Below are 57,671 nucleotides of genomic sequence, written 5' to 3'. Positions count from 1 at the left end.
CCAAGCTGCGGTTGTTTGCGATGACCTGCGGATATTCCAGTATGTGCCGGTTACCCGAAGAAATCCACAACGGTCGGGGCACTGGGCGCGCCGCCGTGTCGGACCCGCCTGCTTGGATGGGTTGATGCTGCACGGACTGTGGTCGCCGGGATCCGGGTTGCTGCTCTGGCACGACTCGCCGGTCGCCGCGCCGTCCACCGGGCTGCCGGATCCGCTGGGCAGCGTGCTGCGGGCGTCGAGGTTCCGGCACCGCGCCGAGGTGCTGGTCGTCGCGAACGGCGTCGCCGCGACCGAGCGGGTGCGCGCGCACGCGATGGCCCCGCTCGCGGCGGCGGAGGCGCTGCGGCAGCGACTGCCCGCCGGGCTGGTGGCGGGCGATCTGCGTTTTCTCGCGCACGTCGCGCGCGGCATCGAACGCTGGGTGCGTGCCGGGCGTGTCGTGCCGGACCTGCGCCGGGAGGACGGCCAGTGGTGGGTGCGCTGGCGGCTGGTCGGCGGGGAGCGGCAGCGGGCCTGGCTGGCCGAACTCGCGGTCGCGATGCCGCAGGCCCTGCGGGTGGCCGGGCGTCCGGCCGCGGTGCTGGACGACATGGTCACCGAGCTCACCGATCCGATCGCGCGGTCGCTGGCCGACCCGCCGGACTCGCCGCATCCCCTGGTGGCCGCCCTGGTCGGCGACACTCCGCTGGACAACGGCAGCTATCAGGTCGCCGAGGTGCTGGAGCGCTGGCGCGCGAGCCTGACCGGTGACGAGCCGGAATTGGTGCTGCGGTTGCTGGAACCGGACGGCGAACTCGGGCTCGCCGACGAGTCCGTCGCGCTGTGGCGGCTGGAGGTGTGCTTGCGCCTGACCGGGGAGGCGCCCAGAACCGTTCCCCTGCACGAGGATCCGAATCTCGTGCGGATCGCGGTGGACAAGCTCGGCGCGGCCCAGCGGGCGTATCCGAGGTTGCGTGATCTGCCGAGCGATCCGCGCAGCATGGACCTGCTGCTGCCCACCGAGGTGGTGCTGGATCTGGTCGCGCACGGCGCGCACGCCCTGCACGCCGCCGGGGTCCAGTTGCTGCTGCCGCGAGCCTGGAGCGTCGCCGAACCGAGCATGCGCCTGCGCGTGGACAGCGCGGCGCCCGCCGCGGAGAGCACGGTCGGTCTGCGCGGCCTGGTCGCCTATCGCTGGGAGCTGGCGCTCGGCGACATGGTGTTGACCACGGCCGAGATGGAGCGCCTGGTGCGCGGCAAGTCCGATCTGGTGCAGTTGCGCGGCCAGTGGGTGCAGGCCGATCACAAGGCGCTGGCCGCCGCGGCCCGGTATGTCGCCGCGCACGCCGACGACACCCCGGTCACCTTCGCGGACATGCTCGGCGAGATCGCCGTCTCACGGGTGCCGCAGGTGCCGATCACCGAGGTCACCGCCAGCGGGTGGGCCGGTGACCTGCTCGACCGCGCGCGGGAGCCGGAAGCGGTCGCCGCGCCCGTCGGACTGAAGGCCGACCTGCGCCCCTACCAGCAGCGGGGCCTGGCCTGGCTGGCCACCATGAGCCGGATGGGGTGCGGCGCGATCCTGGCCGACGACATGGGACTCGGCAAGACCGTCCAGGTGCTCGCTCTGCTGGTACACGAACGCGAGACGCCGGAGCCGGCCGAGCCGCCGGGCCCGACCTTGCTGGTGTGCCCGATGTCGGTGGTCGGCAACTGGCAGCGCGAGGCGGAACGGTTCGCCCCCGACCTGCGGGTGTGGGTGCATCACGGCGCGGGCCGGCGGGCCGGGGCCCAACTCGACGAGACGGTCGCCGCCGCGGACCTGGTGATCACCACCTACGCGCTGCTCGCGCGCGACGCCGAGGAACTGGGCAGGCAGCACTGGGACCGCGTCGTCCTGGACGAAGCGCAGCACATCAAGAACGCCGGTACGCGGCAGGCGCGGGCGGCGCGGTCGTTGCCCGCGCGGCATCGGCTGGCGCTCACCGGCACCCCGGTGGAGAACCGGTTGGAAGAGCTGCGCTCCATCATGGATTTCGCGATGCCGAAGGTGCTGGGCAGCGCGCAGTCCTTCCGGGCCCGTTTCGCGGTCCCCATCGAACGCGAGCGCGACCAGAACGCGATCAGCCGGCTGCGCTGGCTCACCCAGCCGTTCGTGCTGCGCCGGGTGAAGACGGATCCCACGGTGATCAGCGATCTGCCCGAGAAGCTCGAGATGACCGTGCGGGCCAATCTCACCGTCGAGCAGGCCGCCCTCTATCAGGCGGTCGTGGACGACATGCTGGCGAAAATCAAGGACGCGAAGGGCATGGCGCGCAAGGGCGCCGTGCTCGGTGCGCTCACCCGGCTCAAGCAGGTGTGCAACCATCCCGCGCATTTCCTGGGCGACGGGTCGAGCGTGCTGCACCGCGGGGCGCACCGCTCCGGCAAGCTCGCTCTCGTCGAGGACGTCGTGGACGCGGTGCTGGCCGACGGGGAGAAAGCTCTGCTGTTCACGCAGTTCCGGGAATTCGGCGAGCTGGTGGCGCCCTACCTCGCCGAGCGGTTCGGCGCCGAGATCCCGTTCCTGCACGGTGGCGTGCCGAAGAAGAAGCGCGACGCGATGGTCACCCGGTTCCAGACGCCGGACGGTCCGCCACTGATGTTGTTGTCGCTCAAGGCGGGTGGCACCGGCCTCAACCTCACCGCCGCCAATCACGTGGTGCACCTGGACCGCTGGTGGAATCCCGCCGTGGAGAACCAGGCCACCGACCGCGCCTTCCGGATCGGCCAGCAGCGCAACGTCCAGGTGCGCAAGCTGGTCTGCGTGGACACGATCGAGGAGCGGATCGACGAGATGATCAACGGCAAGCGGCAACTCGCCGATCTGGCCGTCGGCGCGGGGGAGAACTGGATCACCGAGCTGAGCACCGACGAACTGCGCGACCTGTTCACCCTCGGAGCGGCGGCGGTGGGCGAATGAGTCCGTTCGTCGACTACTCGGAGTACGGGAAGAAGCTGCCGGTGCGCGGCGGTGTGGAGGCACGCAGCAGGCGCGGCGGATTCGGGCGCACCTGGTGGGGCAAGGCGCTGGTGGAATCGATCGAGCGGATGGCGGAGCCGGGCCGGTTGGCGCGCGGCCGCAACTACGCCAGGTCCGGTCAGGTGGTGAACTACCGGATCGAGCCGGGCGCGGTGACGGCGGAAGTGCAAGGCAGTCAACCGAAGCCCTTCACGGCGGTGTTCACCGTGCGCCCGTTGCGCGAGGACGAACTCGAGTTGCTCATCGAGACCATCCGCGCGGCTCCCGGCATGCTCGCCGAGATCGCCTCGGGCGCGTTGCCTACCGGACTCGGACCGCTGCTGCTGCCGAGCACCGCCGCCGATCTGGATTTCACCTGCACCTGCCCTGATCCTGGTTGGCCGTGCAAGCATGTGGCGGCGGTCTGCTACCTGCTGGCCGAGCGGCTCGACGAACGCCCGCGCGAGATCCTGACCCTGCGCGGACTCGACCTGGACACCTTGATCGGCGGCATCGAACGCGAGCCGAGCCCCGCCGTCGACGACGACCCGTACGGCGAGAACATCGTCCTGCCGGATCTGCCCGCCGTCGAATTCCGTCCCGCGCCGGAAGACCTGGATCCGATGCTGCTGCGCAGGGCGCTGCGAATGACCTCGGCCGACGAGACCACCGCCGCGACCGGCCTGCGCGAACTCACGGCGCTGTATCGGCTGTTCGACCGGTGAAATTGGTGGGCACCCAGCATCGGGGCTGTCGGTTACCGCCGGTCTGTCGGGGCGGGATCGATACCGGCGGAGCGAAGGGACCGGAGACTTCCCGACGCCGGGTGCCGCTATCCAGTCTCGCGCCGCGCGACCCGATGCGGAACTGCCCCAGTAACGCCCGCACGCTGCCCTTGCGCCGAACTTGCCGAACCGTCACCTCACATCGCCGGATCGCCGCACCCACCGCCGCCGAGTCGAGAAAAGCGAGCCCACCTGCGCAAATCTCCTGTTATAGGCTGACAGCGTGGCAGGAAGGAGCCCAGCGGCCCGGCCGCCCCGCGACGACCTCGGCACGCCGGTGGATCTGCGAACGCCCCCGCGCCGGGTGGTGTCGCTCGTCCCATCACTGACCGAGGCGGTGGCGCGGACGTGTCCGGAAGTCTTGGTCGCCGCCACGCAATGGTGCACGCATCCAGACGATCTGGCGGTCGAACGCGTCCGTGGCACAAAGAATCCGGATGTCCGTCGCATCATCGAACTCGCCCCCGACCTGGTGCTGTGCAACAAAGAGGAGAACCGTCGCCTCGACGTCGAATGTCTGCGTACGGCGGGAATTCCGGTGTGGGTGACCGAGATCGAGACCGTCGAGCAGGCCATGGTCTCCCTCGCCCGGCTCTGCGCGGAGGCGCTCGGCGTCGACATCCCGGCTTGGCTCACCGAGGCCCGGTCCGCTTGGGCGGCAGCACCTCCCGAACCGGCGCGCGCCGCCGTCATCCCGGTCTGGCGGAACCCGTGGATGGTGGTCGGACGGAACACGTTCACCGGTGACATCGCACACCGCTTGGGCCTGCGGCTGGTGCACGCCGATCGACCCGACCGCTATCCGCGCGTCACGGAGGCCGAGCTGATCGAAGGCGTCGAGCTCGCGGTACTGCCCGACGAACCCTATGCCTTCACCGAAACTGATGGGCCGGAAGCCTTTCCGGATATCCCGGTCGCCTTGGTCGAGGGTCGCGCCCTCACTTGGTACGGGCCGTCGCTGGCGACTGCCCGCGATACTCTCACCGCGCAACTGGCCCGGGCGACTCACAATTCGTAGTCGAACCAAATGTGGTGTGTGCCGTCGGCATCCACATGCAGTCCGCCCGTACCCGTGATACCCGCGAGGTCGCCGGTGCCGCTGCCGGGTACGATCACGCAGAATTCGTTCGTGCGGTCGGCGCCGCTCGTGCTCGCGACGTGCAGGAAATTGAAGGCGCCCGCGGCTGCGTCGAGCGTGCCCTCGAACGACTCCATCGCGGTGTAGCTGCCCACACCGGTGGCCTGGTCGAACGCGGCGGTGAACACGGTGGACGAGCGGCCTTCGATCGCGCCGCTGAACTGCTTGGCGATGAGGGCGACGCCGACCGGCAACGCGGTGGTGATCGTGGGATCGGGCACCACCTCGGTCGGGACGAAGGAACTCACGGAGAACGTGCCGGTGGCTTTCACGCGGCGAATGCCAGCCCTGGGCACCGACAACCGGGTCAGTCCGCGATCCGGTACACGCGCTGCGCGGTGGTCCGGAAAATCTGCTCGAGTTCGGCGGGTCCGCCGCCGTGGCCTGTGACGGCGGTCGCGATCGCCTCGATGCTGTTCGCGATGCTGGTGACGGGCTTGTCCACCGGGAAGTTGGAACCCCAGATGAGACGGTCCGCGCCGAAGACGTCCACGGCGTGCTCGACCAACGGGCCGATCCGGTCGAGCAGCTGCGGCACCGGTGTCGGCGTGCCCCGCGGGGGGATCGGATGGCCGAGGATCGGCATCATCAGCCCACTGACCTTCGCGACCACGTTCGGGCGCGCGGCCAGTGCGGCGAGATCGTCGCGCCACCGCACCAGTAGCTGCCTGCGTAGTCCCGGATTGCTGCCGGTGTGCTTGCCGACCGCGCCGAAGATCCCCGCGGGCGTGCCGAGGTGGTTCAGCACGATCGGCACCTCGGGATACCGTTCGGCCAGCGCGGTGACGTCGGGGATGGCGTGCGAGTACACCCACGCCTCGAAGGACAGGCCGCGCTCGGCCAGGTGCGCGAAGCCGTCGAGGAATTCCTTGGTGGTGAGCTTGCCGGGGGCGTCGGTGAACGATCGCACGCCGGGATCGGGATGGTGCGCGACCATGGTGCGGATACCCCGCAGCAGCGGTGAGGCGGCCGCGTGTGCGTCGAGCAGGTCCGCGAACCCGGGGTCCGCCGGGTCGCCGCCCGCGAGGATCGCGCCGAGCCGTGGCGCCGCCTCCAGCGGCAGCCCGGCCACCCAGGCGGTCTCCCCGGCCTTCCCCAGTGGTCCCGGCTGCGACCATTCGACTTCGATGTGCGCGATCACCTCGATCGGCGCGTTCCCGGCATCGGCGCGGTAGTCGAACGGCAGGTAGGGCCGCAGGTAGGCGACCGGATCTCCGACGAACTCGCGGTCCCGCCGCGGGGCCAGCCGCTTCGCCGCGTCCACCGGAACCGGCAGCAGCCGGAACAGTTTCGCCAACGCGCTGAAATCCCGCGGTGTGGCGAACGGGTCCCACTGGTGGATGTGTGCGTCGATGATCCGAATACCCGAGAGGTCCATACCTGCCATCCCAACCGCGCCGAAGGTTTGCTCGGCGATTGTCACATGCCCGCGCGCGGCGGGCCCGGAATCCGCGGCAGCCGTCTCGCTCGGCGATACGTGCGGCGGGCCCGGCTCGCGAGCGTGAGCCGGGCCGTGCCGGGACACCGACCGAGCCTGCACGCGCACGGCTCACACGTTGCGGCGATACTGTCCGCCGACGGTGAAGAACGTGTCGGTGATCTGCTGCAACGTGCACACCCGGGCCGCCTCCATGAGCACCTCGAAGATGTTGTCGTCGGTGCGGGCGACCGCTTCGAGCCGGGCGAGCGCGGCATGGGCGGCGTCCCGGTTGCGCTGCTGGAATTCGCGCACCCGCCGCAGCTGGGACTGCTTCTCCGCTTCGGTGCCGCGCGCCAGCTCCAGCTCCCGGTGCGGCTCGTCATGGGAGTTGCGGAAGGTGTTCACGCCGATGATCGGCAGTGAACCGTCGTGCTTGCGCTGTTCGTAGCGCATCGATTCGTCCTGGATCTTGCCGCGCTGGTAGCCGGTCTCCATCGCGCCGAGCACGCCGCCGCGTTCGCTGATCCGCTCGAACTCGGCCAGCACCGCCTCCTCGACCAGATCGGTGAGTTCGTCGACCAGGAAGCTGCCTTGCAAGGGGTTCTCGTTCATCGCGACCCCCCACTCCCGGTTGATGATGAGCTGGATGGCCAGCGCGCGGCGCACCGATTCCTCGGTCGGGGTGGTGACCGCCTCGTCGTAGGCGTTCGTGTGCAGGCTGTTGCAGTTGTCGTAGATGGCGATCAGCGCTTGCAGCGTGGTGCGGATGTCGTTGAAGTTCATCTCCTGCGCGTGCAGCGACCGTCCGGAGGTCTGGATGTGGTACTTCAGCTTCTGCGATCGCTCGTTGGCGCCGTAGCGGTCGCGCATGGCGATCGCCCAGATGCGGCGGGCCACCCGGCCGATCACCGAGTACTCCGGATCCATCCCGTTGGAGAAGAAGAACGACAGGTTCGGCGCGAAGTCATCGATGTGCATACCCCGCGCGAGATACGCCTCCACATAGGTGAATCCGTTGGCCAGGGTGAAGGCAAGCTGGCTGATCGGGTTCGCGCCCGCCTCGGCGATGTGGTAGCCGGAGATCGACACCGAGTAGAAGTTGCGCACGCCGTTGCGCACGAACCATTCCTGGATGTCGGCCATCATGCGCAGGCTGAACTCGGTGGAGAAGATGCAGGTGTTCTGGCCCTGGTCCTCCTTGAGGATGTCGGCCTGCACCGTGCCGCGCACCGTGGCCAGGGTGCGGGCGCGCAGGTCGGCGGCCTCGGCCTCGGTCGGCGGCCGTCCCTGCTCGGCCGCGAAGCGGTCCAGCGCCTGGTCGATCGCGGTGTTCAGGAAGTAGGCCAGGATCGTCGGCGCGGGGCCGTTGATCGTCATCGACACCGAGGTGCTCGGCGCGGTCAGATCGAATCCGTCGTAGAGCACCTTCATGTCGTCGAGCGAGGCGATCGATACGCCGGAGGTGCCGACTTTTCCGTAGATGTCGGGCCGCTCGGCGGGGTCGTGGCCGTACAGCGTCACCGAGTCGAACGCCGTGGACAGTCTTTTCGCGTCGGAATGCTCGCTGAGCACTTTGAACCGGCGATTGGTGCGGAACGGGTCGCCCTCGCCGGCGAACATGCGCGCCGGGTCCTCGTTGTCCCGTTTGAACGGGAAAACTCCGGCGGTGAAGGGGAACCGTCCGGGCAGGTGCTCCGCGCGAAGGAAGCGCAGGAGCTCTCCGTGATCGGTGAAGCGGGGCAGGGCGACGCGGGGAATGGAGTTGCCGGACAGCGTCTCCCGGCGCAGTGGGGTGTGGATCTCCCGGTCGCGCACCCGGACCACTTGTTCTTCCCCTCGGTAGGACTCGGCGAGCGCGGGCCACTCGGCCAGCAGCGCGGCGTTCGCGGGCGTCAGGTCGGCGCGGGCACGTTCGGCGAGTTCGGCGACCGCGGTGTCGGCGGGCAGCTCGGCCGCGACTTGCTCGAAGCGTTGCAGCCGTTGCGCGGCGGCGACCTGGGCGGCGGTCTCGGCGTGGTAGCCGCGCACGGTCTCGGCGATCTCGGCGAGGTAGCGCACCCGCGCGGGCGGAATGAGCTGGGCGAAACGCGTGGAGGTGCGGGTGTCCACCCGTGGCAGCGCGCCGGGCTCCAGCCGCAGGCCGTGTCCGGCGAGCAACCCGGTCAGGTGCTGATAGAGCGCTGTCACCCCGTCGTCGTTGAAGGTGGCCGCGCTGGTGCCGAAGACCGGCATGTCCTCCGGCGCGGCGTGGAACTCCTCGCGGTTGCGGATCAGCTGCCTGGCCACGTCGCGCAGCGCGTCCGCGGCCCCCCGGCGCTCGAACTTGTTGATGGCCACCACGTCCGCGTAGTCCAGCATGTCGATCTTCTCCAGCTGGGAAGCGGCGCCGAACTCGGGCGTCATCACGTACATCGACACGTCGACGTGGTCGGTCACCGCGGCGTCGCCCTGACCGATGCCGGGCGTCTCCAAGATGATCAGGTCGTATCCCGCTGCCTTGCAGGCGGCCACGATGAGGTCGATGTTGTCCGGCAATTCGTGTCCACCGCGGGTGGCCAGCGAACGGAAGAAGACGTGCTCGCCGTCGAGCGCGTTCATCCGGATGCGATCGCCGAGCAGCGCGCCGCCCCCGCGCCGCCTGGTCGGGTCGACGGCGAGGATCGCGACGCGCACTTTGTCTTGCTGATCCGACCGCAACCTGCGCACCAATTCGTCGGTGAGCGAGGACTTTCCGGAGCCGCCGGTGCCGGTGATGCCGAGCACCGGCACGGTTCGCGCCGCCGCGGCCTCGGCCAGCTTCCGCCGGTCGGCCTCGGGCAGCGCGTCCGCTTGCAGGCACGTGATGACGCGCGCCAAGGCGGCACGCTCGCCGGCGAGCACCGCGTCCGCCGCAGGCGGCTCGGCCGCGAGATCGATGTCGCAGGCGCGGATCAGCTGGTTGATCATGCCGGGCAGGCCGAGTCGCTGGCCGTCCTCGGGGGAGAAGATGGTCACGCCGGATTCGGCCAGTCGCGCGATCTCCTCCGCCACGATCACGCCACCGCCGCCGCCGAAGATCCGCACGTGCCCGGCCCCGGCCTTGCGCAGCGCGTCGGCGAGGTATTCGAAATACTCGACATGGCCGCCCTGATAGGAGCTGACCGCGACGCCCTGGGCGTCCTCGGTGAGCACGGCGTCGACCACCTCGCTGACCGAGCGATTGTGGCCGAGGTGGATCACTTCCGCGCCCTGGCTCTGCAGGATGCGGCGCATGATGTTGATCGCCGCGTCGTGCCCGTCGAACAGGGCCGCCGAGGTGACGAAGCGAACGGGGTGGGTGGGCGTGTAGAGCGCGCTGCTGTCGGCCACGGGACTCCTCCGGGGATTCCATTGTCGCCCGATACTAGGACGTCAAACTAATCGTACGGTGACTGTCATCACATCGCCAGCCGTCGCCGCGGGGTGGTTCGCGCCACTGCTGCCGTGCGGTTCCGGGTCAGCGGAGGACGGCTGTTCGGTAGCGGTCGACCTGGGACGCGCGCGCCCAGCTGGGTGTGCGCGCCTCGATGTGACCACCAGACGGAGGTGTCCGTGCCGATACCGGGCTCCGCCCGATTGTGTTGTCATGGCGGCCGACTCGGACATACTGGGCCCATGGTGAGCGACGACAGGGCGGATGCCGCGGTAGGGCGGCTGGTCGCCGAGCGCGTGCTGACCCGCGACCAAGCCGACGCGGTGCTCGCGGCGCTCGCCGTGGAGCGGGCGGCGGCGGTGGCGCGCGGGAAGGTGCTCGCCGAGATCGCCTCGTATGTCGGCGCCGGTTTGCTGTTCGGTGGGATCGCCCTGGTCGCGGCGTCGTCCTGGGATGCGCTCGACCGGCCGGTCCGGGTGGGAGTGCTCGCCGTCGTGTCGGCCGGTCTGCTGCTCGGGGGCGTTCTGCTGGCACGGGTGCCGACCGGTGGCGCGAGCAGTGCCCGGGCGAGGCTGGCGGCCGTGCTCTTCGCGCTCGGATCCGTCGCGCTCGCCGGGTCCGTCGGCACCGCGCTCGAGCATGCGAGCACCGACGCCGCGTGGGTGTTCGCCTGTGCGGCGGGAGCGGTGGTCGCCGTACTCGGTTACCTGGCGCTGCCCACGGTGGTCGGACTGCTGGTCTGCGCTTGCTTCGTGCCCGCTGCCGTGGCAGGGCTGGCGACAGAGGTGTTCGGTCTCGACGACAACTGGGGCAGTGTGGCGGTGCTGGTGCTCGGCGGGACGTGGTTCGCGCTGACTCGGGTCGGCGCGTTGATCGACGTCCGGGTGGGCTACCTGGTCGCGATCGTCACGTCCGTCGCGGCCGCGCAGACCCTCGACATCGACGGCCGGATCTGGGCCTACGGGATCACGGCGCTCATCGCCGTGGTCTGCTTCGCGCTGTACGCGACCCAGCGGTCGGCGGTGCTCGTCATCGGCGGCGGGGTGGCCATCGCGGTCGCGGCGGGGGAGGCGGTCTCGGACTGGACCGGCGACTCGCTCGGCGCGGCGGCGGTGGTCGTGGTGATCGGCGCGATCACGCTGGCGTTGGGCGCGTTCCGTTTGGCGCGACCGCGGCGGCAGAAGGAAGGCGATCCGGCCGTTCCCGTGCCGAAGCCGTAGGTGGCGAACGAACCGATGGCTCCGCCGACCGCGCAGGCGGCCATCGGGCGGTGGCGCCGGATCGGGGACGTCGGGCTCGGCTACCTCTTGGGGAGGCTGTACCGCTGAGCCGCCTGGGCGGGCCGGAGGCGCATCGGAACCTTCACCTGGGGACGGCGTGGGATGAATCACATCGACCCTGCGCCATTGCTGATACTTGGACGTCCAACTATAGGATGACCGCATACCGCACCGCGGTGTTCCGATCGCTACGAGAACAGGACTGGCATGGTTCGCGAACTCACCCATTTCATCGGCGGGCAGCATGTGCCGGGCACGTCCGGCAACTTCGGCGACGTCTTCGATCCCAATCTCGGTCAGGTCCAGGCGCGGGTGCCGCTGGCGAGCAAGTCCGAGGTCGAGGCGGTCATCGCGAACGCCGAGGCGGCGCAGCCGGTGTGGGCCGCGTTCAACCCGCAGAAGCGGGCGCGCGTGCTGATGAAGTTCCTGACCCTGGTGCAGGACGAGATGGACTCGTTGGCCGCCCTGCTGTCCTCCGAGCACGGCAAGACCATCGCCGACGCCAAGGGTGACATCCAGCGCGGCCTGGAGGTCATCGAATTCGCCACCGGCATCCCGCACCTGCTCAAGGGCGAGTACACCGAGGGCGCGGGCACCGGCATCGACGTGTATTCGATGCGCCAGCCGCTCGGCGTCGTCGCGGGCATCACCCCGTTCAACTTCCCGGCCATGATCCCGCTGTGGAAGGCCGGTCCCGCGCTGGCCACCGGCAACGCGTTCGTGCTCAAGCCCTCCGAGCGCGACCCCTCGGTGCCGCTGCGGCTGGCCGAGCTGTTCCTCGAGGCCGGTCTGCCCCCCGGTGTGTTCAACGTGGTCAACGGCGGCAAGGAGGCCGTCGACACGCTGCTGCACGATCCGCGGATCAAGGCCGTCGGCTTCGTCGGCTCCACCCCGATCGCGCAGTACATCTACGAGACCGCGACAGCGAACGGCAAGCGCGCCCAGTGCTTCGGCGGCGCGAAGAACCACGCGATCGTCATGCCGGACGCCGACCTCGACGACGTCGCCGACCAGTTGATCGGCGCGGGCTACGGGTCCGCGGGCGAGCGTTGCATGGCCATCTCGGTGGCCGTCCCGGTCGGCGAGGAGACCGCCGACCGCCTGGTGGCCAAGCTGACCGAGCGGGTGCACAAGCTCAACGTCGGCCGGTCCGACGACCCGGGCGCCGATTACGGGCCGCTGGTCGGGCGCGACGGTGTGGACCGGGTGAACAACTACGTCCAGATCGGCGTCGATGAGGGCGCCGAACTGGTGGTGGACGGTCGCGGCCTGGTCGTGGAGGGCGCCGAGGACGGCTACTTCGTCGGCGCGACGCTGTTCGACAAGGTGACGCCGGAGATGCGGATCTACCGCGAGGAGATCTTCGGTCCGGTGCTCAGCGTGGTCCGCGCCGAGGACTACGAAGAGGGTCTGCGGCTGGCCAACGAGCACGAGTACGGCAACGGGGTCGCGATCTTCACCCGCGACGGCGACACCGCCCGCGACTTCGCCGCGCGCGTGCAGGTCGGCATGGTCGGCATCAACGTGCCCATCCCGGTGCCGATCGCGTACTACACCTTCGGCGGATGGAAGCGTTCCGGCTTCGGCGATCTGAACCAGCACGGCCCGGACTCGATCCGCTTCTACACCAAGACCAAGACGGTGACGCAGCGCTGGCCCGCGGGACTCAAGGAGAGCAACGCGTTCGTCATCCCGACGATGGACTGACGCGGATGTTCGCACTCGACGACGACGAGAAGGCGATCCGCGACACCGCGCGCGGCTTCGCCGACGAATTCCTCGCCCCCAACGCGCTGGAATGGGACGAGCAGAAACATTTCCCGGTGGACGTGCTGCGCAAGGCGGGCCCGCTCGGCCTGGGCGGCATCTACGTGCGCGAGGACGTCGGCGGTTCCGGGCTGCGCAGGCTCGACGCCGTGCGCATCTTCGAGCAACTGGCCACCGGCTGCCCGGCCATCGCCGCCTACATCTCCATCCACAACATGGCGGCGTGGATGATCGACCGCTACGGCGACGACGAGCAGCGCCACCGCTGGCTGCCCCGGCTGACCGCGATGGAACTGCTGGCCAGCTACGCGCTCACCGAGCCGAGCGTCGGCTCCGACGCGGCCGCGTTGAGCACCAAGGCCGTTCGCGACGGTGACGACTACGTCTTCAACGGCGCCAAGCAGTTCATCTCCGGCGCGGGCGCCACCGACGTCTACGTCGTCATGGCGCGGACCGGTGACGCGGGGGCGCGCGGGATCTCGGCGTTCATCGTGCCCGCCGACACCCCCGGCGTCTCCGTCGGCGCCAACGAGAAGAAGATGGGCTGGAACGCGCAGCCGACCCGTCAGGTGATCTTCACCGATGCCCGGGTCCCGGCCGCCAACCTGCTCGGCGCCGAAGGCGACGGGTTCCGGATCGCGATGAACGGGCTCAACGGCGGCCGGCTCAACATCGCCGCGTGCTCGGTCGGCGGCGCGCAGGCGGCACTGGACAAGACGGTGCCGTACCTCGCCGAGCGGCACGCGTTCGGCAAACCGCTGTTGCGCAATCAGGCGCTGCAATTCGACCTCGCCGACATGCGCATCGAATTGGAGGCCGCCCGCACGCTGTTGTGGCGGGCCGCCGCGGCGCTGGACGCCGACGCGCCGGACAAGGTGGAGCTGTGCGCGATGGCGAAGCGCTTCGCCACCGACGCGGGCTTCGAGGTGGCCAACAAGGCCCTGCAACTGCACGGCGGCTACGGCTACCTGGCCGAGTACGGCCTGGAGAAGATCGTCCGGGATCTGCGCGTGCACCAGATCCTCGAAGGCACCAACGAGATCATGCGGGTGGTCGTCGCCCGCGCACTGGTAGGAGCGGCATGAGCGGTCAGGCCCGGAGGCGGCAGCGCAGCGTGACCACGGAGGGCCCCGCTCATGCCGGAATCGGACACAGCATGAGCGGTCAGGCCCGGAGGAGGCAGCGCAGCGTGACCACGCAGGGCCCCGCTCATGCCGGAATCGGACACGGCATGAGCGGTCAGGCCCGGAGGCGGCAGCGCAGCGTGACCACGGAGGGCCCCGCTCATGCCGGAATCGGATACGGCATGAGCGGTCAGGCCCGGAGGCGGCAGCGCAGCGTGACCACGCAGGGCCCCGCTCATGCCGGAAAGGACACAGCATGAACGACGTTCTGCTCGAACGGCGCGACGGGCTCGGCCTGATCACGCTGAACCGGCCCAAGGCCATCAACGCGCTGAATCACTCGATGGCTCTGGCCATCACCGGGGCGCTGCGCGAGTGGGCCGAGGACGACTCGGTGCGCACCGTCGTGGTCACCGGTGCGGGGGAGCGCGGCCTGTGCGCGGGCGGCGACATCGTCGCGATCCACGCCGACGCGAAAAACGGTGCGAACACGGCGGATTCGGCTACCGGGCGGTTCTGGCGCGACGAGTACGTCCTCAACGCCTTGATCGGCCGCTACCCCAAGCCGTACGTGGTGATCATGGACGGCATCGTGATGGGCGGCGGCGTCGGGCTCTCCGGGCACGGCAGCCACCGCATCGTCACCGAGCGGTCCAAGATCGGCATGCCCGAGGTCGGCATCGGCTTCGTCCCGGACGTCGGCGGCACCTACCTGCTCGCCCGCACGCCGGGCGAGATCGGCACGCACGTCGCGCTGACCACCGCGCGCATGAGCGCGGGCGACGCCATCGCGGCGGGCTTCGCCGACTACTTCGTCGCATCGGAGGATCTGCCCGCCCTACTGGAGACGCTGCGCACGGAGAGCGCCGACATCGCGATCGCCAAGTTCGCCACGGACGCACCGGAATCCGCGCTCGCGGCCGGGCAGAGCTGGATCGACGAGTGCTACGGAGCCGATTCCGTCGAGGAGATCGTCGCGCGGCTGCAGGCGCACGAGTCTCCCGAGGCGCGGGCGGCGGCCACCGAGATCCTCGCGAAATCCCCGGTCGCGCTGAAGGTCACGCTGCGCTCGTTGCGTGCGGCGCGGACCGCGCCGAGTCTGGAGGCGGTGCTGAACGAGGAGTACCGGGTCTCCATCGCGTCGCTGTCGTCGCACGATCTGGTCGAGGGCATCCGCGCCCAGGTGATCGACAAGGACCGCAACCCGCGATGGTCGCCCGCGACGCTCGAGGCGGTGACGGACGCGCAGGTGGACGCATACTTCGCCGAGCTGGGCGATCGAGAGCTGGGTCTGGTGACCCCGGAGGTGGCGTGATGGGCAAGCGAATCGGATTCCTCGGCCTCGGCCACATGGGCGGGCCGATGGCGGCCAACCTGGTGCGGGCGGGCTACGAGGTGCTCGCCTTCGACCCGGTGCCCGCGGCGCGGGAACAGGCGGAGCGCGACGGCGCGACGGTGGCCGGTTCGGCCGCCGAGGCGGCCGCGGCCGACACCGTGATCACCATGCTGCCCAACGGCAAACTCGTCCTCGACGTGTACGCCGAGCTGCTTCCGGCCGCCGCGCCGGGCACGCTGTTCATCGACTGCTCCACCATCGACGTGGCCGACGCGAAGGTCGCGGCCGAACGCGCCACCGCCGCTGGGCACCGCGCACTGGACGCACCGGTTTCCGGCGGCGTCGCCGGTGCGGCGGCGGGCACGCTGACCTTCATGGTCGGCGGCGCCGCCGAGGACTTCGCCGCCGCACTGCCGGTGCTCGAGGTGATGGGGGGCAAGGTGGTGCACTGCGGTGGTTCCGGCGTCGGCCAGGCGGCGAAGATCTGCAACAACATGCTGCTGGGCGTGTCGATGATCGCGCTGTCGGAGTCGCTGGTGCTGGGTGAGAAGCTGGGGCTGAGCCATCAGTCGTTCTTCGACGTGGTCTCGACGGCTTCCGGCCAGAGCTGGGCGCTCACCAGCTACTGCCCGGTCCCGGGCCCGGTGCCGACCAGTCCGGCCAACAACGACTACCAGCCCGGTTTCGCGACGGCGCTGATGTCGAAGGACCTCGGTCTCGCCGCGAACGCCTTGCGCGAGAACAACGTCGACGGGCAGCTCGGATTGCTCGCCGCCACGATCTACGACCGCTTCAACCAGACGGACGCGGGGCGGGACTTCTCCGCTATCGTCACCGATATCCGTGACCGTTCCGACCGTGAGGGTGCAGAAGAATGAGCGCATCGCAAAGCGATTCCGTGGGAGGCGGGGGCCGGGCGACGGGCGGGCCCGACTTCGAGACGATTCTGCTGGAACGCAAGGGCCGGGTCGGCTGGATCACGCTGAACCGCCCGAAGGCGCTGAACGCACTGAACGCGCAGGTCCTCGACGACGTCATCGCCGCGCTCGACGAGCTCGAGCACGACGACGAGATCGGGGCCATCGTGATCACCGGCTCGGAGCGGGCCTTCGCGGCGGGCGCCGACATCAAGGAGATGCAGCCCAAGTCGTACATGGACATGTTCATGGACGACTACTTCGCCCGCTGGGACCGGCTGGCGCAGTTCCGCAAGCCCACCATCGCCGCGGTGGCGGGCTACGCGCTGGGCGGCGGCTGTGAGCTGGCCATGATCTGCGACCTCCTGCTCGCGGCCGACACCGCGAAGTTCGGACAGCCGGAGATCAAGCTGGGCGTCATCCCCGGTATCGGCGGCTCGCAGCGCCTGACCCGCGCGATCGGCAAGGCGAAGGCCATGGACCTGGTGCTCACCGGCCGCAACATGGATGCCGAGGAGGCCGAGCGGGCGGGGTTGGTCTCGCGGATCGTGCCCGCCGCGGAACTGCTGGACACCGCTCTCGAGGTCGCCGAGACCATCGCGTCGATGTCGCTGCCGGTCGCCATGATCGCCAAGGAAGCGGTGAACCGCTCGTTCGAGACCACCCTCGCCGAGGGCTTGCGCTTCGAACGCCGGGTCTTCCACTCGCTGTTCGCGATCGAGGACCAGAAGGAAGGCATGAGCGCCTTCGTCGAGAAGCGTCCGGCGAAATTCACCAACCGCTGACCTCGCGATGCCGCCCGGCCGGGTCCGTCCGGCCGGGCGGAATCGTCGCGGTTATCCGAAGGCTCCGGGCGTGGGCACGACGATCTCCGCCGGCGGGGGCCCCTTGTCGCCTTCCGGTCTGGGCGCGTCCTTGCTCGTGGCGAGCAGTCCGGCGATGGTGGCGCCCAGAGCGAGGGTGACCGCGGCCGCCGCGATGAGCTTGCGCCGGTCGACGCCGGCCGGGACCAGGGTGGCTCCGGCGCGCAGCCGCGCCATCCGCACGTCGCCGCCCCGGCGTTCGGCGGCCAGCAGCACCGCGCCACGCGCGGAGACGATCTCGGGTTCCGGGTCGTAGACGATCGGCAGGTCGATCAGCTCGGCCAGCTCGGCGCGAATGCTGGGACTGCGGGTGCACCCGCCGAGCAGCACCATGGCTTCCGGTCGCACTCCGGTCTCTTCGATGACCTGCCGCACGAACGACACCGAGTGGTGGATGCCCGCCGCGCACAGTTCGGCCAGGTCGCTGCGGGTGACCACGGCCCGGTCGCCGGTGCCGTCGTCGATCGCCGTGACCACCCTCGCCTCGCTCAATTCCTCGCGGTGGCGGCGGATGGTCGAAGTGTCGGTGAACACGCCGTCGCGGGCCAGCCGCCAGCGCAGCAGCGCGTCGTAGCCGTCGCCGCCGAGCACCGTGCTGCGCTTGCTGGACAGAATCGTGTCGGTGCGGCAGTCGGCATGGGTGATGGTGAGCCCCGAGCTGCCGAGGTCGTAGAGGATCACCGAGCCGCTGTCCGGCAGTTGCCCGGTGAAGCGCAGATAGCGCAGCTGGGCCAGCGGCTCGTCGACGATGGTGACGCCGCGGCCGCGCACGCCCGCGCGGATGGCGTCGGCGTGCAGCGGACAGCGGCAGGTCACCGCCGTGCCCGAGATCAGCTCGTCGCGCCGGTCGGCGGCGCCGTTCATCCGGCGGATCGCCTCGAAGACCGACTCCTCGACACCACCGCCCGCCCGCCGCGGCACTTCGCAGCGATCGATCGGGGGTAGGTGTGGCTGATCGGAGTGTGTCAGCATCGCGTGGGCGCCGCCAGCGCCCGCCGATACCCCCAAGACCAGCACCATGTTCTCCATGGTGGACCTTTTCGCCTCCGCTGCCAAGACGGCGTGCCCGGCAATTCGCCGGATGGATGCCGGAATGTCACCCGCCGATCGGTCGAGCGCGGTATGCGACCGACCGGTACGCCGAATCAGTCTGTGGCCGTGGCCGACCAGCGCGCCGTTCCCTCCGCCGTCTCGAAGTCGCCCGCGGCATGTCGGAATTCGGCGAGCAGTTGCAGGAGTGTATGCAGCCGCTCCGGTGGGAGGCCGGGCAGCGCGAAGACTTTCGCGTTGAGTTCCTCGGTGGCCTTCGCCACCAATTCGCGCCCGGCGTCGGTGATTTCGATCAGGGTAGCGCGCCGGTCGCTGGGGTGCGGCACGCGCTCGACGAGCTTCGCCGCTTCGAGCCGGTCCACGGTGTTGGTGACGCTGGTGGGATGGACCTGCAAGCGGGCGCTGGCCTTCGCCATCGGCAGCGCGCCGGTCTTGCTGAAGTTCAGCAGCATGAGCAACTCGTAGCGGGAGAAGGTCAATCCGGTCGGCTTGAGCGCCTCGTCCACCCGGGCCATCACGATTTGCTGGGCCCGAACCAGCGACGTCACCGCGGCCATGCCGTCGGCGACATCGCCCCAGCCGTGGCCGACCCACTGGCGGTGGGCTTCCTCGATCGGGTCGTTCGGAAGCGGGCGTGGCCGAGACATGTTCCGATCATTCCATGTCACCACGGGCGGACGGGGACATCCGACCAGCCTTCGGATCACCGTGAGCGCAATGGTAGGCGGGGCCTACCCGTCGCGGGCACTATCTAGGGCGAGGCGGGCGTGGCTGAGTGGTTTAGGCAACGGTCTGCAAAGCCGTTAACGCGGGTTCGATTCCCGCCGCTCGCTCCAAGCGTCTCGATGTCCGGCTCGGTGTACGCCACCGCCGAGCCGGGCATTCCGAGGCACACCATCGAGCGTCGCTTCAGGCGGCGTCGTTCGGTTCGGCGTACGCCACGGCCGTGCCGACCACTTCGAGGCGCACCCGCTGCCCGGTCACCGGGGCGGCGACGCTGGCACGGCGTACCCGGATGGGGGTGGCCGTACCGTCCAGCTCGATCGTCAGGATGACGTCGGCGCCGCGGAAATCGACGGCGCGGACCCGGCCGGTCTCCGACTCGTCCTCCGAAGCGATATGCGCGACAAGCTGTTCCGGGCGCAGCATGACGGTGGCCGGTCCGCCCGCGGCGCCGCGCTGCACCGGAATCCGGCCCAGCGCGCACTTGGCCACGTCGGCCTCCACCACCGCGTCCAGCAGGACGCAATCGCCGAGGAACCGGGCGGTGAACAGGTCCTTCGGCGTCGCGTACACCTCCTTCGGCGTCCCGACCTGGGTGAAGCGCCCCTCCCGCATCACCGCCACCTGCGCGGCGAAACTCAGCGCCTCCTCCTGGTCGTGCGTCACCAGGATGCTGGTCATGCCCGCCTCGCGCAGTGTGTCGGCCACCGCCTGTCTGGTCGTCGCGCGCAGGCCCGCGTCCAGCGCGCTGAACGGCTCGTCCAGCAGCATCACCGACGGCTTGCGCGCCAGTGCGCGGGCCAGCGCGACGCGTTGCTGCTGACCGCCGGAGAGCTGATGCGGCCTGCGGTCGGCGTAGGACGCGTCCAGCGACACCATCTCCAGCAGCTCCCGCACCCGCCCGCGGCTGCGGCGCCCCGAGCCGGGCAGGCCGTAGGCGATGTTCTGGCCGACCGTCAGATGGGGGAACAGCGCACCGTCCTGGGCGACGTAACCGATGTTACGGCGCTGCGGTGGCACCGAGATACGCTCGCCGACAACGGTTTCCGTTCCGATCGAGACCGATCCCGCATCCGGCGACTCGAATCCGGCGATCACGCGCAACAGCGTGGTCTTGCCGCACCCGGACGATCCGACCACGGCGGTCGCGGTATGGTCCGGCACGTCGAGGCTGATCCCGCCGAGAACCCGGGTGTGCCCGAAGGTCTTCGACACATCGGCGACGACAACGCGACTCATATCCCGGCCGCCTTCCGCGAGTTGGTGAACAGCAGGTAGGTCACCGGCACCGCGGCGACGATCATGATCAGGGCGTACGGCGCGGCGGCCGCGTAGTCCAGTTCGCCGGACAGGCCCCAGAACCGCATCGCCAGCGTGCGGGTTCCGTTGGGCGCCAGCAGCAGCGTCGCGGTCAGCTCGGTCGCCACGGCGACGAACACCAGTGCGGCCGCGGCCGCCGCGGCGGGCGCGGCGAGACGCAAAGTGACCAGGAAGAACGTCGCGGGCGCCGATTTGCCCAGCGATCGGGACGCCTCCTCCAGGCCCACCGGCACCTGAGCCAGCCCGGCCCGGACGCTGACCAGTGCCCGGGGCAGGAACAACAGCAGATAGGCGGCGATCACCATGCCCGCCGTCTGGTAGAGCGCGGGCGCCCAGCGGATGGTCACGGTCACCATGGCCAGCGCGATCACGATGCCGGGCAACGAACTGGTGATGTAGTTGGCGCCCTCGACCAGCCGCGCGAACGCGGAGGTGGAACGGACCGCGATCCAGGCGACCGGGAACGCGCACAGCGTGGTGAGCAGCGCGGCGACGGCCGCCAGACCCACCGTCTGCCCGAGCGCGTTGCCGATGTCGGTGAGGTCCCACACCGCCGTTCCGCCGACGCGCAGCCAGCGCCCGATGGTCCACAGCGGCACGCCCAGCGCACCCGCCGTCACCGCGACGAGCGCGGCCAGCACCGGTATCGTGGCGCGGCGCAATCGGATGCGGGTCGCGGCGCGCGGCGCCCCGCTGCCGATCCGCGCGTAGCGCGCCCGGCCGCGCAGCCCGGCTTCCGCGCCGAGCAGCGCCAGGCAGCACAGGACGAGCACACCGGCCAGCATGCTGCCCGCCGGACCGGCGAAGCTGGACTGGTACTGCTCGAAGATCGCCGTGGTGAACGTGTCGAACCGGACCATCACGAAGGCGCCGTACTCGGCGAGCAGATGCAGCCCGATGAGCAGCCCGCCCCCGAGAATCGCCAAGCGCAACTGCGGCAGCACGATCCGGGCGAACACCGCCACCGGCCCCGAGCCCAGCGCCCGCGCCGACTCCTCCACCGCCGGGTCCAAGCGGCGCAACGTGGCCGCCGCGGGCAGATAGACCAGCGGGAAGTAGGACATCGTGGAGATCACCACACCCGCCCACAGGCCGTGCATGGTCGGAAAGACGCTGACCCAGGCATAGCTGTTGACGAATGCCGGAACTGCCAGCGGCGCCACGAAAACCGGCCCCCACCACGACTTACCGGGCACGTCGGTGCGTTCGACCACCCAGGCCAGCCCGACACCGAGCGCCACGCAGATCGGGACGGTGCACATCACCAGAGCGGCCGTGTTGCCCAGCAGCTCACCGACCCTGGGCCGGAACACCAGCTCCGTCGCTTCCTCGACGCCCGTGGAGAAGACCGTCGAGACGATGTATCCGAGCGGCACGAACGTCGCCGCCACCAGCAACAGCGCGACGCCCGTGACCAGCGGCCCCGGTCTGCCGACCCGGGGCGCGGCGACAACGGTCCGCAGTGTCACGGCTACAGCAGACCCGCTTCGGTCATCAGCTGCGTGACCTTCTTCGAGTCCAGCTTCGACGGGTCGACCGCAGGGGCCTGGAGGTCGGCCAGCGGCGGCAGCGCCGGGTTCGCGGCCACGCCTGCGGCCACCGGGTACTCCAGCGACGTGCCGTCGCGCAGCACCTCTTGTCCGGTCTTGCCGACGATGAACGCCAGGAACTTCTGCGCCGCCTCCTGCTTCTTGCTCGCCTTCAGCACGCCACCGCCGGAGACGCTGACGAACGCGCCCGGGTCCTGGTTCTTGAAGTAGTGCAGGGCGGTGTCGGCGCTGCTCTCCTTGGTGTTCGCCTGGTCGCGGTACCAGTAGTAGTGGTAGATGACGCCGCCGTCCGGGCTGCCGGAGTTCACCGCCTTCATGGTGGCGACGTTGTTCGGGAAGGGTGTCGCGTTGTCCTTCATGCCCTTCAGCCAGGCACGGGTGACGTCCTCACCCTTCAGCGCGAGCAGGGCCGCCACGATGGCCTGGAAGTCGGCGCCGGAAACGCCCGCGCCCCAGCGTCCTTTCCACTGCGGCTGCGCCAGATCCAGCAGTGAGGCAGGCAGCTGACCCGGCTGGACCTTGTCCTTGTCGTAGACGAAGACGGTCGAACGCGCGGCGACGCCGGTCCACTTGCCGGTGGACGGGCGGAACTGCGCGGGCACCTGCTCCAAAGTCTTGGCCTCGACGTCGGCGAACAGGCCAGCGTTCTCCACCAGCGCCATCGCGGGGGAGTTCTCGGTGAGGAAGACGTCGGCGGGCGAGGCCGCGCCCTCGGCGACCAACTGGTTGCCCAGCGCCGTGTCACCGCCCTGGCGCAAGGTCACCTTGATGCCGGTTTCCTTGGTGAACGCGTCGGCCCATTCCTTGGTGAGCGACTCGTGCTGCGCGTTGTAGACGGTGATCTCGTTCGCGTCGTCCGAGGAATTCGAGCACGCCGTGCTGCCGAGCGCGGTCATCGCGAGGACCAATCCAGCGGCAATCGTCTTCCATCTGACCGGCTTCATCCTCGTCCTTCCGACGCGTCTCGCATGCCTATGTTGAGGCTTACCTAAGGAAGATACCGCGTCCGACGTGCGCAAACCTTCTCGGATGTGCGGAACCCGTTCGTTCGCTACCGCAGCCCCGAGAAGTCGCGCAGCACAACGTGATTGCGGTCCGCGCAGGTGCCGAGCGTGTAGTCGGGGAGCAGCCCGAAGTACTCGCCGCGGGTGAGCGCGCTCCAGCGCCGCGCGTCCTCGGTGCGAGTCTTATAGAAATTGACCATGTAGCCGCCCTCGTAGACGCGCAGCAGGCTGTAGCCGCCCGGATACTCCTTGACGGCGGCGACCTCGAGGAACTCCACCGCGCACGGCGCATCCGGCCTGGTGCGGCGATTGCGGTGCGTGTGGCCGCTGTGCTGCAAAAAGACCCCGGGGCTGCGGGTGTAGAGCGCTTGCAACTCGGCGCTGTCGCGTCCGTCGAGCACGAATCCCGGGCCCGCGAGGTTGGTGAACCCGGACTCGGCCGTGACCGGGTGATGGCCGAACAGCAGCGTCGGGCGGTCCGGGTCGGTACGCAGGCGTTCGGCGAGCTGATCGAACTGGGGACGTTCGATGGACCCGCCCGCGCCGTCGAGCCTGCTGGTGTCCACGCCCAGCACCCGCAGGCCGCCGATCTCGTGTTCGACCAGTTCCTGCCGTGCGGAGAAGACATCGGCCCAGCAGTCGTGATGGTCGGCGGGCGCGGGTGCGCAACCGGCGTACTCGCCGCCCAGGTGCGGGCGGTCGTGGTTGCCGCGCACGGCCAGGTAGTCGTGGCCGAGCGCACCCCACGCGTCGAGGCGGGCCCGCACCGCGCGGGTGTCGGAGGCGGAGGCTTCGGCGGTCAGGTCCCCGGCGAGCAACAGGAGTTCGGCCGCGCGGTCGGGGCGGCGCAGGTCGTCCAGCACCGCCGTCAGCATGACCTCGGGATAGGGCGCGAGACCGGGGCCCTGCCGGACGCCGGGCGGCAGGTCGCCTGCGATCAGCCCGCTGACCTGCTCGCCGTAGTGCACGTCGTTGGCCAGCGCCAAGGTGTGCAGCTTGCGGCCCGGCGGCGGAACGAGGGTGGTGAACTCGCCGCGCGCTTCCGGCGCGGCGGGGTCGGCGGTGGTGAGCGACAGCGCAGGCGTGGCGCGCAGCCCCGCCGACCACGCTTCGAAACGGTAGGCGCGGCCCGGTTCGAGTCCGCCGATCTCGGCGTAGTGGAACGGAGTGGGACGGTCGTCGGCGAAGACCAGCAGCGGTGCGCGCGCGGAATCGGCGGGACTTATCCGCACCTGGGTGTCGGCGCCGACGGGGATCAGCCGTCCGCTCGGGTCGGGCGCGAGCGTGGTCCACGTGAGGATCACCGAGGTATCGGTGATCGTCACCACTTCCAGATCGGTCGCGACGATCGTGTTCGGTTGTGCCGACGATTTTTCGGTGCGGCCGGCGAAGGGGAGGAGGGTGGCGAGGGCGAGTGCCCCGAGAACGGTTCTGCGGCTCGGTCCGCAGCAGCTCATGCGCGGGTGCATGCGATCAGCGCGTGCCCTCCGCGGAGCAGATCTTCCACTTGCCGTCTTCCTTCTTCAGATGCTCGGTCGTGCTGGTCTCGGTATCGGGTTGCCGGCCGGGCACCTCGACGGTGAGCTTGCCGGTGACCTTCGCGGTCGCCGTGTCATCGATGACGACGATGCCCTCGATCCTATCGATCGTGACCGACACCGAGGTGCTGTCGAATTCGCTCTTCTCCTGCTCGGTCATCGCCTCGAAGGTGGCGCGTTCGCGCGTGCACGCCAGTTCGGCCGCCGCGCGGAAGCCGCGCGAGTCCAACGTCTCGTAGAAGTCGCGGATCGCCAGTTCGATCCGCTTCTCGTCGGAGGCGAGCGGACCCCGTCCCTGCGAGGTCAGGAAGAATCCGGCGATCACCGCGCCCGCGATCACCAGGGCCACGATCACCACCAGGCCGACGATCAAGCCGGTGTTGCTTTTCCTGGGCGGTGGCGGATAGCCCCAGGGCGGGTAGCCGGGTGCCGGATAACCCTGGCCCGGCGGTGGCGCGGGCTGTCCGGGTCCGGGGTAGCCAGGCGACGGCTGTTGCGGGTACTGCGGTCGGTCATCCGGCGGTTGCCCGCCCGGCGGATAAGCCATCTCGTCCTCCGGTCTACCCCCGGGTGCCAGGATCGTTTACGGCAAAGGCGTGCCCGGGTGACCGGAAACCAAACCAGGCCGGATGGTCGCGCCGGGTGATGCCGCCGAGGGAGCGCGTGCCCTCCAGCCGTGGCGGACGGTCTTCAGGCCGCCAATGCGGCGTGCCAGCGTGCGGTGTCGGTGAACTGGTGTAGCCGCGTGATGCGGCCGTCGTCGTCGACCTGCCACAAGTGCACGAATTCGGCGTCGTACTCGCGGCCGGTGGCGCGGGCCGCGCCGCGATAGTGACCGGTCACCACGATGGTGCCGTCGGTGGTCTCCTGCCAGGTCTCGTCGTACGGCGCGGTGTCGAACTCGCGGGCGACCGCGCCCCAGACGCGCGCCATCACCGTGAGCGGGCCGTGGAAGACGCCTCCCGCGCCGCACGGCAAGCCCGGCGCGGTGCGCGCTTCGAACTCCGGATGCAGCAGGGCCAGGATCCCGGGCCCGTCACCGGCCTGTGTCGCGGCATAGAAACCCTTGACAACCTCGAACTTCGCGGACATGTCCACTCCTTCTAATACGAACGTTCTAGAACGAACATACTAGATCTAGGCACGCTCGGGCAGTGTGGCCGTCGTCATGCCGTCCGATTCGCGGCCGGGTTGCCTGGTGCTTGCCGCATATGTCCGGCTAACATTCGAACATGGGTTCGATCAGCGATGAAACGCCGCGAACCGAAGGAACGGAACCCGAGCTGGTCTACCCGAACCGGACCGGCCACTACTACCGCACCCTGACCTACCCGCCGCGGCCCGTCTGGGTGCGCCTGGACGCGATCCTGGTCCGCGACCCGGGGACGCCACGCCATGTGAACGGCGCGGGAGTCATCATGCGCGGCGAGCGCCCCGGAACCTTGACGCATTGGTTGCCCACGGTCGACGGGGACTGGATGGGACGGGTGACCTACAGCATCCAGTTCGCCGACGGGCGCCCCGACCTGCACGTGCGCGACCAGCTCGTCCCGGCCTACGCCCTGCGCCCGCGTCGCACCGAGCAAACCGAACCGGAGTCGACCTGATGGGCGATCCGCCCGCGCCTACCGGGCTCGGGCCTTCTGGCTGCGTTCGCGTCGCGTCGAGCGATCCGACCCTCTCGGCGGTCCGCCGCCCTGGCTGGGTGTTCTTCGCGTGGCGGCCTGGTCGGTGGTTCGCCGCCCAGGCTCGGTGTTCCCGCGTGGCGGCCCGGCGTGCGAGCGCTTCGGACCGGACCGATCTGGTCGGCAGTCCACCGCTCAGGCGTGCCGTATGCGGCCGGAGTCGTTGTCGCGCTGACTCCCGGACTCTCGACCGGGTCTGTTGCGCAAAATCCGGCAGGTGGAACACTGCGCCGGGCCGAGTCTCATTGCTGCGCATTTGCCGTTTGTGCATGCATCTGCGAGACCCCTGTGAGGAGCCCTTCTACCCTGGTTTGCCATGGCGGGCAGGCGTGGCGCGGCGGGTTGTCCGGCCGGTTGCCGATCGGTTGTCGCGGTGGGGGGCCGGTGATACGTTGCCCGGCATGGGATTTCAGTTGCCGCATCCCGAGGTGCTGTGGGCGCGCGTGACCGTCTTGGACGTGATCACCGCCGCTACCCACACCGATCGGGCCGCGAGCGGACAGGAGATCGGGCAGACGGCCGGAGTGGAAGGCGGCCGGCTGATCAACGACGACGGCGAGGGCAATTGGTACTCGCTGGTCAGATATCCCGGCGACCGTGCGCTGCTATTCGGCAGGGACGAGGACAACGAGGTCGCCGGGACCTCCTACGATCCGCTGTCCGCCGCGCCTGCCTGGGTGCGCTCGGTGGAACCGACGACGAAGCTGCCCGCCGGCGTCGAAGGCCCGGTGAGCTTCGTGCGCTGGTGGGAGTTCGGCCGCTGGCAGCACACGCCGACCGACCTGGACGACGGCCTGGAGCTCGGCCTCAGCGCCGCCTCCAGCCGGGAGGACTTCACCGGCAGCGTCATGAGCGCCGCCATCCACGCGAAGTGGGTGGAGATGGACTACGAGGCGGGCAAGCTCACCGCGCTCACCGTCGACCCCACCGCCCTGCACGCCCTGTGCGATGCCACCGAGAACGGCTCCGTCACCAAGGCCCACTTCTACTTCCTCCAGCCCGGCTTCACGGCCCCCGCCTTCACCTACCTCACCAAGGCGGGCGTGCTCAGCTCGACCGACAAGCCCACCGAACCCCTGCCGTGACCCTCTGATCGCACGCGACACCCAACCCATTCGAGAAGGGCTCCGGCTTCCGGAGCCCTTCGCTCATATGACGGCGGCATTCGAGAAATCCCTTGTCCACGTCCCAGCGCCATCGGCTCGTCGATCGCCGGATTCGACGGTCGGCCGACTTCGATGCGGTCGGTGGCCGTGCAGCGCGACCGGACATCGCTCCGTTCGGCCGAGTCACTGCGCTTCGCCGCGAAGCCGACCGGAGAACAGCGGATTCAGATCGCGTACATGCCGATCACCGGCTTCCTCGACGGCTCGAGCGTGGCCAGCAGCGTGCGCATCACGTCATCGCCCACCGCGACGCACCCTGCGGTCGGCCTGCCTGCCTCGACGTGGACGAAGAAGGCCGAGCCCCGCTTCGGCACGACCGGAAACCGGTTGTAGTCGATGACCAGCGCGTAGTTGTATTGCGGGTCGGTCCGGCCGAGATTCTCACTGACGGTGGTGTCGAACGGGCACTCGCCCTCGGCGCATCGAAATTTCTGGTTGTACAGCGGGCTCTCCGTGTCCGACACCCACCACCAGGTATTCGACGGGTCCACCGACAGGTAGGGAAGCTTCGCGCCCGCGTGCGGTAACCGGCCGAAGCCCTCGGTCAACGCGAACGTGCCCTCCGGCGTATACGCCGCCCCCTCCCTCGCCTCCCGGGAAATCCCCGCCTTGCCCACCCAGGCGGGCACCGCCAACGTCCGCTCCCACCGCCGCATCCGGTTCCGCTGCCACAATTCCAACGTCCCCCGATCGGCTCCCGCGGGGGCGGTCACCCAGACGACTTGCGTGCCCGGCACCGCGTCCGGATCGAACGGCGGCCTACTCCCGGTCACCACGACGATCCCGACCACCGCGACCGCCACCAAAACCCCTGTCACGCCCCAGCGCACCCACCCGCGCCGGTTCCCAGCGTCAGCCAATCCTGTTCACGCTCCTCCGCGTATCAGACGCCCCGCCATCTCACACAGTGCCGAGCCATCGTATTCACCACCGCCCCCAGCAGACGTGTCGTTGAGCGGCACATGGCTGCGGCGAACGTCGAGTGAACCTCTCCGTGGTGTGCCACTCGCGTATCGATGTGGGGCTAGGGCGAATGGGACACCTTCACCACCGGCGCGGTGCGTGGCGGGTTCGAGCGGGCATGGGACTACGGCAACTTCGCCAACGGGCACCTCGACCTGCGGCGGATACCGCAGCGCGGCGACGTCAGCGATCGGTGCGCCGGCTTTCTCCGTTCGGTTGATGTAGGTGCGGCCGGTCTGGACATTCCGGCAGGACAGGCCAGGTGTGGAAGCCCGCCCGGTCGCCCGTGCCTACCAGTCGTTAAGGATTCCTTTAGACCGATCGGTGAGGGTCGCGCGACAGTGTTTCCTTTTTGCGCAGGAGCCTTGATGATCGCAACCCGTCTGACCCTCCTGGGACTTCCCGTGCTCGTGCTGGCCGCGACCGCCGGTCTGGCCACGGCTCCCACTGCCGTGGCGCAGCCCCCGCTGCCGACCTACACCTGCAAGTACACGCCCATCACCGACTACCTCGTGGTGTTCAGCTCGATGCGAGCGCGCAAATGCGCCGCGTCACCGGGCGCTCCGCTGGATGGCAATTACTTCTATCCGGTCCGGATGGAGAACAGCGTCACCGGTGAGAAATGGGAATGCGGTGGCGCGTTCCCGTACCTCGGCAAGCCCATCCATCCGGAAATGGGATCTTACGAGGCCGAGGCGGTGCTCAACGCCGGTGTGGACGCGAGCAATTGTCGCCCGATCTGACCCGTGCTGCGCGCGACAACGGCTTTCGACTGCCGAGAAGTATTGATTTCTATTTCGAACAGGAACCGCGATGAACACAACCCGTACAGTCCGACTCGGGCTGCCGATACTCCTGCTGGCCGCTACCGCCGGCCTGGTGGCCGCCCCCGCCGCGGAGGCTCAAACTCTGCCGACCTACACCTGCGGCTACACGATCGACCTACCGCACTTCGGCTCCGTCAAAGGCCGCGAATGCACGGCCTCGGCGGGCGCTCCCCTGACCGGCCACCACTGGATCACCTTCCAGATGCGAAACAGTGGATCGGGTGAGACATGGGTGTGCAACAGCGTCGAGGCGGCTCTCGTCCCGTACTACCTGGACGACAAAATAGATCCGGACTACGCGGACTTCGAACGGGCATACGGTCGCGGCGCGGACGCGAGCGTCTGTCACCGCCTACTGGACTGACGCGGCATCGAGGGCATGGCCGGGGAGTGGGTGTTTCGTCCGTACGGTTCCTCCGTAACAACATCGGGGTACGGTCGATCCGGGCCGGTGACTCGACACCCGTACCTGGCGCTGTCGATCTCCGGCCTGCTCCATCCGCCTCGATCGAGGCGGATGGGTGCACGCTTTGCTGTCGCTAGAAAGGATCTGCCGGTGTTCTCGGCAACCACATCCACCGCTGCGCGTCGGATTTCGGCACGCGCAATCATCGCTGGAGCAATCGTCGCTGTTCCCCTGACGATATCGACGATTCCGGCCTCGGCCGCTCCGGCGACGTCCGTTGCGGTCGGCACGGAAATCGGGCACGACGGCTGGGACGACCGCCCCGACTTCCGGGGCAAAGATTGGCCGGGGGATCACGACAACGGTCGCGGCAATGATCCGCTCTGGCGTCTGCTCCACGGCGTCCTGCCGAATGGCGTGTTCGGCAGCAGCTGAGCGCGGCCGAAGGCAGGAAGGACAATGGCTCCCGACCAGAAGAATCTGGTCGGGAGCCATCGTGTCGCGTGCCCTCGGCAGGATTCGAACCTGCGGCCTTCTGCTCCGGAGGCAGACGCTCTATCCCCTGAGCTACGAGGGCGGGATAGGGCTCGGTCGGGGCCTGGGAGGCGGTCCGATCGGGCTGGGTCAGCCTATCGTATCGGCGGCCGTCCGCCAAAAAGGGCGGACGGCGGCGGGGTTTCGGGTCAGGGGAGGGGGGCGGCCCCGCGGGCGGTGAGCATGGTGGTCATCAGGTCGGACTCGCCGCGCTGGGTCGTGGCCATGGTTTCGGCGAGGGTGCGCACCGCTGTGGTGTCGGCGTGCTGGGCGGCGTAGTCGATCATCGGCAGGCCGCCTCGGTGGTGGCGCAGCATGAGCTGCAGGAACATCGTGTCCAGCTTGGGGCTGGTGGCTTGGCGCAGCGCGGCCAGTTCGGCGGGCGTGGCCATGCCGGGCATGGTGGACACCGGCCCGGAGTGGTGCGGCACGTCGGCTCCGGAATGGTCGTGGCCGCCCATCGGCTCGCTCATCCAGCCCATGAACCCGTCCACGCCCTGCGCGGGCTCGCCCCACAACTGCAACCAGCCCTGCATGCGCCCGATCTGGCTCTGCTGGGTGGTGAGGATATCGTAGGCCAGCCGCCGTACCTCGGTGTCGGTGGAACGAACCAGCACCACGCCCGCCATCTCGACGGCTTGCGCATGATGGGCCGACATGTCCTGGCTGAACCCTGTGTCGACCGGGCCCGGCTCCGGCTCCTTCGCGCCGTCCAGCGGAATCCGGGCGAGCACGCCGATCGCGAAGCCGATGAGCATGGCGCCGATGATGCCGAGGGCCAGCAGCGCCGTGCGCTGGCGGCGCAACTGCCCACCGATGCCGGAATCGCCTGACGCTTCGCCCTCGGCTCCGGTGGCTCCGGAATCGCTGGATCCGGCAGCCACTGCGCGCGTGGACCCCGCGGATTTTTCGTGGCTGTCGGTTCCGGTGCCTGGTTCTCGATCGAATCCGGCGGCTCGGTGCTCGCTGGATCCGAAGGCTTCCCGACTGCCGGACCCGGTGACGTCAGTGCTGGACGGGGCGGTGGCTGCGCGCTCGTCGATCCCGAGGGTGCCGCGACCAGCAGGGCCGGTCGCTTCGGAAGCGTCGGCCCCGGTGGCGCTGCGACCAACGGAGTTGGTGGCCGCAGAAGTGCCTGCTCCCGCCGAAGTTGCGCTGTCACCCGCCCCGGTGGGGCCATGACCGGCCGACCCGATGACTCCAGGCGCGCCGGAACCGGCCGGGGTTGCGCCATCGCCGGACCCGCCGGCTGGGTGACCGCCGCCTGCGGTCCGAGTGCGGGACTCGTCGGACTCCGCTCGATCGTCGGAATCAGTGACTTCGCGATCGCTGGAACCAGCCGATGCTTCGCGTCCGGCGGATTCCGCGCCGCCCCGCTCGCCGGCCACTACTGCCCCGCGCCGGGTGCGGGCTGGGCAGGCGCGGGCTGCGCGGGCACCGGAGCGCCGGGCATACCGGGGAGCCCCGGAAGACCGGGAACGCCCGGCACACCGGGCAGCCCGCCGGGCGCGCCACCGAGTTCGGACTGGTCCGGCTGCAGGCCCCTGCCGTCCATCGGCACCGCGTCGGGTCCGGGCGGCGTGGGGTCGAACGGCGGCGGGTTGTCGGTGTCGAAGACGATGGTCGAGCAGTCCGCGCCGACCTCGGGGTAGGTGTAGTTGTTCAGCCGCAGCGCGGTGATGAACTGGCCGACGCGCTTGTCGTCCGCGCTGTCCAGCTTCAACTGATGACCCCAGGACTGCAGCGACACCGGGGAGTCGAGGCCCGGGTAGGGCGACATCATCGTGTACGGCTTGCCCTCGACCTTCGCCTTCAGCGTCGCGATGCCGTCGGCGTTCACCTTGTCCGGGTTGTAGGCGATCCACACCGCGCCGTGCTCGAGGGAGTGCACCGCGTTCTCCACCCGGATCGGCTTGTTGTAGACCACGCCGGTGCAGGTCGCCCAGGACTGGTCGTGCGGGCCGCCGAACGGCGGCGCCTGGTCGTAGGCCACCCGCTGGTTCGAGCCGATGTGCAGCCCAGCGGGGTATTCCTTCTTCACCACGCCCGGGATCCCGTCGGACGGGTCCTTCTTCTGCGCGCTCGGGGTGTACTTGTCCAGGTCGGCCTTTTCCCGGTACTTGGGGACCAGGTTGTAAGCCAGGGCGCCGATCAATGCGATGATTACTACGGCCGCGCCGATGGCCAGCCAGGGGATCTGCCGGTTCTTCTTCGGAAGCTGTCCTTGTCTGCCCCGCTTGCGGGGAGCGGACAACTTCGCCGCGGCCTTGGCGGCCTTGGCCGATTTGGCGCTGGGACTGCTAGGCATCGCTCAGTGTGCTCTTTCGACGTTGATGGATCCGCTGGCTGCGCAGTGCCCACCCCGAGGTGTACACCCGCCAAGACCATAGGATAGAGACTCGTGACTCCAGCTGACCTTGCAGATCTCCTTCGCTCGACCGCGGCGAAGGTGCTTGTCGAACGTGGACTGGACCCCGCGGTCCTGCCCGACGAGGTCACCGTGGAGCGTCCCAGGAACCCCGAACACGGCGACTATGCCACGAACGTCGCGATGCAGGTGGCCAAGCGCGCCGGGACCAAGCCGCGTGACCTGGCCACCTGGCTGGCCGACGCGCTCGCCGCCGCCGACGGCATCGCCGCCGCGGAGGTCGCCGGGCCCGGATTCCTGAACATCCGCCTCGCGGCTTCCGCGCAGGGCGCGATCATCGAGCGGGTGCTCGCCGCCGGCGCCGCGTACGGCACCGCCGAGACGCTGCGGGGCACCCGGATCAACCTGGAGTTCGTCTCGGCCAACCCGACCGGTCCGGTGCACCTGGGCGGTACCCGGTGGGCTTCGGTCGGCGACGCGCTGGGCCGCATCCTGGCCGCGCAGGGCGCCGACGTGGTGCGCGAGTACTACTTCAACGACCACGGCGCGCAGATCGATCGGTTCGCCGCCTCGCTGGCCGCGGCCGCCACCGGCGCGCCGACCCCGGAGAACGGCTACGCGGGCGCCTACATCGGCGAGATCGCCGACAAGATCGTGGCCGCGCACCCGGATGTGCTGAGCAAGCCGGAGGCCGAGCGCCTCGAGCTGTTCCGGGCCGAAGGCGTCGAGCTGATGTTCGCGCACATCAAGGAGTCGCTGCACGAGTTCGGCACCGATTTCGACGTCTACTTCAACGAGAGCTCGCTGTTCGCTTCCGGCGCGGTGGAGCAAGCCGTGGAGCGGCTGAAGAACTCCGGCGACCTGTACGAGAAGGACGGCGCCTGGTGGATCGCGAGCTCGGAATACGGTGACGACCAGGACCGGGTTGTCATCAAGAGCGACGGCAAAGCCGCCTACATCGCGGGCGACATCGCCTATTTCCAGGACAAGCGGGCCCGCGGCTTCGATCTGTGCATCTACATGCTCGGCGCCGACCACCACGGTTACATCGGCAGGCTGAAGGCCGCCGCGGCCGCCTTCGGCGACGACCCGGCGACCGTCGAAGTGCTGATCGGGCAGATGGTGAACCTGCTGCGCGACGGCGTGGCGGTGAAGATGAGCAAGCGCGCGGGCACCGTGGTGACGCTCGACGACCTGGTCGAGGCGATCGGCGTGGACGCGGCGCGGTACTCGCTGGTGCGTTCGTCGGTGAACTCGAGCATCGACATCGATCTGAACCTGTGGGCCAGCCAGAGCAACGAGAACCCGGTCTACTACGTGCAGTACGCGCACGCGCGGACCGCGTCCATCGCGCGCAATGCCGCCGAGTTCGAATACGGTTCCGTCGCAGCCGATCTCGCGTTGCTGTCGGCCGAGGAGGAAGGCGAGCTGATTCGCACCCTCGGCGAATACCCGCGCGTGGTGGCGAGCGCGGCGAGCCTGCGCGAACCGCACCGGGTGGCCCGCTACCTGGAGGAGCTGGCAGGCGCGTACCACCGTTTCCAGACCAACAAGAACCTGCGCGTCCTGCCGCTGGGTGACGACCCGGTCTCCCCGACGAACGCCGCCCGGCTCGCTCTGGTCAACGCCACGCGCCAGGTGTTGGCCAACGGCTTGGGCCTGCTCGGTGTCAGCGCCCCGGAGCGCATGTGACCGGCCGGTCGACCGGAGGGAAGGAAACGACAGTGAGCGAGCGCAGCGAGAGGCAAAAATGAGCGCGCATCCCGCCGGTCCCCGGCACGCCGAGATCCCGCACGCGCCGAATCTGCCGGAGCGTCCGAGCGACCCGCAGCAGATGATCGATTTGCCCGCGAACGTGTGGCCGCGCAATGCCACGCGCGACGACGCGGGCGTGGTCCACTTCGCGGGCGTGCCGGTGTACGAGCTGGCCGAGCGGTTCGGCACCCCGCTGTTCGTGGTCGACGAGGACGATTTCCGCTCCCGCTGCCGCGACATGGTTCGTGCTTTCGGCGCGAACGCGCGCGTGCACTACGCGTCGAAGGCGTTCCTGTGCGGCGAGGTCGCCCGCTGGATCCGGGACGAGGGCCTCTCGCTGGACGTGTGCTCGGGCGGCGAACTCGCCATCGCGTTGCACGCGGGCTTCCCGGCCGAGCGAATCGCATTGCACGGCAACAACAAATCGGTCGCGGAGCTGGAAGCCGCGGTGTCCGCGGGCGTCGGTCACGTCGTGGTCGACTCGCTCATCGAGATCGAGCGCCTGGAGGCTGTCGCGAGCCGTGCCGGCGTGGTGCAGGACGTCCTGGTCCGGGTCACCGTCGGCGTCGAAGCCCACACCCACGAATACATTTCGACCGCGCACGAGGACCAGAAGTTCGGCTTCTCGATCGCGGGCGGCGACGCGATGGAGGCGCTCGCGCGCGTCTTCGACGCGGACAATCTGCGCCTGGTCGGCCTGCACAGCCACATCGGCTCGCAGATCTTCGAGATCGACGGCTTCGAGATCGCCGCGCGGCGCATGCTCGGCCTGCTCCGCGAGGCCATCGACAAGTTCGGCATCGAGCGCACCGCCCAGATCGCGACGCTGGATCTCGGTGGCGGACTCGGCATTTCGTATCTGCCGTCGGACGACCCGCCGCCGCTGGACCAGTTCGCGGCGAACCTGCGCGAACTGGTGGCGGCCGAAGCCGAACGCGCGGGCCTGCCCACGCCCACGATCGCGGTGGAGCCCGGCCGCGCCATCGCCGGTCCGGGCACGGTGACGCTCTACGAGGTGGGCACCATCAAGGACGTCTCGCTCGACGGCGGTCTGCGCCGCCGCTACGTGAGCGTCGACGGCGGCATGAGCGACAACATCCGGCCCGCGCTGTACCAGGCCGACTACGACTGCCGCCTGGTCTCGCGGTCGTCGCAGGCCGGGCCGGTGGTCGCGCGCGTCGTCGGAAAGCATTGTGAGAGCGGCGACATCGTCATCCGGGACACCTGGATGCCCGCCGACGTCGGCCCCGGTGACCTGGTCGCCGTCGCCGCCACCGGCGCGTACTGCTACTCGATGTCCAGCCGGTACAACCAGTTGACCCGCCCCGCGGTCGTCGCGGTGCGGGACGGACAGCCGCGCCTGATCCTGCGCCGGGAAACGGTGGCGGACCTGCTCAGCTTGGAGGTGGAAGCGTGACGGCCAACGCGAAGAACGGCGTGTGGGGGACCGATCGCCCGATCGGGGTCGCGGTCCTCGGCATGGGCAATGTCGGCACCGAGGTGGTGCGCATCCTGCGCGAGCACGCCGAGGACCTGCGTTCCCGCGTCGGCGCACCGGTGGTGCTACGCGGGGTGGCCGTGCGCAGCCTCGACACCGACCGCGGCATCCCCGCGGATCTGCTGACCACCGACGCCGACGCCCTGGTCGCCCGCGACGACGTGGACCTGGTGGTCGAGGTGATCGGCGGCATCGATCCGCCGCGCCGCTTGATCCTGGCCGCGCTGAACGCGGGCAAATCCGTGGTGACCGCGAACAAGGCGCTGCTGGCCGACTACACCGGTGAACTCGCCGCCGCCGCCGAACGCAGCCGCGCCGATCTGTACTTCGAGGCCGCCGTCGCGGGCGCGATCCCCGTGGTGCGCCCGCTGATCCAGTCGCTGGCGGGCGACCGGGTGAACCGGGTCGTCGGCATCGTCAACGGCACCACCAACTTCATCCTCTCCGCGATGGACGAGACCGGCGCCGATTACTCGCAGACGCTGGCCGAGGCCACCCGGCTGGGCTACGCCGAAGCCGATCCCACCGCCGACGTGGAGGGTTACGACGCCGCGGCCAAGGCCGCGATCCTGGCCTCGCTGGCGTTCCACACCCGGGTCACCGCCGCCGACGTGTACCGCGAGGGCATCTCGCGCATTTCCGCCGAGGATCTGGAGACCGCCTCGGCGCTCGACTGCACGGTCAAGCTGCTGGCCATCTGTGAGCGCGTGGACGCGGGTCCCGGCGAGCCGGGCCCGGAGGACGGCGGCAAGGAGCGCGTCTCGGTGCGCGTCTACCCGGCGCTCATTCCCCGCAAGCATCCGCTGGCCGCGGTGACCGGGGCGTTCAACGCGGTGGTCGTCGAGGCGGAGAACGCCGGGCGGCTGATGTTCTACGGGCAGGGCGCGGGTGGTGCGCCGACCGCGTCGGCCGTCCTCGGCGATCTGGTGATGGCGGCCCGGAACAAGTTCTACGGGGGTCGCGCTCCGGGCGAATCGGTTTATGCTGAGCTACCGATCGCGCCGATCGGCGATACGCCCACCCGCTATCACGTGAACTTGCAGGTCGAGGACCGTCCTGGAGTCCTGGCCGCGGTGGCGGGCGAATTCGCCGCACATGGGGTGAGCATCTCGACCGTCCGTCAAGAAGGGCACGGCTCGGGTGCGCGCCTGGTCGTGGTGACCCACCACGCCGTGGAGTCGGCGCTCGCGGACACCGTGGCCGCCCTGGCGGAAATGGCATCCGTCACATCTGTGACCAGCGTTCTGAGATTGGAAGGCACCGAAGAATGACCACAGCGTCGCGCAGCGACTCCATGAGGGGCGGCGGCCGGGAGCCGGAGGGGCATACGGCGGGCGTCGCGCCCCAGGCGGGAGTGCACTCCCGCTGGCCGGGCCTGATCGCGGCCTACCGCGACCGGCTCGCGGGCGCGGCCGACTGGGAGCCGGTCACGCTGTACGAGGGCGGTACGCCGCTGGTGCCCGCGGCGCACCTGTCCGAGATCACCGGTTGCGAGGTGTACTTGAAGGTCGAGGGCCTGAACCCGACCGGCTCGTTCAAGGACCGCGGTATGACGATGGCGATGACCGACGCCAAGTACCGCGGCCAGCAAGCGGTGCTGTGCGCGTCCACCGGCAACACCTCGGCCTCCGCGGCGGCGTACGCCACCCGCGCGGGCATGAGCTGCGCCGTGCTGATTCCGCAGGGCAAGATCGCGATGGGCAAGCTGGCCCAGGCCGTCATGCTCGGCGCGAAGATCATCCAGGTGCAGGGCAACTTCGACGACTGCCTCGAGCTCGCCCGCAAGGTCACCGCCGATTTTCCCAGCATCGGCCTGGTCAACTCGGTGAACCCGGCGCGCATCGAGGGTCAGAAGACCGCCGCCTTCGAGATCTGCGACGTGCTCGGCAAGGCGCCTGACGTGCACGCCCTTCCCGTCGGCAACGCGGGCAACATCACCGCGTACTGGCGTGGCTACCGCGAGTACTACGCCGACGGCGTCACCGGCGCGCTGCCGCGCATGCTCGGCGTGCAGGCCGCGGGCGCCGCCCCGCTGGTCAACGGCGCCCCGGTGAAGGATCCCGAGACCATCGCCACCGCGATCCGGATCGGCGCGCCTGCCTCCTGGAACGGGGCCGTCGAGGCCAAGGAACAGTCCGGTGGCGCGTTCCGCGCCGCCACCGACGAGGAGATCCTGGACGCGTATCGCCTGGTCGCCGCGACCGAGGGCGTATTCGTGGAGCCCGCGTCGGCGGCCAGCGTGGCCGGCGTGCTCGCCGCCCGTAAGGAGGGCTGGCTGGATGCCGGGCTCACCGTGGTGTGCACGGTGACCGGCAACGGTCTCAAGGATCCCGACACCGCGCTGTCGGGCATGCCGCAGGTGCAGCCGATCTCCGTCGACCCGGTCGCGGTCGCCGCCGAACTCGAACTGGCCTGAGTTGAGCTCGCGCGACGGCCAGCTCATGAGCGCGACGCTGCCCGCCGGTCTGACCGTGACCGTGCGGGTACCCGCGTCCACCGCGAACCTCGGTCCCGGGTTCGATTCGCTCGGCATGGCATTGGGGATCTACGACGAGATCGAGGTGCGCACCACCGATTCCGGGCTCACCATCCGGGTCGAGGGTGAGGGCGCCGACGATGTCCCTTGGGGCCCTTCGCATCTCGTGGTCCGCGCGATCGAGCGCGGCCTGGAGTCGGCCGGGGTGTGGGCCGACGGCCTGGATGTGGTGTGCCGCAACGTGATTCCGCATTCTCGTGGGCTCGGCTCCTCGGCCTCCGCGGCGGTCGGCGGACTGGCCGCGGGGTGTGCCCTCGCCGCGAAGCTGGACCCGGCGCTGGCCACCTCGGCCGACCGAATGGTCCAGCTGGCGGCCGAATTCGAAGGTCATCCGGACAACGCGGCCGCCAGTGTCCTCGGCGGGATCGTGGTGTCGTGGACCGAGAGCGATCGCCCCGCCGACGAGGCTCCGGCCACGGAGTATCACGGCCGCGTCTACCGCGCGGTGCGGCTCGACGCGCATCCCACGCTGCGCCCGGTGGTGCTGATCCCCGAGGTGCGCTCCTCCACCGCGCACACCCGCGGCCTGCTGCCCGACGTCGTGCCGCACGGCGACGCCGCGTTCAACGTCAGCCGCGCCGCGCTGGCCGTGGTGGCGCTCACCCAGCGCCCCGACCTGCTGCTGCCCGCCACCGCGGACCGCTTGCATCAGGGCCAGCGTGCCCCCGCGCTACCGTTGACCACCGCGTGGATCACCCGCCTGCGCACGGCGGGCATCGCGGCCACCGTCTCCGGGGCGGGACCGACCATCCTGGCCCTCGGTACCAGCGAATTCCCGGCAGAACTCCGTGAACTGGCGGCGGCCGACGGCCTGCGGGTGGTGGAGCCGGGAATCGCGGAGGGCGTCCTGGTCGACTGACGGCGAGTCTGTCTTGCCGAGATTCGCAATGGACAGCTATTCTGGGCAAGTCCGTACATCGTGCGCATCAGACGCCGGTGCTTCATCAGGGCAATCGCTCCAGCAGGCTCCAGGCTCGAGCCTCCAGGCCATGGGGGTGCTGCGTAGCTGCGCAACTGGAATGATCTCTCCCCACCTTTCACCATTGGTGGAGAAGCCGCCGGTCCGGCGGGGCAGGTGATACGGCACACAGCGCCCGGACGGACGCATCCCAGTCCGGCAGAATGCCCGGGCTGCGGGACGAACCCTCGAAACAGCACACGGCGATCGAGGGAAGGAAAGGATTTCCGTGACAGATACGGACCTGCTCGCGACACCCGGCGTGGAATCGAACCCGACGGGCGACCGCGAAAGTGAATCCGGACAGATTTCGAAGATGAGCGAACACACCGACGTCGCACGATCGGGGCTGACTGGAATGTTGTTGCCGCAGTTGCGCGCGCTTGCGGGGGAGCTCGGTATCCGAGGCACCTCCGGAATGCGCAAGGGCGATCTGATCGCCGCCATCAAGGAAAATCAGGCCGCCGGAAAGGCGGCGAAGGTGGAGAAGCCCGCCAAGGGCGAGGCCAAGTCCGCGGTAACCGCCGAGGCCGATGCCCCCGCGAAGGCCGCCGCTGCGGCGCAGCCGGCGCCGGCCAAGGCCGAGCAGGCGACCCTCGACGTGACGCCCGCGGCTTCGGCCGCGCCCGGCGAGGCTCCCGCCCCGGCGAAGACGGCCCCCGCCGATTCCGCGCCCGCGAACGCGCCCGAGTCGGCGTCGGCGCAGGCCGCCGAGACCACCGAGGAGTCCGGCCGGGAGAGCGGCCAGCGTGGCCGCGGCCGGCAGCGGCGCGGCCGTGACCAGGCGCGATCGGCGACCGACACCGCGCCCGCCGAAACCCGTGCCGACGAGCCGAAGCAGGACGCCGAACAGGGCGGCGAGCGCCGCCGCGAGCGTGGCCAGGGCGAACGGCAGAGTGAGCGTGGCCAGGGCGATCGGCAGAGTGAGCGTGGCCAGGGCGATCGGCAGAGTGAGCGTGGCCAGGGCGATCGGCAGAGTGAGCGTGGCCAGGGTGAGCGTGGCCAGGGCCAGAACCAGAACGGCAGCGCGGGCGGCCGCGGCGGCGACGACGAAGAAGGCGGTCGCGGACGGCGTGGACGCCGCTTCCGGGAGCGTCGTCGTGGGCGTGACCGCGAGACCGGCGGCGGCGAGTCCCGCGAGCTGGAGATCCGCGAGGACGACGTGCTCCAGCCGGTCGCGGGCATCCTCGACGTGCTGGACAACTACGCCTTCGTCCGCACGTCGGGCTACCTGGCCGGGCCGAACGACGTCTACGTGTCGATGAACCTGGTCCGCAAGAACGGCCTGCGCCGCGGTGACGCGATCACCGGCGCGGTGCGCGCGCCGCGGGACGGCGAACAGTCCAACCAGCGCCAGAAGTTCGATCCGCTGGTGCGGCTGGACACGGTCAACGGCGGCGACGTCGAGGCGGCCAAGCGGCGTCCCGAGTTCGGCAAGCTCACTCCGCTGTACCCGAACCAGCGCCTGCGGCTGGAAACCCAGCCGAACAAGCTGACCACCCGGGTGATCGACCTGATCATGCCGATCGGCAAGGGCCAGCGCGCCCTGATCGTGTCGCCGCCGAAGGCCGGTAAGACCACGATCCTGCAGGACATCGCGAACGCGATCGCGACCAACAACCCCGAGGTCTACCTCATGGTGGTGCTGGTCGACGAGCGTCCCGAAGAGGTCACCGACATGCAGCGTTCGGTACGGGGCGAGGTCATCTCCTCGACCTTCGACCGGCCGCCGTCGGACCACACCTCGGTCGCCGAACTCGCCATCGAGCGCGCCAAGCGCCTGGTGGAGATGGGCAAGGATGTCGTCGTGCTGCTCGACTCGATCACCCGCCTCGGGCGCGCGTACAACAACTCCTCGCCCGCTTCGGGCCGAATCCTTTCCGGTGGTGTGGATTCCACCGCGCTGTACCCGCCCAAGCGGTTCCTCGGCGCGGCGCGCAACATCGAGAACGGCGGCTCGCTGACGATCATCGCCACCGCGATGGTCGAGACGGGTTCGACCGGTGACACGGTGATCTTCGAGGAGTTCAAGGGCACCGGCAACGCCGAGCTCAAGCTGGACCGCAAGATCGCGGAGCGCCGGGTGTTCCCCGCGGTGGACGTCAACCCGTCCGGTACCCGCAAGGACGAGCTACTGCTCAGCCCCGACGAGGCGGCGGTACTGCACAAACTGCGCCGCGTACTGTCCGGCCTGGACTCGCACCAGGCGATCGATCTGCTGATCGACCGTCTGAAGAAGTCCAAGAACAACCTCGAGTTCTTGATGCAGGTGAGCAAGACCGCGCCGGGTGCGCTCGACGAATAGGGTTTGGCTCGTCTGCCTCTCCGGAGTGCCAACGGCCGAAAGGGTCCCGCCGTAGCGGGACCCTTTCGGCGTTCGTGGGGCGAAGAAAGCGTTTCCTATCGTCGCGGCGCCACAGATCAGGACACCGAGGATGAGCGCGCACGGCCTGGGATCGGGATCGGGGGCGGGTTCCGGAGTCTGGATGTACACGGCGTTCGCCGGCGCCGGATAGTGCGCGTCTGCGGGGAGGGCGGACAAACCGACAGCGACCGCGAGAGTCAGCAGAACGAGAATCGCGGACGCGATCCGGATGTTCACGGGGTCTCCTTCCTGTCTCGGCACGCCGATGTGCACCAGGTACGCAACTCTATGAACGAATTTGTTCGCATTCCTGAGTAGCGGACTACCCGACTTCAGCGTCCCGGAGGCGGCGCGGATTCGCGTGCCCGGACTTCCAGGGGCGCGAACGGCGGGGGATTACGCGGGGCGGGAACAAACCGCGCGCCGGGGGCGTTTTGGGAGCGTAACGGCCGTTCTGGCATACTGATCGGTCGTTGCGTCTGCTCAGGTGAGCAGAGCTCCCGCCTAGTCGGTTCCGGTTCACGCTTCGCGCGTTCGCGCGGGCGACCCGGCGACCACAATCGAGAGGACATCCATGAAGGCAGGAATTCACCCGACGTATGTCGACACCACGGTCGTCTGTGGTTGCGGCAACACCTTCCAGACTCGCAGCACCAAGGAGTCGGGACACATCACCGTCGAGGTCTGCTCGCAGTGCCACCCGTTCTACACCGGCAAGCAGAAGATCCTCGACACCGGTGGCCGCGTGGCCCGCTTCGAGGCCCGCTACGGCAAGCGTGCCGGCAAGAAGGCCGACGCCAAGTAGCTTCCTCGCCGACGCCCGGTCCTGCTGCGCAGGCCGGGCGTCGGTGTTTTGTATGGACAGGGACCAGGAGAAGGAAGCACCGTGACGCAACCGTCCGCCATCGACGACATTCTGGCCGAGTACGCGGGCCTGGAGACGCAGCTGGCCGATCCGTCGCTGCACAACGATGCGGGCGCCGCGCGCCGGGTCGGCAAGCGGTTCGCCGAGCTGGCCCCGGTCATGGCCACCTACCGCAAGCTCGAGACGGCGCGCGACGACCTGTCCGCCGCCGAGGAACTCGCCGCTGACGACGCCACCTTCGCCGCGGAGATCCCGGAGCTGAAAAGCCAGGTCGAGGAGCTGGAACAGGCCCTCGCCGACCTGCTGGCCCCCCGCGACCCGCACGACGGCGACGACGTCGTGCTGGAAGTGAAGTCCGGTGAGGGCGGCGAGGAGTCCGCGCTGTTCGCCGCCGACCTGGCCCGCATGTACGTGCGGTACGCCGAGCGCCACGGCTGGAAGGTCGAGATCCTCGACGCCGCTCTGTCGGACCTGGGCGGCTACAAAGAGGCGACGCTGTCGATCAAGAGCCGCGACGCGGCGCGCGACGGTGTCTGGTCGCGCTTCAAGTTCGAGGGCGGCGTGCACCGGGTGCAGCGTGTTCCGGTGACCGAATCGCAGGGCCGCATCCACACCTCGGCGGCCGGCGTGCTGATCTACCCGGAGCCCGACGAGATCGAAGAGGTGCAGATCGACGAGTCCGATCTGCGCATCGATGTCTACCGCTCCTCCGGCAAGGGTGGGCAGGGCGTCAACACCACCGACTCCGCGGTGCGCATCACCCATCTGCCCTCCGGCATCGTGGTGACCTGCCAGAACGAGCGTTCCCAGCTGCAGAACAAGGCCCGCGCCATGCAGGTGCTCGCGGCCCGGTTGCAGGCGCTGGCGGAAGAACAGGCCGATCAGGAGGCGGCGGCGGGCCGCGCCAGCCAGATCCGCACGGTGGACCGCTCCGAGCGGATTCGCACCTACAACTTCCCGGAGAACCGCATCACCGACCACCGGATCGGTTTCAAGGCGCACAACCTCGACGCCGTGCTCGACGGGGATCTCGACGCGCTGCTGGACGCACTGGGGAAGGCGGATCGCGAAGCGCGTATGGCCGCGGAGTGATCACCTTTCGGGCAGAGTCGCTGTCATGTCTACGACCCGAGTCGCGCTGCGCCCCGTCCTCAACGACGCCATCGAGACGCTACGGACCGCCGGAGTGCACAGTCCCCGCGCCGACGCCGAGCACTTGGCCGCGCACGTTCTCGGCGTGGAGCGGACCCGGCTGGCGCTGAGCCCGCTCGTGTCGCCGGACGAGCTGGACGAGTTCCGCGCGCTGGTCGACCGCCGGGCGCGGCGGATACCGTTGCAGCACTTGACCGGAACGGCCGTGATGGGCGCGCTCGACCTCGCGGTCGGCCCCGGCGTCTTCGTGCCGCGCCCGGAGACCGAGTTGCTGTACGCGTGGGCGCTGGCGCAGTTGGAAGCGCTGCCGCACGATCACGCGCCGATCGTCGTCGATCTGTGCACCGGGTCGGGGGCGCTCGCCCTCGCTCTGGCCCATGCGCGCCCCGACGCCGAGGTGCACGCGGTCGAACTCGATGCCGCCGCCCTGGTCTGGGCGCGGCGCAACGCCGACGACCGGATCGCCGCGGGCGATACTCCCATCACGCTCTATGCCGACGACGCCACCGATCCCGCGCTGCTCACCGATCTGAACGGCCGGGTGGACGTAGTGGTGTCCAACCCGCCCTACATCCCGGAGGGGGCGCGCCTCGACCCCGAGGTGGCCGAGCACGACCCGTCCGTCGCCCTGTTCGGCGGCCCCGACGGCCTGTCCGTCATCCGCGAGATGATCCCGAACATCACCAGACTGCTGCGCCCCGGCGGCGCCACCGCCATCGAGCACGACGACACCAACGGCTCCGGCGTGGCCGCCCTCCTCACCGCCACCGGCGCCTTCACCGACGTCGTCGAACACCCCGACCTGGCAGGCAAACCACGCTTCGTCGCCGCCACCCACACGTGAGCGGAGTGTTTTTTCGCGCGGTCTCTCGCCATGGCGCACGAATCCGTGCGGTCCTTCCCGGCGCATGTGCTGCCGCCCACGTCCATTCCTCTGACTGCGGCGTCCTCGGACGACCGCGCCGCCGGATGCAGCGACACGAGGATGCCTGCCGGACTACGAGGCTGTCCTGTGCGGCACCGCCTGAACTGCGTGCGCGAAACTTGTCGCGACCGGTCGCTGTGCCAGAAACAGGCGCACCGCGTAGGCGCGGCCTCCGCGCGGCACTGTGCAACTGAACAACGGCGGGGCCTGCTCGAAAACGAGGGCGTGCGGTGCGGCGGAGTGCGGATTCCGGCATGGTTCCGAGCTGAAGATCGCATCGAGAATGCTCCCGATGCGCGGCGACAGCCGCCGCATCCCACGTGACGACTGATTTCGTAAGCACATGGGTAACTCGCCGGGCACGCCCGGAACTCGCTCGGCACCCGACGCAAGACCTGAACGCAACTCTCGTTTCACCCCACTAGTACGGCCTGAGTTCTCGGGGAGGCGGCCCAGCATGCCAGGATGGTTGCCGTGAGTACCGTCTACGACTGCGCGGATCCCGACTCGCGCGCCGCCGGACTGTCCGCAGCCACCAGCGCCCTGAAATCCGGACGACTGGTCGTGCTGCCCACCGACACCCTGTACGGGCTGGGCGCCGACGCGTTCGATTCGACCGCGGTGAGTGCGCTGCTCGCGGCCAAGCGCCGCGGCCGGGACATGCCGGTGCCGGTGCTCGTCGGTTCCTGGCACACCATCGACGGCCTGGTGTTCTCGGTGCGCCCGCAGGCGCGCGAGCTGATCCAGGCGTTCTGGCCCGGCGGTCTGAGTCTCGTTGTCCAGCAAGCGCCTTCGCTCGCCTGGGATCTCGGCGACACCCGCGGGACGGTGATGCTGCGGATGCCGCTGCACCCGGTCGCCCTCGAATTGTTGCGTGAGGTGGGTCCGCTGGCGGTGTCCAGCGCCAACGTGTCCGGGCAGCCGCCCGCGAAGACCGCGGCCGAGGCCCGTGACCAGCTCGGCGAGCTGGTGAGCGTGTACCTCGACGGCGGCCCGGCCGAGCACGCGGTGGCCTCCACCATCGTCGACCTCACCGCCGACCAGCCGCGCATCCTGCGCGTGGGCGCGGTGCCCGTCGCCGACATCGCCGAGGTGCTCGGCATGTCGCCGGAAGCGCTCAGCGGCGCCGCGCAGCTCGGATGATGGGTTCGAGCGCTGTCGTCCCGCTCCGGGAGCTGCTCGTCGTGCTGCTCATCTCCGCGGTGGTGACGTTCCTGGCCACCGGCGGGGTGCGGGTACTGGCGATCGGCTTCGGCGCGGTCGCCGTGCCGCGTGACCGGGACGTGCACGTCAAACCGATTCCGCGGATGGGCGGCGTCGGCATGTACATCGGCGTGGTCGCCGCGGTGCTGTTCGCCCATCAGCTGCCCGCGCTGCGCAGCGGCTTCGACTACAAACCCAACATCCCGATCGCCGTGCTGGTGGCCGCCACGGTCATCGTGCTGGTCGGGATCGTGGACGATCGCTGGGGCCTCGACGCGCTGACGAAGTTCGCGGGCCAGGTGACGGCGGCGGGGGTGATGGCCGTCATGGGATTGGGCTGGTACGTCATCTACAACCCGTTCAGCAACACCACGGTCGTGCTGGACGGATTGCAGGGCGGACTGGTCACGGTCGCGGTCACCGTCACCTTGGTCAACGCCATGAATTTCGTCGACGGTCTCGACGGCCTCGCGGCGGGACTGGGCTTGATCGCGGCGCTGGCCGTCTTCGTGTTCTGCCTGGGCCTGATGAACGAGCAAGGCGGCTCGGTGGACACCTATCCGCCCGCGTTGCTGGCCGCCGCGCTGGCCGGCGGATGCCTCGGATTCCTGCCGCACAATTTCCAGCCGGCGCGCATATTCATGGGCGACTCGGGCTCGATGCTGATCGGCTTGATGCTCGCGGCGGTGTCGACCGGCGCGTCGGGGCGAATCCCGCTGCAGGGCTACGGCCCGCGCGACATCGTCGGTCTGCTTTCGCCGTTGTTGCTGGTCGGCGCGGTGATGTTCATTCCGGTGCTCGACCTGTTGCTCGCCATCGTGCGCCGGGTTCGCGCGGGCGTGAGTTTCTCGACGCCGGACAAGATGCACTTGCACCACCGTTTGCTGCAGATCGGTCATTCCCACCGCCGCGTGGTGTTGCTGATCTATTTGTGGGTCGGTGTGCTCGCCTTCGGCGCGGTCGGCACGTCGCTGATGGATCGCAGGCTGGTCGTCTTGCTGATGGCGGGCGGACTGGTTTTCGCGTTGGTGATCACCGCCATTCCGGGGCTGCGGCGTGGGGACCCGGCGGGCGACGGATCGGCGTCCGGGTAAAGTCGGCGGCTGTGAGCTTCACACCCCGACCCGTTCCCGGCCCCGACGCGCCGTTGCGCGCCGCGCTGCGCTACGGACTGATCGGCTTGGGCGTGCTGGTGGTCCTGGCCGTCGCGCTCGGCGCCGCCGTCTCGGGTGTCGCCGGCGTATGGGGTGCGGTGCTGGGCGCCGCGATCGGCGGCGGCTTCATCTTGACCACCGCCGCCGTGGTGCTGTTCGGCGCGAAACTGCCGCCGAGCACGGCTGGTCTGGTCATGCTGGTCAGCTGGGTGCTCAAGATCCTGGTGGCGCTGATCGTCGTGGCGGTCCTCCAGCGATTCGACTTCTACGACCGGGTCGTGTTGTTCCTGACCGTGGTCGGTGCCTTGATCATCGTGCTCGGCGCGGAGACGTACGGCGTTGTCCGCCAGAAGGTTCCGTACGTGACGACGACGGACTCGGAGTCCGCCTCCGGTACTCGGGAGTAACGAAAACCCCCACCCCCTACACGCTGTCGTAGATGACTTGGTAAAGTATTGGTAAGCAAGCGACCAAGTCGGGGATCAGTGAGGGGTCACCGCCGAGATCCCCTGCATGGGCCGCTATGCTTACTGCCGTGCCGGGCTCCGAGGGGTGTTCCGGTTCTGCATGTCGACGAATGTCGCCGACACACGTACAGACGCCGGGTGGATGCGAACCACCGCACAGCTGCTGACGAACTTCGAGCCGACCTGAGTCGACCCAAATTGATCGTCAATGTCCGATCGAACCGCGGGAATGACCGTACCCGCGGCCCGAACACGGGAGAGAACGCTGAGCGTCACCACTCTGGCGGCCGAGTTCCATGCGCCGTCGCTTACCGACTTCTTCCCTCCAGCTGTGCTGTTCGAGGGAACGCCGTTCGAACTCGATCGATTGATGCTGATCCGGATTCTGATGACGGCCGTTCTCGCCGTCGTGATGGTGCTGGCATTCCGCTCGCCGCGGATCGTTCCGCGCGGCCTGCAGAATGTCGCCGAAATCGGCCTGGTCTTCGTCAAGGAGCAGATCTGTGACGAGGTCCTCGGGAAGGAATCGGGACGGAAGTTCTTCCCGCTGATCGCGACGATCTTCTTCACGGTCCTCTTTCTGAACTTCTCGGGTGTCGTTCCGGGGTTGAACATCTCCTCGAACGCCCGAATCGGCATGCCGCTGGTGCTGGCCGTCATCGCGTACCTGACGTTCAACTACGTCGGTATCCGGAAGTACGGATTCCTCAACTACATGCGCAGCAGCATCGTCGTTCCGAACGTTCCCGCCGCACTGCACGTGCTGCTGATTCCGATCGAGTTCGTCTCCACCTTCATCCTGCGCCCGTTCACGCTGACCGTCCGACTCATGGCGAACATGCTGGCCGGCCACATCATGCTGGTGCTGTTCTTCAGCGCGACCTGGTTCTTCCTGTTCGACGCCGCCGCGTGGATGAAGGTGTTCTCGCCGTTCTCGCTGCTCGCGGGACTCGGTTTCACGCTCTTCGAGCTGTTGGTCATCTTCCTGCAGGCCTACGTGTTTGCGCTGCTGACCGCCGTATACATCGGACTCGCACAGCACGCGGCCGATCACTGACCTGACCGACACAAATACCGGAAACCTGCTACACCACGCCGACCGGCGGGTGAGCAACAGAAAGGGAATGGAAGACTCATGAGCCTCGCTTACCTGGCCCAGGAAGCCGCCACGAACGAGAGCACCTTCAAGGGCCTGGGCGCCGTCGGCTACGGTCTCGCCGCGATCGGCCCCGGCATCGGCGTCGGCATCGTCGTCGGTAAGGCCATCGAGGGCATCGCGCGTCAGCCTGAGCTGCAGGGCACCATCCGGACCAACATGTTCCTCGGTATCGCGTTCACCGAGGCGCTGGCCCTCATCGGTCTCGTCGCCGGCTTCATTTTCTGATTCCGATGTACGAGTCAGTTTTGCTCGCGGCGGCGGAAGGAGAGGAAGTGAATCCTCTCGTCCCCGAAACGTACGACATCGTCTGGTCGATCGTCTGCGTCGTCATCATCGGGTTCTTGTTCTACAAGTACGTGATCCCGCGCTTGATGAAGACGCTCGACGAGCGTTCCGAGAAGATCGAAGGCGGCATCGCTCGCGCGGAAGCCGCGCAGGAAGAAGCTCAGCTCACCCTGCAGCAGTACCAGCAGCAACTGGCCGACGCCCGGCTCGAGGCGGCGCGTATCCGTGAGGACGCGCGCACCCAGGGCCAGGAGATCCTCGCCCAGATGCGCTCGGAGGCCCAGGCCGAGGCCGACCGCATCATCGCGGCGGGCCACACCCAGCTGGAAGCCCAGCGCCAGCAGATCCTGACCGAGCTGCGCCACGAAGTCGGCCGCACGGCCGTCGACCTGGCCGAGAAGATCATCGGGCAGTCGGTGTCCGACGAGGCCAAGCAGGCGGCCTCGATCGACCGGTTCCTCGACGAGCTCGACCAGACCGACGCAGGCATCGGGGTCGGAAGGTAACGACGCGAAAGTGAGAAGCATGTACGCAGCGAGCCGCGAGGCCAGTGCCCGGTCTCGGGAGGCGCTTCGGGCCGCTCTGACCGGAAGCGACAGTGCTGCGGCCACGACGGGCTCGGAGCTGTTCGCCGTTGTCGCCGTGCTGGACGACCAGCGTTCGCTGCGTGTCGCGCTCGCGGACGTGTCGGTGCCGGGTTCCGCGCGCGCGGAACTCTGCGAGCGGGTCTTCGGCGGCAAGGTCAGCGCTGCCACGCTGGCAGTGCTGACCACCGCGGTGGCCGAGAACTGGTCGCGCACTTCCGATCTGGTGGACACCCTGGTGCTGCTCGGTCAAGAGGCGTTGCTGGAGTCGGCGGCCCAGCGTGGCCGGATCGAGGCGGTCGAGGACGAGCTGTTCCGGCTCGGCCGGATCATCGGCGACAACCCCGACTTGGAGCAGGCGCTGTCGGATCGTTCGCAGCAGGCTTCGGCCAAGAGCGAACTGATCCAACGGCTGCTCGCGGGCAAGACGGAGCCCATCACCTCGACGCTCGCGGAGCAGGTGGTGACCAGGCAGCGGTCGGGCATCAGCGCCGCCTTCGACGAGCTGTCCGACCTCGCGGCGGCGCGCCGCGATCAGATCGTCGCGCACGTGCGCGCCGCGATCGGGCTCACCGAGCAGCAGCGCGACCGGCTGGCCGCCTCGCTGCGGCGCATCTACGGCAAGGCGACCACGGTGCACATCCAGGTCGACCCGAGTTTGCTGAGCGGAGTCGTGGTGCGCGTCGGTGACGACGTGATCGACGGCAGCGCCATCGGCCGACTGGAGAAGATGCGCCGGGCCCTCACCTAGCGCGCTTCCACCACACCCGACATTCAGACCCAGACAGCGAGAGCAGGAAGAACATGGCGGAGCTGACGATCTCCTCCGACGAGATCCGTAGCGCGATCGAGAGCTACACCAAGAGCTACACCCCCGAGACCTCCATCGAAGAAGTCGGTGTGGTCACCGACACCAGTGACGGCATCGCGCACGTCAGCGGCCTGCCTTCGGCGATGGCCAACGAGCTGCTCGAGTTCCCGGGCGGCGTGCTCGGCGTGGCGCTGAACCTCGAGGACCGTGAGATCGGTGCGGTCATCCTCGGCGAGTTCGCCGAGATCGAGGAGGGCCAGGAGGTCCGCCGGACCGGTGACGTGCTCTCGGTTCCGGTCGGCGACAAGTTCCTCGGCCGCGTGGTGAACCCGCTGGGCCAGCCGATCGACGGCCTCGGCGAGATCGAGTCCGAAGAACAGCGCGTGCTCGAGCTGCAGGCCGCGACCGTGCTGGAGCGCCAGCCGGTCGAGGAGCCGCTGGCCACCGGCATCACCGCGATCGACGCGCTGACCGCCATCGGCCGCGGCCAGCGTCAGCTGATCATCGGCGACCGCAAGACCGGCAAGACCGCGGTCTGCATCGATGCGATCCTGAACCAGAAGGCCAACTGGGAGACCGGCGACCCGACCAAGCAGGTGCGCTGCATCTACGTCGCCATCGGCCAGAAGGGCTCCACCATCGCGGGCGTGAAGGCCGCGCTGGAGCAGCACGGCGCGCTGGAGTACACCACCATCGTCGCCGCCCCGGCCTCCGACTCCGCCGGCTTCAAGTGGCTGGCCCCCTACACCGGTTCGGCCATCGGCCAGCACTGGATGTACCAGGGCAAGCACGTGCTCATCGTGTTCGACGACCTGACCAAGCAGGCCGAGGCCTACCGCGCCATCTCGCTGCTGCTGCGTCGCCCGCCGGGCCGCGAGGCCTACCCCGGTGACGTCTTCTACCTGCACTCCCGGCTGCTGGAGCGTTGCGCGAAGCTGTCCGACGAGCTGGGCGCCGGCTCGATGACCGGTCTGCCGATCATCGAGACCAAGGCCAACGACATCTCGGCGTTCATCCCCACCAACGTCATCTCCATCACCGACGGCCAGGTCTTCCTCGAGTCCGACCTGTTCAACAAGGGCGTCCGTCCGGCGATCAACGTCGGTACCTCGGTCTCCCGCGTCGGTGGCGCCGCCCAGACCAAGGGCATGAAGAAGGTGGCCGGTTCGCTGCGCCTGGAGCTGGCGCAGTACCGCGAGCTGGAGGCGTTCTCCGCGTTCGCCTCCGACCTGGACGCGGCCTCGCTGGCCCAGCTCGAGCGCGGCGCCCGCTGGGTCGAGCTGCTCAAGCAGGACCAGTACTCGCCGGTGCCGGTGGAGGACCAGATCATCTCGATCTACCTGGTCGATCGTGGCCACTTCGACTCGATTCCGGTCGCCGACATCCGCCGCTTCAACGCCGAACTGCTCGAGGAGCTGCACCGCAGCGCCGCCGACGCGTTCAAGGCGATCGAGGGCGGCAAGGTGCTCGACGGCGAGGCGGCCGAGCAGGTCGAGGCGGCCACCAAGAAGTTCCTGGGGACCTTCCTCACCTCCGACGGCACCCCCGTGGTGAACGAGGCCGAGGCGGGCCAGCTCGACCACGAAGAGGTCGAGTCGCTGTCGGTGACCCGCAAGCACGTCGAGAAGTAACGCGAGCCGGCAAATGCGCTATTCGATCCGCGGTATCCGCGACGGGCACGAAGGAGGACGCGTGCGCGACCTCCTCGTGTCCCGCGGATGCCGCCCATTCCACGCAGCGAATGAAGGGAGTGTGAACCGCTGATGGCAAGCTTGCGTGAATTGCGCTCCCGCATTCGTGGTGTGAATTCGATCAAGAAGATCACCAAGGCCCAAGAGCTGATCGCGACCTCGCGCATCTCCAAGGCCCAGGCCAGGGTCGCGGCCGCGAAGCCGTACGCGGAGGAGATCACCAAGGTCCTCAGCGAGCTGGCGAGCGCGTCGAAGAACCTGTCGCACCCGCTGCTGACCGAGCGCCCCAACCCGCGCCGGGCGGCCGTGCTGGTGATCACCAGTGACAGCGGCATGTGCGGTGGCTACAACTCGAACGTGCTCAAGCGCGCCGAAGAGCTGATGACCACCCTGCGTGACGAGGGCAAGGAGCCGGTGCTCTACGTCATGGGCAACAAGGGCCTGACGTACTACGCGTTCCGCAACCGCTCCTACGTGTCGGCCTGGACCGGGTTCTCGCAGCAGCCGAAGTACACCGATGCTTCGTCCGCCTGCCACCACCTGGTCGACGCCTTCATGGCAGGCTCCGACGGAGCGGTCCCCGCGCCGAACGGGACGGGTGACATCGCCGGTGTCGATGAGCTGCACGTCGTGTACACCCGCTTCGTCTCGATGCTGACGCAGACCCCGGAGGTGCGCCGGTTGGCGCCGATCCAGGTGAGCTACGTCGACGAGAACTTCGACCTGGGTGAGGACATCGTGTCGGATTCACCGACCGCGGACGTCCACGCGCAGTACGAATTCGAGCCCGACGCCGATGTGCTGCTGGCGGCGCTGCTGCCGAAGTACGTCAACACGCGCATCTACGCGTCGTTGCTCGAGGCAGCGGCATCCGAGTCAGCGGCTCGGCGCACCGCAATGAAGGCCGCCACCGACAACGCCAACGAGCTCGCGAGCGTGCTCCAGCGCGAGGCGAACTCGGTGCGTCAGGCCCAGATCACGCAGGAAATCAGCGAAATCGTCGGCGGCGTGAACGCGCTGGCGTCGAGCTCGGACCGCGACTAAAGCGCCACGCGGCCGGAGCGACGGGCACGAAGGGCCCCTCGAAGGCCGCACATCGACACGGAGAGAACCAACACCAATGACCGCAGCTGTCACTCAAGACAACACGAGCCGGACCGGCGGCGCCGCAGGCCGCGTCGTCCGGGTCATCGGCCCCGTCGTGGACGTCGAGTTCCCGCGCGGAGCCATCCCCGAGCTGTTCAACGCTCTGCACGCCGAGATCACCCTGACCTCGGTGGCCAAGACCCTGACCCTCGAGGTCGCCCAGCACCTCGGCGACAACATCGTGCGCACCATCTCGATGCAGCCGACCGACGGCCTGGTCCGCGGCGCCACCGTCACCGACACCGGCAAGCCGATCTCGGTGCCGGTCGGTGACGTCGTCAAGGGCCACGTCTTCAACGCGCTGGGCGACTGCCTGGACACCCCCGGCCTCGGCCGCGAGGGCGAGCAGTGGGGCATCCACCGCAAGCCGCCGTCGTTCGACCAGCTCGAGGGCAAGACCGAGATCCTGGAGACGGGCATCAAGGTCATCGACCTGCTCACCCCGTACGTGAAGGGTGGAAAGATCGGTCTGTTCGGTGGCGCCGGCGTCGGCAAGACCGTTCTGATCCAGGAGATGATCACCCGTATCGCGCGGGAGTTCTCCGGTACCTCGGTGTTCGCCGGCGTCGGCGAGCGCACCCGTGAGGGCACCGACCTGCGCCTGGAGATGGAGGAGATGGGCGTCCTCCCGGACACCGCCCTCGTCTTCGGCCAGATGGACGAACCGCCGGGCACCCGTATGCGCGTCGCCCTCTCGGCGCTGACCATGGCCGAGTACTTCCGCGACGTGCAGCACCAGGACGTGCTGCTGTTCATCGACAACATCTTCCGGTTCACCCAGGCCGGTTCCGAGGTGTCGACCCTGCTCGGCCGCATGCCCTCCGCCGTCGGTTACCAGCCCACGCTGGCCGACGAGATGGGTGAGCTGCAGGAGCGCATCACTTCGACCCGTGGTCGGTCCATCACCTCGCTGCAGGCCATCTACGTGCCCGCCGACGACTACACCGACCCGGCTCCGGCGACCACCTTCGCCCACCTCGACGCGACGACCGAGCTCTCCCGCCCGATCTCGCAGAAGGGCATCTACCCGGCCGTCGACCCGCTGACCTCGACCTCCCGCATCCTGGAGGCCTCGATCGTCGGCGACCGGCACTTCCGGGTGGCCAACGAGGTCAAGCGGATCCTGCAGAAGTACAAGGAACTGCAGGACATCATCGCCATCCTCGGTATGGACGAGCTGTCGGAAGAGGACAAGGTCCTCGTCGGCCGCGCCCGTCGTCTGGAGAAGTTCCTCGGCCAGAACTTCATCGTGGCCGAGAAGTTCACCGGTCAGGTGGGTTCGGTCGTGCCGCTGGAACAGACCATCGACGACTTCGACCGGGTCTGCAAGGGCGAGTTCGACAGCTACCCGGAGCAGGCCTTCAACAGCTGCGGTGGTCTCGACGACGTCGAGAAGGCCGCCAAGAAGATCCTCGGGAAGTAGTCACCGATGGCGGAAATGTCAGTCGATCTCGTCGCGGTCGAACGACTGCTCTGGTCCGGCCAGGCAACGTTCGTCAGCGCGCAGACCACCGAGGGCCAGATCGGCATCATGGCCGGTCACGAGCCGTTGCTTGGCCAGTTGGTCGAGGGCGGCACAGTGACGATCGTGGATACCGACGGTCAGCGCGTCGTCGCCGCGGTGCACGGCGGCTTCTTCTCGGTCACCGCGAACTCGGTTCGGGTGCTGGCCGAGTCGGCGGAATTCGCCGACGAGGTGGACGTCGAGGAGGCCCGCCGGGTGCTGGCCGACTCCGACGCCAGCGAGGAGCAGCAGCGGGCCGCTCAGGCTCGGGTGCGCGCGGTCGAGCAGACCGCGAACGCGTAACCAACAACCTGTCATCGAGAACAACTGCTGTCGGCGGTGAAGCCTTCTTCACCGCCGACAGCGTCTTTCAGGCGAGTCGGACACGGCCGGGCCATTTGTAAACTCGGGGCCGTGATTGAATGGCCGCACGCGATGTGAGCATCGGGCTCGGAGGCGCAAAGCCGAAAGCCTGTCCACATCGCCGATCGATTGCCGTGTGCACGACACGGCGGCGGAGCGAAGGGACGTACGGCATTGCAAACCGGGATGGTTCTGCTGATCATTCTGGTGCTCACGCTCGTGTTCCTCGCGCTCGCCTCGACGTATCGCCTGATCATGCTGCGGCGCGGCGGAACTGCCGCGCTCCTGCGTGTCCTCCCCGCTCGCGGCGGCCAGGGGTGGCGGCACGGATTGATGCGTTACGACGAGGATCGTCTCGTATTCTTCAAGCTCACGAGCCTGAAACTCGGCCCGGACTCCACCATTCGGCGCCAGGGCATCGAGATCGGGGATCGCCGCGGCCCGCGCGGCGACGAGTACGACATCATGACCGACGACATCGCCGTGATCGCGGTGTCGGACCGGGCGGGCGACTTCGAATTGGCGCTCGATCGCGACTCCTTGACCGCCTTTCTCTCCTGGGTGGAATCCCGCCCATCCGACCGCACCCGCCGGATGCCCGGCCTGTAGCAGGCACCTGGGCCGACGGCTCAGCCCGGCCGCGCCCGCTAGGGTTGTGCTGTGAGCGTGCATTTGACCCGGATCTACACCCGGACCGGCGATGACGGGACCACGGGATTGAGCGACTTCTCCCGGGTCGCGAAGACCGACCCACGCTTGGTCGCCTACGCCGACTGCGATGAGACGAACGCCGCCATCGGTGTCGCGATCGCGCTCGGCGGGCCGGACGAATCGCTGCTCACCGTGCTGCGGCAGATACAGAACGATCTGTTCGACGCCGGAGCCGACCTCTCCACACCCGTGGTGGCCGAGCCCAAGTACCCGCCGCTGCGAGTCACTCAGCCTTACATCGATCGTCTCGAGGCATGGTGCGACGAGTTCAACGCAGGCCTGCCCGCGCTCGATTCGTTCATCCTCCCCGGCGGTACGCCGCTGGCGGCATTGCTGCACACCGCCCGTACGGTCGCTCGTCGCGCGGAGCGTTCGGCATGGGCCGCGATCGAGGCGCATCCGGACGACACCGAGGTCCTGCCGGCCAAGTACCTCAATCGCCTGTCCGACCTGCTGTTCATCCTGAGCCGGGTGGCCAACCCCGGCGGCGATATCCTGTGGAAACCCGGCGGGGGACGGCCGGACGCCTGAACACCCGGCAGTGCCGGGCGAGTACCCGAGCGATCACGGGGTATGGCCCAGCAGGGTGGCGAGGTCACCTCGTTCACCGCAGAACGCCCATCTCGCGGCACTCGCTCCAACGGCGAATACGTCCGGCGGCGAGGGGAGTCGTGGAGAGGCGGCACCGTAGTGCGCCGCCCCAACTATCCTTGCACCAACAGTGCGCCGAATACGCGGAGAGGCGGCATGGAACGGTTTTTGGTTACCGGCGGAAATCGACTCGTCGGTGAGGTCACGGTGGGGGGCGCCAAGAACAGCGTCCTCAAACTGATGGCCGCTGCGCTGCTCGCCGAGGGCACCACCACGATCACGAACTGCCCGGACATCCTCGACGTGCCGCTGATGGGCGATGTGCTGCGCGGCCTCGGCTGCGACGTGGCCATCGACGGCGGGGTGGTCAGCATCACCACGCCCGCCGAACCGAAGTACCACGCGGACTTCCCCGCGGTGACGCAGTTCCGCGCGTCGGTATGCGTGCTGGGTCCGCTGATGGCGCGGTGCAAGCGCGCCGTCGTCGCGCTGCCCGGTGGTGACGCCATCGGTTCCCGTCCGCTCGACATGCACCAAGCCGGTCTGCGCCTGCTCGGTGCGACCAGCGAGATCGAGCACGGTTGCGTGGTGGCCAGGGCCGACGAGCTGCAGGGCGCCCGGATCCGCCTCGACTTCCCCTCGGTCGGCGCGACCGAGAACATCCTCATGGCGGCGGTGCTCGCCGAGGGCGAGACGGTGATCGACAACGCCGCGCGCGAACCCGACATCGTCGACCTGTGCAACATGCTCGTCCGGATGGGCGCGCGGATCAGTGGTGCGGGCACGTCCGTGCTCACCATCCAGGGGGTCGAGCGCCTCGCGCCGACCACGCACCGTGTGATCGGCGATCGCATCGTCGCCGCGACATGGGGCATCGCCGCGGCGATGACCCTCGGGGACATCCGCGTCACGGGCGTGAACCCCAAGCATCTGTCGCTGGTGCTGGACAAGCTGCGGTCGGCCGGCGCGCGCATCTCGTTCGAGCAGGACGGCTTCCGTGTGGTCCAGGCCGAGCGCCCGCGCGCGGTGAACTTCTCGACCCTGCCGTTCCCCGGCTTCCCGACCGACCTGCAGCCGATGGCCATCGGGCTCGCGTCCATCGCGGACGGCACCTCGATGATCACCGAGAACATCTTCGAGGCGCGCTTCCGATTCGTGGAGGAGATGATCCGGCTCGGCGCCGACGCGCGCACCGACGGCCACCATGCGGTGGTGCGCGGTATTCCGCGGTTGTCGAGCGCTCCGGTGTGGTCGTCGGACATCCGGGCCGGCGCGGGCCTGGTCCTCGCGGGCCTGGTTGCCGACGGGACCACCGAAGTGCACGACGTCTTCCATATCGACCGCGGGTACCCGAATTTCGTCGAGCAGTTGCAGGCGCTGGGTGGCGATGTCACGCGCGTCGGCGTGACGGATTGAGTGCCGCCGCGTTCCTGTCGGCGGCAGGTAACAAACGTGTTCGTGAAAACGCGTGCTGACCAGGCGATTTGACATGATGCACGCAGACACGTAACTTATTCCAAGTCAGAGCGACACGGACACCGACCCGGGGCCCAGGAGCTGAGCGGAAACGCTGAGTGAGAGGCCAGGGAAACGAGGTAGGACGAGGAGCGCCTGACGATCACACTAGCTCGAACGAGACCCTGGTTTGCAACTGGGATCGCGGCTGAGCTAAGCTGGAAAAGTTGCTTCACCGATCAATCGGCTCAAACCGGGCGATGGTGTGTGCGTGTGTTCTTTGAGAACTCAATAGTGTGTCGATGAATGTCAGTGCCAAATGTTTTTTTGGTTCCGGCTCTTCCGCTCCCCGTGTGGA

At 68.9% G+C, this 57,671-nt stretch carries 51 protein-coding genes and 2 tRNA genes; 38 read left to right on the top strand and 15 right to left on the bottom strand.

Annotated elements, in window-relative coordinates:
- Positions 1–124: 124 nt before the first annotated feature.
- The 3 genes from ABZ552_RS32130 (at position 125) to ABZ552_RS32120 (ending at position 4,783) form a co-directional block, all read left to right on the top strand.
- The gene (locus ABZ552_RS32130) at positions 125–2,941 is read left to right on the top strand and encodes a DEAD/DEAH box helicase (RefSeq protein WP_281916751.1); all 2,817 of its coding nucleotides are present in this window, start codon (positions 125–127) and stop codon (positions 2,939–2,941) included.
- The gene (locus ABZ552_RS32125; RefSeq protein WP_281916752.1) at positions 2,938–3,705 is read left to right on the top strand and encodes an SWIM zinc finger family protein; all 768 of its coding nucleotides are present in this window, start codon (positions 2,938–2,940) and stop codon (positions 3,703–3,705) included. Before ABZ552_RS32130 ends, ABZ552_RS32125 begins: the two co-directional genes overlap by 4 nt.
- Positions 3,706–3,988: 283 nt before the next feature.
- Positions 3,989–4,783, top strand: a complete 795-nt coding sequence (locus ABZ552_RS32120; RefSeq protein WP_357441643.1) for a helical backbone metal receptor — start codon at positions 3,989–3,991, stop codon at positions 4,781–4,783.
- Here ABZ552_RS32120 and ABZ552_RS32115 read toward each other — a convergent pair.
- The 3 genes from ABZ552_RS32115 to icmF all read right to left on the bottom strand — a co-directional run bounded on the left by ABZ552_RS32115 (position 4,771) and on the right by icmF (position 9,671).
- Complete coding sequence (locus ABZ552_RS32115; RefSeq protein WP_357441641.1) at positions 4,771–5,175, bottom strand: DUF3224 domain-containing protein; 405 nt, start codon at positions 5,173–5,175, stop codon at positions 4,771–4,773. The genes ABZ552_RS32120 and ABZ552_RS32115 overlap by 13 nt on opposite strands.
- Positions 5,176–5,210: 35 nt before the next feature.
- Positions 5,211–6,281, bottom strand: a complete 1,071-nt coding sequence (locus ABZ552_RS32110; RefSeq protein ID WP_281875258.1) for an amidohydrolase family protein — start codon at positions 6,279–6,281, stop codon at positions 5,211–5,213.
- A 171-nt stretch (positions 6,282–6,452) separates the two neighbouring features.
- The gene (gene icmF, locus ABZ552_RS32105) at positions 6,453–9,671 is read right to left on the bottom strand and encodes a fused isobutyryl-CoA mutase/GTPase IcmF (protein ID WP_357441639.1); all 3,219 of its coding nucleotides are present in this window, start codon (positions 9,669–9,671) and stop codon (positions 6,453–6,455) included.
- Between the two features lie 285 nt (positions 9,672–9,956).
- On the opposite strand from icmF, the gene ABZ552_RS32100 reads away from it, so the two are divergent.
- The 6 genes from ABZ552_RS32100 (at position 9,957) to ABZ552_RS32075 (ending at position 16,923) form a co-directional block, all read left to right on the top strand.
- The gene (locus ABZ552_RS32100; RefSeq protein ID WP_281875256.1) at positions 9,957–10,934 is read left to right on the top strand and encodes a DUF2157 domain-containing protein; all 978 of its coding nucleotides are present in this window, start codon (positions 9,957–9,959) and stop codon (positions 10,932–10,934) included.
- Positions 10,935–11,201: 267 nt separating this feature from the next.
- A complete protein-coding gene (locus ABZ552_RS32095; protein WP_281875255.1) occupies positions 11,202–12,701 on the top strand; it encodes a CoA-acylating methylmalonate-semialdehyde dehydrogenase in 1,500 nt (499 codons plus the stop codon).
- 5 nt (positions 12,702–12,706) lie between these two features.
- Positions 12,707–13,846, top strand: coding sequence for an acyl-CoA dehydrogenase family protein (locus tag ABZ552_RS32090; protein WP_281875254.1), 1,140 nt, complete (start codon positions 12,707–12,709; stop codon positions 13,844–13,846).
- Positions 13,847–14,141: 295 nt separating this feature from the next.
- Complete coding sequence (locus ABZ552_RS32085) at positions 14,142–15,200, top strand: enoyl-CoA hydratase/isomerase family protein (RefSeq protein WP_357441637.1); 1,059 nt, start codon at positions 14,142–14,144, stop codon at positions 15,198–15,200.
- Complete coding sequence (gene mmsB, locus ABZ552_RS32080) at positions 15,200–16,099, top strand: 3-hydroxyisobutyrate dehydrogenase (RefSeq protein WP_357441635.1); 900 nt, start codon at positions 15,200–15,202, stop codon at positions 16,097–16,099. Before ABZ552_RS32085 ends, mmsB begins: the two co-directional genes overlap by 1 nt.
- Complete coding sequence (locus ABZ552_RS32075) at positions 16,096–16,923, top strand: enoyl-CoA hydratase (RefSeq protein WP_281875251.1); 828 nt, start codon at positions 16,096–16,098, stop codon at positions 16,921–16,923. Before mmsB ends, ABZ552_RS32075 begins: the two co-directional genes overlap by 4 nt.
- A gap of 51 nt (positions 16,924–16,974) precedes the next feature.
- On the opposite strand, the gene ABZ552_RS32070 is transcribed toward ABZ552_RS32075, so the two are convergent.
- On the bottom strand, positions 16,975–18,021 hold the full coding sequence (locus ABZ552_RS32070; RefSeq protein ID WP_357441633.1) for an Hsp70 family protein: 1,047 nt from the start codon (positions 18,019–18,021) through the stop codon (positions 16,975–16,977).
- 125 nt (positions 18,022–18,146) lie between these two features.
- Positions 18,147–18,698, bottom strand: coding sequence for a MarR family transcriptional regulator (locus ABZ552_RS32065; RefSeq protein ID WP_281875248.1), 552 nt, complete (start codon positions 18,696–18,698; stop codon positions 18,147–18,149).
- 114 nt (positions 18,699–18,812) lie between these two features.
- Between ABZ552_RS32065 and ABZ552_RS32060 the strand changes: the two genes are divergently transcribed.
- A tRNA-Cys gene (locus tag ABZ552_RS32060) sits at positions 18,813–18,887 on the top strand.
- Between the two features lie 73 nt (positions 18,888–18,960).
- Here the strand turns inward: ABZ552_RS32060 and ABZ552_RS32055 are convergent.
- The 6 genes from ABZ552_RS32055 to ABZ552_RS32030 form a co-directional block, all read right to left on the bottom strand.
- On the bottom strand, positions 18,961–20,013 hold the full coding sequence (locus ABZ552_RS32055) for an ABC transporter ATP-binding protein (RefSeq protein WP_281875247.1): 1,053 nt from the start codon (positions 20,011–20,013) through the stop codon (positions 18,961–18,963).
- Positions 20,010–21,557, bottom strand: coding sequence for an iron ABC transporter permease (locus tag ABZ552_RS32050; protein ID WP_357441683.1), 1,548 nt, complete (start codon positions 21,555–21,557; stop codon positions 20,010–20,012). Before ABZ552_RS32050 ends, ABZ552_RS32055 begins: the two co-directional genes overlap by 4 nt.
- A gap of 8 nt (positions 21,558–21,565) precedes the next feature.
- Positions 21,566–22,588 (bottom strand): iron ABC transporter substrate-binding protein, encoded by a 1,023-nt coding sequence (locus tag ABZ552_RS32045; protein ID WP_281916763.1) that lies wholly within the window; start codon positions 22,586–22,588, stop codon positions 21,566–21,568.
- Between the two features lie 107 nt (positions 22,589–22,695).
- Positions 22,696–24,117 (bottom strand): metallophosphoesterase, encoded by a 1,422-nt coding sequence (locus tag ABZ552_RS32040; RefSeq protein WP_357441630.1) that lies wholly within the window; start codon positions 24,115–24,117, stop codon positions 22,696–22,698.
- 4 nt (positions 24,118–24,121) lie between these two features.
- On the bottom strand, positions 24,122–24,733 hold the full coding sequence (locus ABZ552_RS32035; protein WP_357441628.1) for a hypothetical protein: 612 nt from the start codon (positions 24,731–24,733) through the stop codon (positions 24,122–24,124).
- Between the two features lie 143 nt (positions 24,734–24,876).
- Positions 24,877–25,278: a nuclear transport factor 2 family protein gene (locus tag ABZ552_RS32030; RefSeq protein ID WP_281875243.1), complete on the bottom strand. Its 402-nt coding sequence runs from the start codon at positions 25,276–25,278 to the stop codon at positions 24,877–24,879.
- Positions 25,279–25,418: 140 nt separating this feature from the next.
- Here ABZ552_RS32030 and ABZ552_RS32025 point away from each other — a divergent pair, with 140 nt between their 5' ends.
- On the top strand, positions 25,419–25,793 hold the full coding sequence (locus ABZ552_RS32025) for a hypothetical protein (RefSeq protein WP_281875242.1): 375 nt from the start codon (positions 25,419–25,421) through the stop codon (positions 25,791–25,793).
- A gap of 479 nt (positions 25,794–26,272) precedes the next feature.
- Entirely contained in the window at positions 26,273–26,956 is a 684-nt protein-coding gene (locus ABZ552_RS32020) for a hypothetical protein (RefSeq protein ID WP_281875241.1), read from the top strand.
- A gap of 245 nt (positions 26,957–27,201) precedes the next feature.
- On the opposite strand, the gene ABZ552_RS32015 is transcribed toward ABZ552_RS32020, so the two are convergent.
- Positions 27,202–27,855 (bottom strand): L,D-transpeptidase family protein, encoded by a 654-nt coding sequence (locus ABZ552_RS32015; RefSeq protein ID WP_281875240.1) that lies wholly within the window; start codon positions 27,853–27,855, stop codon positions 27,202–27,204.
- Positions 27,856–28,368: 513 nt separating this feature from the next.
- Between ABZ552_RS32015 and ABZ552_RS32010 the strand changes: the two genes are divergently transcribed.
- From ABZ552_RS32010 to ABZ552_RS32000, 3 genes are all read left to right on the top strand, one after another.
- Complete coding sequence (locus tag ABZ552_RS32010; protein ID WP_281875239.1) at positions 28,369–28,743, top strand: hypothetical protein; 375 nt, start codon at positions 28,369–28,371, stop codon at positions 28,741–28,743.
- A gap of 70 nt (positions 28,744–28,813) precedes the next feature.
- Positions 28,814–29,191: a hypothetical protein gene (locus ABZ552_RS32005; protein ID WP_281916766.1), complete on the top strand. Its 378-nt coding sequence runs from the start codon at positions 28,814–28,816 to the stop codon at positions 29,189–29,191.
- Positions 29,192–29,383: 192 nt separating this feature from the next.
- Positions 29,384–29,668 carry a hypothetical protein gene (locus tag ABZ552_RS32000; protein WP_357441625.1) on the top strand — a complete coding sequence of 95 codons (285 nt, stop codon included), beginning with the start codon at positions 29,384–29,386 and terminating at the stop codon, positions 29,666–29,668.
- A 69-nt stretch (positions 29,669–29,737) separates the two neighbouring features.
- Here ABZ552_RS32000 and ABZ552_RS31995 read toward each other — a convergent pair.
- From ABZ552_RS31995 to ABZ552_RS31985, 3 genes are all read right to left on the bottom strand, one after another.
- A tRNA-Arg gene (locus ABZ552_RS31995) sits at positions 29,738–29,810 on the bottom strand.
- 106 nt (positions 29,811–29,916) lie between these two features.
- Positions 29,917–30,585, bottom strand: coding sequence for a DUF305 domain-containing protein (locus ABZ552_RS31990; protein WP_281919465.1), 669 nt, complete (start codon positions 30,583–30,585; stop codon positions 29,917–29,919).
- A 569-nt stretch (positions 30,586–31,154) separates the two neighbouring features.
- Complete coding sequence (locus tag ABZ552_RS31985) at positions 31,155–32,075, bottom strand: DUF3105 domain-containing protein (protein WP_281875236.1); 921 nt, start codon at positions 32,073–32,075, stop codon at positions 31,155–31,157.
- A 93-nt stretch (positions 32,076–32,168) separates the two neighbouring features.
- Between ABZ552_RS31985 and argS the strand changes: the two genes are divergently transcribed.
- The 23 genes from argS (at position 32,169) to murA (ending at position 57,274) form a co-directional block, all read left to right on the top strand.
- Positions 32,169–33,827 carry an arginine--tRNA ligase gene (gene argS, locus ABZ552_RS31980; RefSeq protein WP_281875235.1) on the top strand — a complete coding sequence of 553 codons (1,659 nt, stop codon included), beginning with the start codon at positions 32,169–32,171 and terminating at the stop codon, positions 33,825–33,827.
- Positions 33,828–33,885: 58 nt separating this feature from the next.
- Entirely contained in the window at positions 33,886–35,307 is a 1,422-nt protein-coding gene (gene lysA, locus ABZ552_RS31975; RefSeq protein WP_281875234.1) for a diaminopimelate decarboxylase, read from the top strand.
- Positions 35,304–36,659: a homoserine dehydrogenase gene (locus ABZ552_RS31970; protein ID WP_357441622.1), complete on the top strand. Its 1,356-nt coding sequence runs from the start codon at positions 35,304–35,306 to the stop codon at positions 36,657–36,659. Before lysA ends, ABZ552_RS31970 begins: the two co-directional genes overlap by 4 nt.
- 23 nt (positions 36,660–36,682) lie before the next feature.
- A complete protein-coding gene (gene thrC / locus ABZ552_RS31965) occupies positions 36,683–37,804 on the top strand; it encodes a threonine synthase (protein WP_281881127.1) in 1,122 nt (373 codons plus the stop codon).
- A 25-nt stretch (positions 37,805–37,829) separates the two neighbouring features.
- Positions 37,830–38,783: a homoserine kinase gene (gene thrB, locus ABZ552_RS31960; protein WP_281875232.1), complete on the top strand. Its 954-nt coding sequence runs from the start codon at positions 37,830–37,832 to the stop codon at positions 38,781–38,783.
- A 415-nt stretch (positions 38,784–39,198) separates the two neighbouring features.
- Positions 39,199–41,187 carry a transcription termination factor Rho gene (gene rho, locus ABZ552_RS31955; protein ID WP_357441620.1) on the top strand — a complete coding sequence of 663 codons (1,989 nt, stop codon included), beginning with the start codon at positions 39,199–39,201 and terminating at the stop codon, positions 41,185–41,187.
- A gap of 634 nt (positions 41,188–41,821) precedes the next feature.
- Positions 41,822–42,052 (top strand): 50S ribosomal protein L31, encoded by a 231-nt coding sequence (rpmE, locus tag ABZ552_RS31950; RefSeq protein WP_039796334.1) that lies wholly within the window; start codon positions 41,822–41,824, stop codon positions 42,050–42,052.
- 81 nt (positions 42,053–42,133) lie between these two features.
- Complete coding sequence (gene prfA / locus ABZ552_RS31945) at positions 42,134–43,204, top strand: peptide chain release factor 1 (protein ID WP_281875230.1); 1,071 nt, start codon at positions 42,134–42,136, stop codon at positions 43,202–43,204.
- Positions 43,205–43,229: 25 nt separating this feature from the next.
- Positions 43,230–44,108: a peptide chain release factor N(5)-glutamine methyltransferase gene (gene prmC, locus ABZ552_RS31940; RefSeq protein WP_281875229.1), complete on the top strand. Its 879-nt coding sequence runs from the start codon at positions 43,230–43,232 to the stop codon at positions 44,106–44,108.
- 555 nt (positions 44,109–44,663) lie between these two features.
- Positions 44,664–45,332, top strand: a complete 669-nt coding sequence (locus ABZ552_RS31935; protein ID WP_281875228.1) for an L-threonylcarbamoyladenylate synthase — start codon at positions 44,664–44,666, stop codon at positions 45,330–45,332.
- Positions 45,329–46,486: an MraY family glycosyltransferase gene (locus ABZ552_RS31930; protein ID WP_063022915.1), complete on the top strand. Its 1,158-nt coding sequence runs from the start codon at positions 45,329–45,331 to the stop codon at positions 46,484–46,486. The genes ABZ552_RS31935 and ABZ552_RS31930 overlap by 4 nt, the downstream gene beginning before the upstream one ends.
- Positions 46,487–46,497: 11 nt before the next feature.
- Entirely contained in the window at positions 46,498–46,953 is a 456-nt protein-coding gene (locus ABZ552_RS31925; protein WP_281875227.1) for a hypothetical protein, read from the top strand.
- A gap of 268 nt (positions 46,954–47,221) precedes the next feature.
- Positions 47,222–48,070 carry a F0F1 ATP synthase subunit A gene (atpB, locus tag ABZ552_RS31920; RefSeq protein ID WP_236566627.1) on the top strand — a complete coding sequence of 283 codons (849 nt, stop codon included), beginning with the start codon at positions 47,222–47,224 and terminating at the stop codon, positions 48,068–48,070.
- A 78-nt stretch (positions 48,071–48,148) separates the two neighbouring features.
- Entirely contained in the window at positions 48,149–48,397 is a 249-nt protein-coding gene (locus tag ABZ552_RS31915) for an ATP synthase F0 subunit C (RefSeq protein WP_039796339.1), read from the top strand.
- A gap of 5 nt (positions 48,398–48,402) precedes the next feature.
- Entirely contained in the window at positions 48,403–48,963 is a 561-nt protein-coding gene (locus tag ABZ552_RS31910) for a F0F1 ATP synthase subunit B (protein ID WP_195088333.1), read from the top strand.
- 19 nt (positions 48,964–48,982) lie between these two features.
- A complete protein-coding gene (locus tag ABZ552_RS31905) occupies positions 48,983–49,792 on the top strand; it encodes a F0F1 ATP synthase subunit delta (protein WP_357441616.1) in 810 nt (269 codons plus the stop codon).
- A gap of 53 nt (positions 49,793–49,845) precedes the next feature.
- Positions 49,846–51,483 (top strand): F0F1 ATP synthase subunit alpha, encoded by a 1,638-nt coding sequence (gene atpA / locus ABZ552_RS31900; protein ID WP_281875225.1) that lies wholly within the window; start codon positions 49,846–49,848, stop codon positions 51,481–51,483.
- A gap of 132 nt (positions 51,484–51,615) precedes the next feature.
- On the top strand, positions 51,616–52,587 hold the full coding sequence (locus tag ABZ552_RS31895; RefSeq protein ID WP_063022903.1) for a F0F1 ATP synthase subunit gamma: 972 nt from the start codon (positions 51,616–51,618) through the stop codon (positions 52,585–52,587).
- A 76-nt stretch (positions 52,588–52,663) separates the two neighbouring features.
- Positions 52,664–54,112 carry a F0F1 ATP synthase subunit beta gene (gene atpD, locus ABZ552_RS31890; RefSeq protein ID WP_281875224.1) on the top strand — a complete coding sequence of 483 codons (1,449 nt, stop codon included), beginning with the start codon at positions 52,664–52,666 and terminating at the stop codon, positions 54,110–54,112.
- 6 nt (positions 54,113–54,118) lie between these two features.
- A complete protein-coding gene (locus ABZ552_RS31885; protein ID WP_159839198.1) occupies positions 54,119–54,496 on the top strand; it encodes a F0F1 ATP synthase subunit epsilon in 378 nt (125 codons plus the stop codon).
- A 246-nt stretch (positions 54,497–54,742) separates the two neighbouring features.
- Positions 54,743–55,165: a DUF2550 domain-containing protein gene (locus ABZ552_RS31880; protein ID WP_195088340.1), complete on the top strand. Its 423-nt coding sequence runs from the start codon at positions 54,743–54,745 to the stop codon at positions 55,163–55,165.
- A 51-nt stretch (positions 55,166–55,216) separates the two neighbouring features.
- A complete protein-coding gene (locus ABZ552_RS31875) occupies positions 55,217–55,798 on the top strand; it encodes a cob(I)yrinic acid a,c-diamide adenosyltransferase (RefSeq protein ID WP_357441613.1) in 582 nt (193 codons plus the stop codon).
- Between the two features lie 216 nt (positions 55,799–56,014).
- Complete coding sequence (gene murA, locus ABZ552_RS31870; protein ID WP_159839192.1) at positions 56,015–57,274, top strand: UDP-N-acetylglucosamine 1-carboxyvinyltransferase; 1,260 nt, start codon at positions 56,015–56,017, stop codon at positions 57,272–57,274.
- The last annotated feature ends 397 nt before the right edge of the window (positions 57,275–57,671 follow it).

Origin of the sequence: Nocardia sp. NPDC019219, assembly GCF_040632645.1 — a bacterium.
GTDB lineage: Bacteria > Actinomycetota > Actinomycetes > Mycobacteriales > Mycobacteriaceae > Nocardia > Nocardia sputorum.
The sequence above is the reverse complement of the archived record's forward strand: the minus strand, read 5'-3'. Positions and strand labels throughout refer to the sequence as shown.

Excerpts from the sequence above, each read along its gene's own strand:
- lysA (WP_281875234.1), top strand. The coding sequence starts at position 33,886 with ATGAGCGCGCATCCCGCCGGTCCCCGGCACGCCGAGATCCCGCACGCG.
- ABZ552_RS31895 (WP_063022903.1), top strand. The coding sequence starts at position 51,616 with ATGGCAAGCTTGCGTGAATTGCGCTCCCGCATTCGTGGTGTGAATTCG.
- thrC (WP_281881127.1), top strand. The coding sequence starts at position 36,683 with ATGAGGGGCGGCGGCCGGGAGCCGGAGGGGCATACGGCGGGCGTCGCG.
- rho (WP_357441620.1), top strand. The coding sequence starts at position 39,199 with ATGAGCGAACACACCGACGTCGCACGATCGGGGCTGACTGGAATGTTG.
- ABZ552_RS32110 (WP_281875258.1), bottom strand. The coding sequence starts at position 6,281 with ATGGACCTCTCGGGTATTCGGATCATCGACGCACACATCCACCAGTGG.
- rpmE (WP_039796334.1), top strand. The coding sequence starts at position 41,822 with ATGAAGGCAGGAATTCACCCGACGTATGTCGACACCACGGTCGTCTGT.
- ABZ552_RS31985 (WP_281875236.1), bottom strand. The coding sequence starts at position 32,075 with ATGCCTAGCAGTCCCAGCGCCAAATCGGCCAAGGCCGCCAAGGCCGCG.
- ABZ552_RS32070 (WP_357441633.1), bottom strand. The coding sequence starts at position 18,021 with ATGGTGCTGGTCTTGGGGGTATCGGCGGGCGCTGGCGGCGCCCACGCG.
- ABZ552_RS32130 (WP_281916751.1), top strand. The coding sequence starts at position 125 with ATGCTGCACGGACTGTGGTCGCCGGGATCCGGGTTGCTGCTCTGGCAC.
- ABZ552_RS32010 (WP_281875239.1), top strand. The coding sequence starts at position 28,369 with ATGATCGCAACCCGTCTGACCCTCCTGGGACTTCCCGTGCTCGTGCTG.
- ABZ552_RS32030 (WP_281875243.1), bottom strand. The coding sequence starts at position 25,278 with ATGTCCGCGAAGTTCGAGGTTGTCAAGGGTTTCTATGCCGCGACACAG.
- ABZ552_RS32020 (WP_281875241.1), top strand. The coding sequence starts at position 26,273 with ATGGGATTTCAGTTGCCGCATCCCGAGGTGCTGTGGGCGCGCGTGACC.
- ABZ552_RS31915 (WP_039796339.1), top strand. The coding sequence starts at position 48,149 with ATGAGCCTCGCTTACCTGGCCCAGGAAGCCGCCACGAACGAGAGCACC.
- murA (WP_159839192.1), top strand. The coding sequence starts at position 56,015 with ATGGAACGGTTTTTGGTTACCGGCGGAAATCGACTCGTCGGTGAGGTC.
- ABZ552_RS31880 (WP_195088340.1), top strand. The coding sequence starts at position 54,743 with ATGGTTCTGCTGATCATTCTGGTGCTCACGCTCGTGTTCCTCGCGCTC.
- atpD (WP_281875224.1), top strand. The coding sequence starts at position 52,664 with ATGACCGCAGCTGTCACTCAAGACAACACGAGCCGGACCGGCGGCGCC.
- ABZ552_RS32090 (WP_281875254.1), top strand. The coding sequence starts at position 12,707 with ATGTTCGCACTCGACGACGACGAGAAGGCGATCCGCGACACCGCGCGC.
- ABZ552_RS32045 (WP_281916763.1), bottom strand. The coding sequence starts at position 22,588 with ATGAAGCCGGTCAGATGGAAGACGATTGCCGCTGGATTGGTCCTCGCG.
- ABZ552_RS32065 (WP_281875248.1), bottom strand. The coding sequence starts at position 18,698 with ATGTCTCGGCCACGCCCGCTTCCGAACGACCCGATCGAGGAAGCCCAC.
- ABZ552_RS31885 (WP_159839198.1), top strand. The coding sequence starts at position 54,119 with ATGGCGGAAATGTCAGTCGATCTCGTCGCGGTCGAACGACTGCTCTGG.
- ABZ552_RS32040 (WP_357441630.1), bottom strand. The coding sequence starts at position 24,117 with ATGCACCCGCGCATGAGCTGCTGCGGACCGAGCCGCAGAACCGTTCTC.
- ABZ552_RS32100 (WP_281875256.1), top strand. The coding sequence starts at position 9,957 with ATGGTGAGCGACGACAGGGCGGATGCCGCGGTAGGGCGGCTGGTCGCC.
- atpA (WP_281875225.1), top strand. The coding sequence starts at position 49,846 with ATGGCGGAGCTGACGATCTCCTCCGACGAGATCCGTAGCGCGATCGAG.
- ABZ552_RS32005 (WP_281916766.1), top strand. The coding sequence starts at position 28,814 with ATGAACACAACCCGTACAGTCCGACTCGGGCTGCCGATACTCCTGCTG.
- atpB (WP_236566627.1), top strand. The coding sequence starts at position 47,222 with ATGTCCGATCGAACCGCGGGAATGACCGTACCCGCGGCCCGAACACGG.
- ABZ552_RS32085 (WP_357441637.1), top strand. The coding sequence starts at position 14,142 with ATGAACGACGTTCTGCTCGAACGGCGCGACGGGCTCGGCCTGATCACG.
- ABZ552_RS31930 (WP_063022915.1), top strand. The coding sequence starts at position 45,329 with ATGATGGGTTCGAGCGCTGTCGTCCCGCTCCGGGAGCTGCTCGTCGTG.
- ABZ552_RS32125 (WP_281916752.1), top strand. The coding sequence starts at position 2,938 with ATGAGTCCGTTCGTCGACTACTCGGAGTACGGGAAGAAGCTGCCGGTG.
- prmC (WP_281875229.1), top strand. The coding sequence starts at position 43,230 with ATGTCTACGACCCGAGTCGCGCTGCGCCCCGTCCTCAACGACGCCATC.
- ABZ552_RS32055 (WP_281875247.1), bottom strand. The coding sequence starts at position 20,013 with ATGAGTCGCGTTGTCGTCGCCGATGTGTCGAAGACCTTCGGGCACACC.
- ABZ552_RS32025 (WP_281875242.1), top strand. The coding sequence starts at position 25,419 with ATGGGTTCGATCAGCGATGAAACGCCGCGAACCGAAGGAACGGAACCC.
- mmsB (WP_357441635.1), top strand. The coding sequence starts at position 15,200 with ATGGGCAAGCGAATCGGATTCCTCGGCCTCGGCCACATGGGCGGGCCG.
- ABZ552_RS32095 (WP_281875255.1), top strand. The coding sequence starts at position 11,202 with ATGGTTCGCGAACTCACCCATTTCATCGGCGGGCAGCATGTGCCGGGC.
- thrB (WP_281875232.1), top strand. The coding sequence starts at position 37,830 with ATGAGCGCGACGCTGCCCGCCGGTCTGACCGTGACCGTGCGGGTACCC.
- ABZ552_RS31905 (WP_357441616.1), top strand. The coding sequence starts at position 48,983 with ATGTACGCAGCGAGCCGCGAGGCCAGTGCCCGGTCTCGGGAGGCGCTT.
- ABZ552_RS31910 (WP_195088333.1), top strand. The coding sequence starts at position 48,403 with ATGTACGAGTCAGTTTTGCTCGCGGCGGCGGAAGGAGAGGAAGTGAAT.
- ABZ552_RS32075 (WP_281875251.1), top strand. The coding sequence starts at position 16,096 with ATGAGCGCATCGCAAAGCGATTCCGTGGGAGGCGGGGGCCGGGCGACG.
- ABZ552_RS32035 (WP_357441628.1), bottom strand. The coding sequence starts at position 24,733 with ATGGCTTATCCGCCGGGCGGGCAACCGCCGGATGACCGACCGCAGTAC.